Source organism: Bradyrhizobium sp. SZCCHNR1051, assembly GCF_032489615.1.
Classification (GTDB): domain Bacteria; phylum Pseudomonadota; class Alphaproteobacteria; order Rhizobiales; family Xanthobacteraceae; genus Bradyrhizobium.
Map to the genome: position 1 here is coordinate 113555 of NZ_JAUEYJ010000018.1, position 55485 is coordinate 169039.

At 65.6% G+C, this 55485-nt stretch carries 54 protein-coding genes, 1 tRNA gene and 2 riboswitches (2 of these 57 only partly in view); of the genes, 20 read left to right on the forward strand and 35 right to left on the reverse strand.

Annotated elements, in window-relative coordinates; all coding sequences use genetic code 11:
• Together QW868_RS22255 and QW868_RS22260 are read right to left on the reverse strand one after the other, a co-directional pair.
• Nucleotides 1-241 carry the beginning of a hypothetical protein gene (locus QW868_RS22255; RefSeq protein ID WP_315778377.1) on the reverse strand. 284 nt of this gene lie to the left of the window's left edge, so 241 of the gene's 525 nt are visible here — the first part of the coding sequence; it begins with the start codon at nt 239-241; its stop codon lies off the left edge, out of view.
• 717 nt (nt 242-958) lie between these two features.
• Nucleotides 959-1318 (reverse strand): hypothetical protein, encoded by a 360-nt coding sequence (locus QW868_RS22260; protein ID WP_315735798.1) that lies wholly within the window; start codon nt 1316-1318, stop codon nt 959-961.
• A 165-nt stretch (nt 1319-1483) separates the two neighbouring features.
• Between QW868_RS22260 and QW868_RS22265 the strand changes: the two genes are divergently transcribed.
• Nucleotides 1484-1849 (forward strand): nuclear transport factor 2 family protein, encoded by a 366-nt coding sequence (locus QW868_RS22265; protein ID WP_316231519.1) that lies wholly within the window; start codon nt 1484-1486, stop codon nt 1847-1849.
• A 174-nt stretch (nt 1850-2023) separates the two neighbouring features.
• Nucleotides 2024-3889, forward strand: coding sequence for an AMP-dependent synthetase/ligase (locus QW868_RS22270; RefSeq protein ID WP_316231520.1), 1866 nt, complete (start codon nt 2024-2026; stop codon nt 3887-3889).
• Nucleotides 3890-3923: 34 nt separating this feature from the next.
• Here the strand turns inward: QW868_RS22270 and QW868_RS22275 are convergent.
• Nucleotides 3924-3997, reverse strand: a tRNA-Gly gene (locus tag QW868_RS22275).
• A gap of 230 nt (nt 3998-4227) precedes the next feature.
• Here QW868_RS22275 and QW868_RS22280 point away from each other — a divergent pair.
• From QW868_RS22280 to QW868_RS22300, 5 genes are all read left to right on the forward strand, one after another.
• Nucleotides 4228-4647: an SPW repeat protein gene (locus QW868_RS22280; protein ID WP_315813547.1), complete on the forward strand. Its 420-nt coding sequence runs from the start codon at nt 4228-4230 to the stop codon at nt 4645-4647.
• A 224-nt stretch (nt 4648-4871) separates the two neighbouring features.
• Entirely contained in the window at nt 4872-5444 is a 573-nt protein-coding gene (locus QW868_RS22285; RefSeq protein WP_315757628.1) for a methylated-DNA--[protein]-cysteine S-methyltransferase, read from the forward strand.
• Nucleotides 5445-5520: 76 nt separating this feature from the next.
• A complete protein-coding gene (locus QW868_RS22290) occupies nt 5521-6360 on the forward strand; it encodes an AraC family transcriptional regulator (RefSeq protein WP_315778382.1) in 840 nt (279 codons plus the stop codon).
• A gap of 52 nt (nt 6361-6412) precedes the next feature.
• A complete protein-coding gene (locus QW868_RS22295; RefSeq protein ID WP_315813549.1) occupies nt 6413-6772 on the forward strand; it encodes a VOC family protein in 360 nt (119 codons plus the stop codon).
• Nucleotides 6773-6783: 11 nt separating this feature from the next.
• Entirely contained in the window at nt 6784-7185 is a 402-nt protein-coding gene (locus tag QW868_RS22300) for an SRPBCC family protein (protein WP_316231521.1), read from the forward strand.
• Nucleotides 7186-7201: 16 nt separating this feature from the next.
• On the opposite strand, the gene QW868_RS22305 is transcribed toward QW868_RS22300, so the two are convergent.
• Both QW868_RS22305 and QW868_RS22310 read right to left on the reverse strand, forming a co-directional pair.
• Nucleotides 7202-8680, reverse strand: a complete 1479-nt coding sequence (locus QW868_RS22305; RefSeq protein WP_316231522.1) for an MATE family efflux transporter — start codon at nt 8678-8680, stop codon at nt 7202-7204.
• Nucleotides 8681-8800: 120 nt separating this feature from the next.
• Nucleotides 8801-9907 carry a 2'-deoxycytidine 5'-triphosphate deaminase gene (locus QW868_RS22310; RefSeq protein ID WP_315735780.1) on the reverse strand — a complete coding sequence of 369 codons (1107 nt, stop codon included), beginning with the start codon at nt 9905-9907 and terminating at the stop codon, nt 8801-8803.
• A gap of 112 nt (nt 9908-10019) precedes the next feature.
• Nucleotides 10020-10099, forward strand: a riboswitch (SAM riboswitch).
• A gap of 76 nt (nt 10100-10175) precedes the next feature.
• Between QW868_RS22310 and QW868_RS22315 the strand changes: the two genes are divergently transcribed.
• A complete protein-coding gene (locus tag QW868_RS22315) occupies nt 10176-11384 on the forward strand; it encodes an O-succinylhomoserine sulfhydrylase (protein WP_315773990.1) in 1209 nt (402 codons plus the stop codon).
• 80 nt (nt 11385-11464) lie between these two features.
• Here QW868_RS22315 and QW868_RS22320 read toward each other — a convergent pair whose 3' ends face one another.
• From QW868_RS22320 to QW868_RS22330, 3 genes are read right to left on the reverse strand one after another with little or no spacing between them, the layout of a single operon-like run.
• Nucleotides 11465-12619 (reverse strand): SGNH/GDSL hydrolase family protein, encoded by a 1155-nt coding sequence (locus QW868_RS22320; protein ID WP_315797789.1) that lies wholly within the window; start codon nt 12617-12619, stop codon nt 11465-11467.
• A gap of 13 nt (nt 12620-12632) precedes the next feature.
• Nucleotides 12633-13391 (reverse strand): SGNH/GDSL hydrolase family protein, encoded by a 759-nt coding sequence (locus tag QW868_RS22325; protein WP_315735774.1) that lies wholly within the window; start codon nt 13389-13391, stop codon nt 12633-12635.
• Nucleotides 13391-14731, reverse strand: a complete 1341-nt coding sequence (locus tag QW868_RS22330) for an OpgC domain-containing protein (protein WP_315797791.1) — start codon at nt 14729-14731, stop codon at nt 13391-13393. Before QW868_RS22330 ends, QW868_RS22325 begins: the two co-directional genes overlap by 1 nt.
• A gap of 323 nt (nt 14732-15054) precedes the next feature.
• Between QW868_RS22330 and apaG the strand changes: the two genes are divergently transcribed.
• Nucleotides 15055-15447, forward strand: a complete 393-nt coding sequence (gene apaG, locus QW868_RS22335) for a Co2+/Mg2+ efflux protein ApaG (protein ID WP_315735770.1) — start codon at nt 15055-15057, stop codon at nt 15445-15447.
• A gap of 899 nt (nt 15448-16346) precedes the next feature.
• On the opposite strand, the gene QW868_RS22340 is transcribed toward apaG, so the two are convergent.
• Entirely contained in the window at nt 16347-17354 is a 1008-nt protein-coding gene (locus tag QW868_RS22340; protein ID WP_315740511.1) for an Hsp33 family molecular chaperone, read from the reverse strand.
• Nucleotides 17355-17469: 115 nt separating this feature from the next.
• Between QW868_RS22340 and QW868_RS22345 the strand changes: the two genes are divergently transcribed.
• Nucleotides 17470-17856 carry an endonuclease domain-containing protein gene (locus QW868_RS22345; protein ID WP_315774321.1) on the forward strand — a complete coding sequence of 129 codons (387 nt, stop codon included), beginning with the start codon at nt 17470-17472 and terminating at the stop codon, nt 17854-17856.
• 332 nt (nt 17857-18188) lie between these two features.
• On the opposite strand, the gene argF is transcribed toward QW868_RS22345, so the two are convergent.
• The gene (argF, locus tag QW868_RS22350) at nt 18189-19115 is read right to left on the reverse strand and encodes an ornithine carbamoyltransferase (RefSeq protein WP_315717175.1); all 927 of its coding nucleotides are present in this window, start codon (nt 19113-19115) and stop codon (nt 18189-18191) included.
• An 8-nt stretch (nt 19116-19123) separates the two neighbouring features.
• On the reverse strand, nt 19124-20335 hold the full coding sequence (locus tag QW868_RS22355; protein ID WP_315740512.1) for an aspartate aminotransferase family protein: 1212 nt from the start codon (nt 20333-20335) through the stop codon (nt 19124-19126).
• A 476-nt stretch (nt 20336-20811) separates the two neighbouring features.
• On the opposite strand from QW868_RS22355, the gene QW868_RS22360 reads away from it, so the two are divergent.
• Nucleotides 20812-21327 (forward strand): GcrA family cell cycle regulator, encoded by a 516-nt coding sequence (locus QW868_RS22360; RefSeq protein WP_315717142.1) that lies wholly within the window; start codon nt 20812-20814, stop codon nt 21325-21327.
• 121 nt (nt 21328-21448) lie between these two features.
• Here QW868_RS22360 and QW868_RS22365 read toward each other — a convergent pair whose 3' ends face one another.
• The 4 genes from QW868_RS22365 to QW868_RS22380 form a co-directional block, all read right to left on the reverse strand.
• Entirely contained in the window at nt 21449-22756 is a 1308-nt protein-coding gene (locus QW868_RS22365) for an ATP-binding protein (protein WP_315740514.1), read from the reverse strand.
• A gap of 28 nt (nt 22757-22784) precedes the next feature.
• On the reverse strand, nt 22785-23840 hold the full coding sequence (locus QW868_RS22370) for a lysylphosphatidylglycerol synthase domain-containing protein (RefSeq protein WP_315740515.1): 1056 nt from the start codon (nt 23838-23840) through the stop codon (nt 22785-22787).
• 517 nt (nt 23841-24357) lie between these two features.
• A complete protein-coding gene (locus QW868_RS22375; RefSeq protein ID WP_316231523.1) occupies nt 24358-24663 on the reverse strand; it encodes a hypothetical protein in 306 nt (101 codons plus the stop codon).
• 4 nt (nt 24664-24667) lie between these two features.
• Nucleotides 24668-26062: an OmpA family protein gene (locus QW868_RS22380; RefSeq protein WP_315797795.1), complete on the reverse strand. Its 1395-nt coding sequence runs from the start codon at nt 26060-26062 to the stop codon at nt 24668-24670.
• A gap of 164 nt (nt 26063-26226) precedes the next feature.
• On the opposite strand from QW868_RS22380, the gene QW868_RS22385 reads away from it, so the two are divergent.
• Together QW868_RS22385 and QW868_RS22390 are read left to right on the forward strand one after the other, a co-directional pair.
• Nucleotides 26227-27285: a polysaccharide deacetylase family protein gene (locus tag QW868_RS22385; RefSeq protein WP_316231524.1), complete on the forward strand. Its 1059-nt coding sequence runs from the start codon at nt 26227-26229 to the stop codon at nt 27283-27285.
• Between the two features lie 115 nt (nt 27286-27400).
• Complete coding sequence (locus QW868_RS22390) at nt 27401-28210, forward strand: SDR family oxidoreductase (protein ID WP_315717136.1); 810 nt, start codon at nt 27401-27403, stop codon at nt 28208-28210.
• Between the two features lie 100 nt (nt 28211-28310).
• On the opposite strand, the gene boxB is transcribed toward QW868_RS22390, so the two are convergent.
• The 4 genes from boxB to QW868_RS22410 form a co-directional block, all read right to left on the reverse strand.
• A complete protein-coding gene (boxB, locus tag QW868_RS22395) occupies nt 28311-29762 on the reverse strand; it encodes a benzoyl-CoA 2,3-epoxidase subunit BoxB (protein ID WP_316231525.1) in 1452 nt (483 codons plus the stop codon).
• 114 nt (nt 29763-29876) lie between these two features.
• Nucleotides 29877-31565: a 2,3-epoxybenzoyl-CoA dihydrolase gene (boxC, locus tag QW868_RS22400; protein WP_316231526.1), complete on the reverse strand. Its 1689-nt coding sequence runs from the start codon at nt 31563-31565 to the stop codon at nt 29877-29879.
• Between the two features lie 95 nt (nt 31566-31660).
• Complete coding sequence (locus QW868_RS22405; RefSeq protein WP_315797799.1) at nt 31661-32464, reverse strand: alpha/beta hydrolase; 804 nt, start codon at nt 32462-32464, stop codon at nt 31661-31663.
• Between the two features lie 339 nt (nt 32465-32803).
• Complete coding sequence (locus QW868_RS22410) at nt 32804-34339, reverse strand: benzoate-CoA ligase family protein (RefSeq protein ID WP_315773696.1); 1536 nt, start codon at nt 34337-34339, stop codon at nt 32804-32806.
• Nucleotides 34340-34448: 109 nt separating this feature from the next.
• On the opposite strand from QW868_RS22410, the gene QW868_RS22415 reads away from it, so the two are divergent.
• From QW868_RS22415 to QW868_RS22425, 3 genes are all read left to right on the forward strand, one after another.
• Nucleotides 34449-35369 (forward strand): helix-turn-helix transcriptional regulator, encoded by a 921-nt coding sequence (locus QW868_RS22415; RefSeq protein WP_316181244.1) that lies wholly within the window; start codon nt 34449-34451, stop codon nt 35367-35369.
• A gap of 132 nt (nt 35370-35501) precedes the next feature.
• Entirely contained in the window at nt 35502-35855 is a 354-nt protein-coding gene (locus QW868_RS22420) for a PilZ domain-containing protein (protein WP_316231527.1), read from the forward strand.
• Nucleotides 35856-35859: 4 nt separating this feature from the next.
• Nucleotides 35860-36114: a hypothetical protein gene (locus QW868_RS22425; protein WP_316231528.1), complete on the forward strand. Its 255-nt coding sequence runs from the start codon at nt 35860-35862 to the stop codon at nt 36112-36114.
• Nucleotides 36115-36126: 12 nt separating this feature from the next.
• Here the strand turns inward: QW868_RS22425 and QW868_RS22430 are convergent, their stop codons facing one another.
• From QW868_RS22430 to QW868_RS22450, 5 genes are all read right to left on the reverse strand, one after another.
• Nucleotides 36127-36495, reverse strand: coding sequence for a hypothetical protein (locus QW868_RS22430; protein WP_315786399.1), 369 nt, complete (start codon nt 36493-36495; stop codon nt 36127-36129).
• Between the two features lie 122 nt (nt 36496-36617).
• Complete coding sequence (locus QW868_RS22435; protein ID WP_315757653.1) at nt 36618-37823, reverse strand: agmatinase family protein; 1206 nt, start codon at nt 37821-37823, stop codon at nt 36618-36620.
• A 40-nt stretch (nt 37824-37863) separates the two neighbouring features.
• Complete coding sequence (locus tag QW868_RS22440; RefSeq protein WP_315813561.1) at nt 37864-38637, reverse strand: ABC transporter ATP-binding protein; 774 nt, start codon at nt 38635-38637, stop codon at nt 37864-37866.
• Nucleotides 38637-39458, reverse strand: coding sequence for an ABC transporter permease (locus tag QW868_RS22445; protein ID WP_315740529.1), 822 nt, complete (start codon nt 39456-39458; stop codon nt 38637-38639). The genes QW868_RS22440 and QW868_RS22445 overlap by 1 nt, the downstream gene beginning before the upstream one ends.
• 151 nt (nt 39459-39609) lie before the next feature.
• Nucleotides 39610-40680, reverse strand: a complete 1071-nt coding sequence (locus QW868_RS22450; protein ID WP_316231529.1) for a putative urea ABC transporter substrate-binding protein — start codon at nt 40678-40680, stop codon at nt 39610-39612.
• Nucleotides 40681-40754: 74 nt separating this feature from the next.
• Nucleotides 40755-40856: riboswitch (guanidine-I (ykkC/yxkD leader) on the reverse strand.
• A 220-nt stretch (nt 40857-41076) separates the two neighbouring features.
• Between QW868_RS22450 and QW868_RS22455 the strand changes: the two genes are divergently transcribed.
• Nucleotides 41077-41412: a hypothetical protein gene (locus tag QW868_RS22455; protein WP_316231530.1), complete on the forward strand. Its 336-nt coding sequence runs from the start codon at nt 41077-41079 to the stop codon at nt 41410-41412.
• A gap of 344 nt (nt 41413-41756) precedes the next feature.
• On the opposite strand, the gene QW868_RS22460 is transcribed toward QW868_RS22455, so the two are convergent.
• The 8 genes from QW868_RS22460 to QW868_RS22495 all read right to left on the reverse strand — a co-directional run bounded on the left by QW868_RS22460 (nt 41757) and on the right by QW868_RS22495 (nt 49525).
• Entirely contained in the window at nt 41757-42461 is a 705-nt protein-coding gene (locus QW868_RS22460) for an ABC transporter ATP-binding protein (RefSeq protein ID WP_316231544.1), read from the reverse strand.
• A gap of 16 nt (nt 42462-42477) precedes the next feature.
• On the reverse strand, nt 42478-43248 hold the full coding sequence (locus tag QW868_RS22465) for an ABC transporter ATP-binding protein (protein WP_315740532.1): 771 nt from the start codon (nt 43246-43248) through the stop codon (nt 42478-42480).
• Nucleotides 43241-44188 carry a branched-chain amino acid ABC transporter permease gene (locus QW868_RS22470; protein ID WP_315786362.1) on the reverse strand — a complete coding sequence of 316 codons (948 nt, stop codon included), beginning with the start codon at nt 44186-44188 and terminating at the stop codon, nt 43241-43243. Before QW868_RS22470 ends, QW868_RS22465 begins: the two co-directional genes overlap by 8 nt.
• Nucleotides 44185-45102 carry a branched-chain amino acid ABC transporter permease gene (locus QW868_RS22475; RefSeq protein ID WP_315740534.1) on the reverse strand — a complete coding sequence of 306 codons (918 nt, stop codon included), beginning with the start codon at nt 45100-45102 and terminating at the stop codon, nt 44185-44187. Before QW868_RS22475 ends, QW868_RS22470 begins: the two co-directional genes overlap by 4 nt.
• Before the next feature lie 145 nt (nt 45103-45247).
• Nucleotides 45248-46417 (reverse strand): ABC transporter substrate-binding protein, encoded by a 1170-nt coding sequence (locus QW868_RS22480; protein ID WP_315740535.1) that lies wholly within the window; start codon nt 46415-46417, stop codon nt 45248-45250.
• A gap of 261 nt (nt 46418-46678) precedes the next feature.
• A complete protein-coding gene (locus tag QW868_RS22485; protein WP_315813564.1) occupies nt 46679-47899 on the reverse strand; it encodes an ABC transporter substrate-binding protein in 1221 nt (406 codons plus the stop codon).
• Nucleotides 47900-47969: 70 nt separating this feature from the next.
• Complete coding sequence (locus QW868_RS22490) at nt 47970-48293, reverse strand: 2Fe-2S iron-sulfur cluster-binding protein (RefSeq protein WP_316160802.1); 324 nt, start codon at nt 48291-48293, stop codon at nt 47970-47972.
• 8 nt (nt 48294-48301) lie between these two features.
• Nucleotides 48302-49525 (reverse strand): cytochrome P450, encoded by a 1224-nt coding sequence (locus tag QW868_RS22495; protein ID WP_316160801.1) that lies wholly within the window; start codon nt 49523-49525, stop codon nt 48302-48304.
• A gap of 77 nt (nt 49526-49602) precedes the next feature.
• On the opposite strand from QW868_RS22495, the gene QW868_RS22500 reads away from it, so the two are divergent.
• The 3 genes from QW868_RS22500 to atzF all read left to right on the forward strand — a co-directional run bounded on the left by QW868_RS22500 (nt 49603) and on the right by atzF (nt 53033).
• Nucleotides 49603-50109, forward strand: a complete 507-nt coding sequence (locus QW868_RS22500; protein ID WP_315740539.1) for a MarR family winged helix-turn-helix transcriptional regulator — start codon at nt 49603-49605, stop codon at nt 50107-50109.
• 350 nt (nt 50110-50459) lie between these two features.
• Entirely contained in the window at nt 50460-50999 is a 540-nt protein-coding gene (locus tag QW868_RS22505) for a DUF805 domain-containing protein (RefSeq protein ID WP_410051316.1), read from the forward strand.
• A gap of 246 nt (nt 51000-51245) precedes the next feature.
• Nucleotides 51246-53033: an allophanate hydrolase gene (atzF, locus tag QW868_RS22510; RefSeq protein ID WP_315740541.1), complete on the forward strand. Its 1788-nt coding sequence runs from the start codon at nt 51246-51248 to the stop codon at nt 53031-53033.
• Nucleotides 53034-53219: 186 nt separating this feature from the next.
• Here atzF and QW868_RS22515 read toward each other — a convergent pair whose 3' ends face one another.
• The 3 genes in view from QW868_RS22515 to QW868_RS22525 are tightly spaced (at most 2 nt apart) and all read right to left on the reverse strand, a layout consistent with a single transcriptional unit that may run on beyond the window.
• Nucleotides 53220-53951 (reverse strand): GntR family transcriptional regulator, encoded by a 732-nt coding sequence (locus QW868_RS22515; protein WP_315740542.1) that lies wholly within the window; start codon nt 53949-53951, stop codon nt 53220-53222.
• Between the two features lie 2 nt (nt 53952-53953).
• Nucleotides 53954-54346, reverse strand: coding sequence for an oxalurate catabolism protein HpxZ (hpxZ, locus tag QW868_RS22520; RefSeq protein ID WP_316231531.1), 393 nt, complete (start codon nt 54344-54346; stop codon nt 53954-53956).
• Nucleotides 54327-55485: the 3' portion of an AtzE family amidohydrolase gene (locus tag QW868_RS22525; protein WP_316231545.1), read on the reverse strand. It continues 242 nt past the right edge of the window; only the last 1159 of its 1401 coding nucleotides appear in the window; the start codon falls outside the window, past its right edge; its stop codon occupies nt 54327-54329. The genes hpxZ and QW868_RS22525 overlap by 20 nt, the downstream gene beginning before the upstream one ends.

The following is a 55485-nucleotide window of genomic DNA, read 5'->3' on the forward strand; positions in this document are numbered from 1 at the left end:
GATTGGCATGCGAGGTGACGCAGATCTTCTCGTGGGGGATCGCCCCGAGCACGATGGTGCAGGCCGAGGCGCAGAGCCCGTCGATGATCACATACTCGCCGGAAGATCGCAGGCCCTGGTACTTGTCGACATAGGTTCCGATCCGGCCGCCGCGGTCATCGGCGATCCGGACCACGGCCTGGCTGGCGCCGAGCCCCGACAGCAACAGAACGACCGCAAGCAACCCCGTCCAGAATTTCATGTCGAGCCCCAGTTCAACCCGGCGAAACCGATCTGACCGACTTTGGTACGCGTCTTGTGATGCGCTTCTTGAGATGCTTGGACTGCGGCGGGACCTTGCGACCACGAGCCCATCCGCAGAACCGGAACGCGAAAGCCAAATCCAAATCGCAAATGCAGCGTGTTTCGAGATCGTGTTTTTGTCCAGGACGGCGCGGTGACGAAAGCCAAATTCACCGCGAGTGTTGCAAGCCCGCTGCACCAATGAGTCGCTACCACCGAAAATGGCCGAACGCTGGTTCCGGACATGGCGATGGCGCCACGAGCAAGGCAGAGGCCCGGCATGATTCGCCCATCGGCGCGGCAGCGGCGTCACGGCGGCACAAACGACACTCCGGAAAAGCCCGGTGGCCGAGCTTCCGCGCGACACACGCCCCGCTGCCCAGTGGCGGCGGGACGCTCACCCCTCTCATCCATCGCCGGCCCAGGGGCGCTCGTGCGATCACGATCGTGGGTGCGGGCTCCCGCCAGCCCTGGCTGGCATGGCCGAAGTCCAGAGATGCGACCAATGCAATCACGAGTTTGGACCGTGCCGAGCTCCACCCCGCAAGCGGGCGCGGCAGGATCACTCCCAGCAGCGCGCCGTCTGATCGCGAGATGGAGCGAGGTCCGGCCGATATCGCGCTGGCAGCCGGGAGGACGATCTGCCTCCCGACGCCCTCGGTCCCCGTGAAGTTAACTAATTATCGGGCAGCCGAATCCGCGCTCCAAACGTGACGAGCGGCGCATCGGCGGCGCTGAGCTGGATCTGCCGCTCCGGCACCTCCTGATAGCTGCCGTCTTCAATCTTTCTTAATTCATATTGCCAGACCGTTAACGTCTCGCCGCGCGCGAGCGCGTCGCGGATGCGGCTGGCGCCGCGTCCCGGCAGCTTGACGAGGTCGTCGCGCATCATGCCGATCATCGTCGGGCGCTCGCCGCGATGCAGCTCGAAGAACACCATGCGATTGGGCTTGTCCTGCGGCTTGAGCACGGTATCCGCCGTGAACAGCACCAGACAGATTGCGACGGCAATCCACTTCCAAGTGTCGGACATCATGAGACGCATTCCCCGCACCGCCTCCGCGCGTGGAGTAGTCCTCGCGCAAACAGGCGGCAACTTACAGTTCTGTCATTCCGGATGAGATGACGTTCGACGTAATCGATTCGCTGCGCGCCGGGCGCGATGATGGGCTCCTCATCGTTCACAACATGGAGAGCACCGATGACCAACCCAACCGAGATCGCCGAGAGCTACATCGCGCTGTGGAACGAACGTGATGCCGCGCAGCGCGGCGCATTGCTCGCACGTCACTGGACCCCGGATGCGCTCTATGTCGACCCGCTGATGCGCGGCGAAGGACGCGATGCGGTGGATGGCCTGGTTGCGGGCGTGCAGCAGCGCTTTCCCGACTTCCGCTTTCGCCTGATCGGCTCCGCGGACGGCCACGGTCATCATCTCCGCTTTTCCTGGGAGCTTGGCCCCGAGGATGCGGAAGCCCCGATCCAGGGCACGGATTTCGTCGAGCTGGCCGACGGCCGCATCCAGCGCGTCACCGGGTTTCTCGACAAGGTCCCGCAGGGCGCCTGACGGACGTCCCGTTCCGCCCGGCTTCCGCAGTGCGGTCGGCCTGCCGCGATGGCCGGGCTCCCATGCGCAGACGCACGACCTGTCTCGTGGTGATTGCGCTACGTCAACGTCGGATCCGGTCCGCCGCTGCAGAGCTTCTGCTTCGCGACGAGTTCAGGATCGCCGGAGACGGGCGTGCAGCAGTCAAATCCCATCGATGATCACGCCATGGCGGCCGGCACGCTGGCCGCCATCACCACCTTGCCCGAACTCTGGCGCTGGCGCGTCGAACGGAGCCCGGACAAGCAGGCCTACCGACATTTCGACGCAGGAAGCGGCCGATGGGCTAGCTTCTGCTGGCGCGAGATCGATCTCGTCGTCGACCGCTGGCGGCGGGCGCTTGCGGCCGACGGCTTCGCCCAGGGTGAGCGTGTCGCCATCCTGATGCCGAACGGGATCGCACATCTCGCCATCGACCAGGCCGCGCTCTCGCTCGGCCTGGTGCCGGTGCCGATGCATGCCGTCGATAATGCCGACAGCATCGCCTACATCCTCGCCGATTCCGGTGCCCGGCTGCTGCTGGTCGATTCGGACACACGCTGGGATGAGATCGCAGCGGTCGGCGAGGCCCTGCCCGACCTGCGGCGGATCGTCTGCGCCGACCGGCGAACGACCCAGCCGACCGGCGATCCGCGCCTCATCGATCTGGAGGCGTGGTTGAACGCAGCCGGCAACGCCACGCTTCCCGGCACCCGGATCGCCATCGCGCCGCACGACCTCGCCGCCATCGTCTACACCTCGGGCACGACGGGCCGGCCCAAGGGTGTGATGCTGTCGCACGACAACGTCGTTTCCAACCTCAAGGCCATTCATCAGCGGCTGGCGGCCGATACCGACGACGTATTCCTGTCGTTCCTGCCGCTGTCACACACGTTCGAGCGCACTGCGGGCTACTACTACCCGATCGCCATCGGCGCCTGCGTCGCCTATGCGCGCTCGGTGAAGCAGCTGTCCGAAGATCTGGTGGAGGTCCGTCCGACCATCCTGATCTCCGTGCCGCGCATCTATGAGCGCATCTACTCGGTCATCATGCATCATCGCGCGATCGCAAACCCGCTCGAACGGGCGCTGCTCGACCTGACCATCGCGATCGGCGGCCGGCGCTTCGATGCGCAGCATGGGCGCGGGACGAGACTCTCGGCGTTCGACCGTATAGCGTGGCCGCTGCTGCAACGCCTGGTCGCCGCCAAGGTACTGGCTCGATTCGGCGGACGGCTGCACGTCGCCGTCAGCGGCGGCGCGCCGATCGCCGAGCCGGTGGTGCGGCTGTTCCTGGCGCTCGGGCTCGAGGTGCTGCAGGGCTACGGCATGACCGAGACATCGCCCGTCGTCAGCGTCAACACGCCTGACGACAACGACCCGCGCACCGTCGGCCGCGCCCTGCCGGGCATCGAGGTGCGCATCGGCGACAATGACGAGTTGATGGTGCGCGGCCCGAACGTGATGCTCGGCTATTGGCACCGGCCGGAGGAGACAGCCCGCACCAGGGAAGCCGACGGCTGGCTGCACACCGGCGACCAGGCCCGCATCGACGGCGGACGCATCACCATCACCGGTCGGATCAAGGACATCCTCGTCACCTCGACCGGCGAGAAGATCGCGCCCGCCGATCTGGAGACCGCGATCCTGACCGATCCGCTGTTCGAGCAGGCCATCGTGATCGGCGAGAACCGGCCGTTCCTGACCGCGATCGTCGTGCTCAACGCCAACGGCTGGGCTGAGCAGCAGGCGAGGCTCGCGGCGCACGGCCAGCGCGGCACCGAGGCCGAAGCGGCCTCTCTGCTGCGCCACATTGCGCGAGCCGCGAAGGCCTATCCGTCCTACGCGACGCCGAAGGCGGTGCATTGGACCTTGGAGCCGTGGACCGTGCAGGAAGGCCTGATCACGCCGACGTTGAAGAACAAGCGTCCGGCGATCGAGCGGAGCTTCGCGAAGGAGATCGAGGCGATCTATGCAAAACGCGCGGCAGCTTTGCGGCCATCGGCTACCGTACGAAGCTGATTTTGCAGAGCGTAGCAGCAGGACATTGCGGCATTGGAGCGGGCGAAGGGAATCGAACCCTCGTATGCAGCTTGGGAAGCTGCCGTTCTACCATTGAACTACGCCCGCGTTCGCCAATGCTTAGCCGAGACCATGCGTTTCGCCAAGCGGCTTGTTGCCGCGACACCGCCAGGCCCAAGGGTTGGGGGAGGCAACAGTTCTGCACCGGCCTGATCTCCGGATCGTGATCGGCCGCGACCGCCGGCTCCGGAACGGATCGGGCCGGTCGCGCTTTTGCCCGTTGGAGGCGGCGCCCCTCGCTGCTTCGCCGCGCCGTCAAGGTCCTGGGAGCTCACATCATGCAGAGCCACAGCCCCGCGTCTCAGACCGCAACCTCGAAAGCCCTCGCCATCATGTCGGGCCCGTCGGCGCTCGACCTTTACACCCTCGGCTGCGGTCTATTCCTGGCCGTCGCGCCCTGGCTGTTCGGCTTTGTCGGCAGCGCCGGCCGGATCGATGCTGCGTTGGCGGGGGCTGCCGTCGTCGTGCTCTCGCTCGGCGGCCTCCTGGCGTTTGCCGATTGGGAGGAGTGGCTGAAGGTAGCGCTTGGATTGTGGCTGATTGCAGCTCCGTGGCTGCTCGGGTTCGTGCATACGTCGGCGATGCATGTCAGCATCACGATCGGGATCGCCGTGACCTTCCTGAGCCTGCTCGAACTGTGGCTTGCGCATGATCCTGATTTTGCTGGCGATAGGCCTGCATTGGTGAGCCAGCCGTAGCGCCTCTGGTCGATCGCACCTCGCCTGCGCGCTGCGCCGCATTCCGCGATCGCGATGCCGATGACAGAGATCGCAGACAACGATCGCAACGGGACGCTTGACAACCATCACCCAAATCAGGGCAAACCCGCCCCGGTCACGCCGCGCTGTTAACACTTTGTAAACAAAGTTGATGCGGGCGATCGTGACGATGATATGATGTGACGTGGGGTTGGGGTGGCGTCATGGGGCGTGGGTATACGATCTTTGATACGGCCCTCGGCCGTTGCGGCATTGCGTGGAGCGATGCCGGAATCACCGGCGTACAACTGCCGGAAGCACGGGAAATCGAGACGCGGCGGCGCCTGTTTCGCCAATTTCCCGAAGCGCGGGAGCAGCGCCCGTGTTCGAATATTGAACTCGCCATCGAAGGCATCACCGCCATGCTGCGCGGGCAGGAGGTCGACTTCTCCGATGTCGTGCTCGATCTCGGCGGCGTGACACCATTCAACCAGCGCGTCTACGATTGCATTCGTGCCATTCCGCGCGGCGAGACGCGCAGCGCCGACGCGATCGCAGACGAACTGCACGTTCCCAAGGCGCTGAATTCGATCGCGCAGGCGCTGAGCAAGAATGCGCTCGTGCTGATCGTTCCCTGTCACCGCGTGCGCGACATCGGCAACGGTCTCGACAAGCCGTCGCCCAACAGCGGCGTCATCTCCAAACGGCGGCTGCTGTCGCTCGAAGGCGCACGGCCTCATGCGGGCCTGACGTTGTTCGACGCGTTTCTCGCGGTCGACCGGCCGCGCGCGTCGTAAGCGGGCGCCTCGCTGCGCGCGATATTATCTCGGACGCAGCCCTCCTCTTTCATCCGCAATGCGCTAGATTTGCAGGATGAGCGCCACCATCCTGTTCGAAAGCCGTGACGTCACCGTCTCCGAGTTCCGCTGTGCGGCGGTTCCGGGCGAGCGTCCCTATGTCGAGCAGTATTCCGGCTACTCGCTGTCCTATGTGCGCAAGGGGAGCTTCGGCTGTCGGCACCGCGGCCGCTTCTTCGAGCTGGTCACCGGCTCGCTGCTGGTGGGCCATCCCGGCGATGAGTTCATGTGCACGCACGATCACGTCTGCGGCGACGAATGCCTGTCATTCTTCTTCGATCATGCGCTCATCGACGAGATCGGCGGCAACAGGCAGGCTTGGCGGGTTGGCGCGATGCCGCCGCTGCCGGAGCTCATGGTCCTCGGTGAGCTCGCGGAGGCCGTCGCCGCGCGCGAGCAGGACCTCGGTCTGGACGAGGTTGGCCAGATCATCGCCAGCCGCTTCGTCGCGACCGCCACGGGCCAGCAGGAACGGGCGGCGACGCCAAGCCTTCGTGATCGCCGGCGCGCGGTCGAGAGCGCATTGTGGATCGACGACAATGCGGCGCGCGACATCGATCTGGCGGCTGCGGCTGGTGAGGCCGGCGTCAGCCCGTTCCATTTCCTGCGGCTGTTCGCGGCCACGATCGGCGTGACGCCGCATCAATATCTGATCCGCTCCCGCTTGCGGCACGCCGCACGGCGTCTCAGCGAGGAGGATACGCCGGTCACCACCATCGCCTACGATTCGGGTTTTGCCGATCTGTCGAATTTCACCCGCACCTTCGCGCGCGCTGCCGGCGTGTCGCCGGCGAAGTTTCGCAAGGCGTCGCGCGGCGAGCGCAAGATTCTCCAAGACCATCTGAGCCGCCATTGATTGGATGATCCCAGCGCGTGCGGCAGCCGCATGCGAAGCATGGAGATCATCGATGTACGATCATATCGGCCTCAAGGTCGGCAATCTGGACGCCAGCGTCCGCTTCTACACATCGGCGCTGGCGCCGCTCGGCCACATCCTCTGCTCCAAGGACGAGGCGTCGGCGGGCATCGGCCCGAAGGGGGAGCCGGCCCTGTGGCTGTATCTCGACAAGGGCGCCAGCAAAGGCGCCGCCCATATCGCGTTCCGCGCCCGGGACCACGCGGCGGTCGCCAGATTCCACAGCGAGGGTCTGAAGGCCGGCGGCAGCGACAATGGCGGCGCCGGGCCGCGCGCGGACTACAGTCCGACCTACTACGCCGCCTTCCTGATCGATCCCGACGGCAACAACATCGAAGCCGTGTGTCCGTGAGGTCCCCGGCCATGGCATCGATTCAGAAGGACACCCCGATCGCAGCCTCCGCGGCCGCCGTCTGGGACGCCGTGCGCGACTTCGGCGCCGTTCATACCCGGCTGGCGCCCGGCTTCGTCGTCGATTGCCAGCTCGACGGCGACGTCCGAATCGTGACCTTCGCCAACGGCAATGTGGTGCGCGAACGCCTCGTCAGTTACGACGAGGCGCAGCAGCGTCTGGTCTACACGATCGAGAGCGAGCGCGTGACGCATCACAATGCGTCCGTGCAGATCATCCCCGACGGCGCGCAGGGTTGCCGGATGCTCTGGATCACCGACGTGCTGCCGCACGCCATCGCGTCCTATATCGAGCAGCAGATGGAGCTCGGCGCGCGCGCGATGCAGGACGCCCTGGGCAGGCTGCGTGCCTAGACGAGCCGCGCAGCCGTCAGCCGACATGCGGAGATGGCGGGATCTGCGCCCCCGAGCCGAGCTCGGCGGCCAGCACGGCCGGGCGCAGCTCCAGCGCTGCGGCCGGCTTCGGGCCCCAGCGGGTGAGCATGACGCTGGCGAGCGTCAGCACTCCGAGCAGGACCATCGAGGACGCCGCCAGCATGAAGAAGTCGCCCTCGGTCGCGGCATGGCTCAGCAGATAGCTGCCGCCTGCGGCGATGAAGACGAGCCGCACCGTCTGTGCCAGCACCGGACCGATCACCCTGGCTGCGCCCTGCGAGGAGAAGTACATCGAGATCGCCAGGCCGATGAAGGCATACATTGGCGCTGCGACCTGAAGATAGTGCCGGCCCGCGCTGCGCGCGCTCTCGTCCTGGGTGAAGATGTCGACCCACAATTGCGGGACGATCGCGATCAACGTCGACAGCGCACCCACCGACGCGAAAGAGACCAGCCCCGCCGTCCAGGCGATCCGGCGGGCACGCGCGATTCTTTCCGCACCGATCGCCATGCCGACCATCGGCACCGAGGCCATGCCGACGGAGAACGCGACAGTGGTCACCATGAATTCGAGCCGTGCGCCGATGCCGTAGCCGGCCAGCACGGCGGTGCCGAACGATGCCAGCATGTGCGTGAAGATCGCGATCGACAGCACGGATTGCAGCGGCGAGAAGCAGGCGATGGCGCCGACCTTGAGGATGTCGGCGAACATCGCGCGGCTGATCTTCAGGCCCCGCAGCTTCGGCCGCACGCGCGCGCGGCCGGAGAACAGGTACCAGCCCATCACCGAGATGCTGACGCAGAAAGCCAGCAGCGCGCCGGCGGCGACGCCGCGCATGCCGAGCCCGAGGACCAGGCTGAGCGTGCCGCCCAATACGATCTGCAGCAGCGCCGAACTGAGGATCATGAACGACGGCAGCTTCATGTTGCCGGTGCCGCGCAGGATGCCGGCCATCGAGTTCATCAGCCAGGGCAGGATGGCGCCGCCGAAGAAGATCTGCAGATAGGCTGTGGCATGGCTCAGCACCGCGCCGCGGCCGCCGAGCACCTCCAGCAAAGCGGGACCGAACACCAGCATGCCGACCATGAAGGTCGCGCCGAACAACAGCGCAATCAGCAGCGCGTGCGTGGCGAGGGCCGAGGCCCGTTCGGTGTCGCCGGCGCCGAGCGCCCGCGCGATCGCCGAGGCCACGCCGCCGCCCATGGCGCCGCCGGACATCGTCATGGTCAGGATCACCAGCGGGAACACCAGCGCCATCGCCGCCAACGCCTCGATACCGAGCCGGCCGATATAGGAGGTCTCGGCGATGACGACGCAGGTGCCTGCCGTGTTCGCGATGATGTTGGGCCAGGCCAGCGACAGCAGGGTGCGCAGAATGGGGCCGTCGACGAGCGCATTCCGAACCGGCTTCGCGATGGGCGGCAACGTACGCCCCTCGCCGACCGGACTGTCGGCCAAGCCGATCTCGGACATGCTCGCTCCCCGTTTGGCCGCGCCATCTGGCGGGACCTTTGTCGTTCCTCCTAGCACACCGCCGGGCCGCGCCCCGTGCAGCGGGCGCATTGGGGGTGCGCGGTCAGCGCGCAGCCGGGCCTAGAGGCGGAAGTGCTTGGAGAGCTTCAGGCCCTGGGCCTGGTAGTTGGAGCCGATGCGGCTGCCATACATCGCGTTCGGCCGGGCCAGCATCTTCTCATAGACGAGGCGGCCGACGATCTGGCCATGCTCGAGGATGAACGGCACCTCGCGCGAGCGCACCTCAAGCACCGCGCGCGAGCCCTGCCCGCCGGCGCCGGCATAGCCGAAGCCGGGATCGAAGAAGCCGGCATAGTGGACACGGAATTCGCCCACGAGCGGATCGAACGGCACCATCTCGGCGGCGTAGTCCGGCGGCACCTGCACGGCCTCCTTCGAAGCCAGGATGTAGAACTCGCCGGGATCGAGAATGAGGCTGCCGTCGGGGCGCGCCTTGATCGGCTCCCAGAACTCCTCCACGGCATAGCCGGCGCGGCGGTCGACGTCGACGACGCCGGTATGACGCTTGGCGCGATAGCCCACATAGCCGTTGGCATTGCTGCCGGACAGGTCGACGGAAAGAGCGACGCCACCGACGAGATCCGCATCATCGCGATCCACCAGCCGCTCGGCCTGATGCAGCGCGATCAGTTCGTCCTCCGACAGAACCGCGTCGCGGTAGCGGAAGCGGACCTGGGACAGGCGCGAGCCTTCGCGCAGCAAAACGGGAAACGTCTTCGGGCTGATCTCGGCGTAGAGCGGACCGTGATAGCCGGCTCCGATCATGTCGAACCGTCGCGTGCCGTCGGCGATCACGCGGGTGAACACGTCGAGCCGCCCGGTCGAGCTCTTCGGATTGGCGGCCGCGACGATGTCCTTCGGCAGCGCGAGACTCTCCAAGAGCGGCACGATGTAGACGCAGTTGGTCTCCAGCACTGCGCCGTCGGCGAGCGCGAATTCGTGCAGCTTCAACTCGTCGATACGCTCGGCGACCGTCGCGCCCGGCCCGGGCAGAAAGCTTGCCCGCACGCGATAGGCGATGTCGCCGAGCCGCAGGTCCAGGCTCGCCGGCTGGATCTGGCTTTCGACAAAATCGTATGCGGGGATGATCAGGCCAGCCTCCGCCATCGCCACGATCATGCGATCGGGGAGGATGCCGTGGGCGTCGGGGCTGAGCGAAAACGGCAAGACCTGATCCTTTGCAGGCGCCGGAACGGCGGCTTATCGAGCCTATATAGGGTCTTTTTACCGGTTATCCGATGGCTGGCTTGACGGAAAGGCCGGTTGCGACTATGAGCACGACTTATCCCGTGGTGATTTGAGCCGGCCGGCTTGCAGCCACGTTAAATAAGTCGCTAAACAGGCCGGGGACGATTGTGATCCCGGCCGTGAGGAGTTTTCCCAGGCCGGTTTTTTTGTGCCCATCGCTGGAGGCGGTGGTCACGATGGAGGTCACATGTCGAAGTCCCCCGCGAAGGCCCCGGCGTCGTTCGCCCGCTATCGTCCTGAAACCCGTCTGGTGCATTCCGGCACCTTGCGTTCCGAATTCGGCGAGACCGCCGAGGCGCTCTATCTGACGCAAGGCTTCGTCTACGCCACCGCCGAGGAGTGCGAGGCGCGCTTCAAGGGCGAGGATCCCGGCTTCATCTATTCGCGCTTCTCCAACCCGACCACGGCAATGTTCGAGCGCCGCATGATCGAGCTCGAGGGCGCCGAGGCCTGCCGCTCGGCCGCAACCGGCATGGCCGCAGTCACCACGGCAATCCTCGCTCCCCTCCGTGCCGGCGATCACGTCGTCGCCGCCAAGGCGCTGTTCGGCTCGTGCCGCTACGTCGTCGAAGATCTCTTGCCGCGCTACGGCATCGAATCGACCCTGGTCGATGGGCTCGACCTCGACCAATGGCAGAAGGCGGTCAGGCCGAACACCAAGTCGTTCTTCCTGGAGAGCCCGACCAATCCGACGCTCGACGTGATGGACATTCCCGCGATCGCCGAGATCGCGCACGCCCGTGGCGCGCGGCTGATCGTCGACAACGTGTTCGCGACCCCGATCTGGCAGAGCCCGCTCGCGCTCGGCGCCGACGTCGTGGTGTATTCCGCGACCAAGCACATCGATGGCCAGGGCCGCTGCCTCGGCGGCGTGATCCTGTCGTCGGAGGCGTTCATCGCCGAGCACATCCACAATTTCATGCGCCAGACCGGTCCGTCGATCTCGCCGTTCAACGCCTGGGTCCTGCTCAAGGGCCTGGAGACCTTGGCGGTGCGCGTGCGCGCGCAGACCGAGACGGCGGCGAAGGTGGCCGACTTTCTCGCGGCGCATCCGAAGATCTCGCGGCTGATCTATCCCGGTCGCGAGGACCATCCGCAGGCGGCGACCGTGCGCAAGCAGATGCGCGCCGGCTCGACGCTGGTCGGCTTCGAGGTGAAGGGCGGCAAGGCCGGCGCCTTCCGCACGCTCAACGGCTTGAAGCTCGCGCGCATCTCCAACAATCTCGGCGACGCCAAGACGCTGGTCACGCATCCGGCGACGACGACGCACCAGCGGCTGACGCCGGAGGCGCGCGCCGAGCTCGGCATCAGCGAGGGCTTCATCCGCTTCTCCGCCGGGCTCGAGCATGCCGACGATCTGATCGAGGATCTGGATGCGGCCCTGAGGGCCGCGTAGCGAATGGCCGCATAGAGAATGGCGAATAGGGCGTACCGATTGCATCCTATTCGCTACTCGCTATTCCCTACTCGCCACTCTCACATCGGCCGATAGGTCAGCACGTTGGCCGGCGTGTTGATGCCGAGCTTGACCTGGCCGACCGAGCGGATGATGTCGTCGCCGAGCAGCTGGGCGAAGCAGGCGTAGCCCCAATCGCTCATGTGCAGACCGTCCGAGATCACGAACTCGTTGATCGGGATCGCCTGCCGCTCGTGCCAGTCGCGCATCACCTCGAAGCGGGGGAAGATGCCGGCGTGATGCAGCTCGGCGATACGCCCGAGCAGCTTGTTCATGCGGCTGGCGTTCTCCGAGCGCTCGTTGACGCGCGGCGAATATTGCAGGTCGACCAGCACGACATCGGAGGCCGCCGCCTGGATCTTGGCGACGCCGTCATCGACCAGCTTGGCGGTCTCGGCGGGATCGAGATCGCGCAGCACGGCATTGGTGCCGACCTGCCAGATCACGAGATCCGGATGCCGGTCGATCACCGACGTCTCCAGCCGCTTCATCATCTCCGGCGCATCCTCGCCGCCGACGCCGGCATTGATGACGCTGATGTCGACCATCGGATATTGCCGGCGCAGCTGCGCGGCGAGCCGATTCGGATAGGTGTAGTCCGGCGCGCTCGCGCCATAGCCCTGCGTCGACGACGAGCCGAAGGCGACGATGACGACCGGCAGGCCGGAGGCGAGCTTGTTGGCGACGTGCGGCAGCGAAATGAAATTCTTCTTGGCGACGCCCTTCGGCGTCAGGCACGGCACGCGGTTGAAGATGTCGGTGGCCGACTTCGCGACCTGCTTGACCTTGTCGATCGCCCGCTCGGTGATGCTGCGCGACGGCGGCGCCGCCACGACGGCCTGCCCGGCTGCAGCCGGCGGCTGTGCATCGGTCATGGCCGGCGCGGTCGTCGCCGCAGGCGGCGAGGTTGTGGCCGCCGGGCGCGCCACGGCGATCGGCCCGGGCACCTGATCGCTCGCCTGCGCCACCGTGACGTGACCGATGCTCGGTCGCCCGCTGATCAGCGGAGCCTTTGGATCGGAGCTCTCCACATCGGAAAGCGCGGCGGGCGCAGCCGGCGCTGCGCTCTGCGCCCGTAGCTTCTGCGGGCTCAGCGCGAGGGCGATGGCAATGACCGCAACGGCCGAAAGCTTCTCCCATGTCCCGGAGACGCGGTGACACTCATTCGACGTCATGAACGACATAACCCTAGTTCTGCTGCGCCGGCCCGATATGCGCCGCGTCGATGATGAACTTCGACAGCGCCCGGCCGAGGCAGTCATGAACCTGCTTGGCCAGCTCGACTCCGTGCGTCGGATTGAACAGGTCGAAATCGCCCTGCTCGTTCCATTGCCGCATGATGGCAAACCGATCGAACAGCGGAATGTCCCGGTGCTGCGCCACCACACGCATGTTGTCGACATAGGGCGGCACGGAGATCAATGTCTCCGTCCGCGGACTGTATTGCAGGTTCATCAAGACGACGTCAGCTCCCGCTTTCTGCAGCGTCGCCACACCGTCGTCGACCGCCTGCCGGAACTCATCAGGATCGATCGACCGCATGGCGTCGACCGTGCCGGTCTGCCAGATGACCAAATTAGGCCTTTTTCCTTCCACCAGTTTAACGAGATTGCCCGCGACCTCCTCGGCCGTCTTCTTGGGCTGCAGCTCGATGCTGAGATTGACGGCGACGGTTGGCAGCTTGTCCTTCAACGCAGCCTGCAGACGGGCGGGGTAGGCATTGGCGTCGGAGGTGCTGACAATGGAGGATGACCTGCTTCCGACGACGAGAATATCCAGCGTGCGGCCGTTCTTGACGGCGTCTGCAACCTTCGGAAGCGGGCTCTCGGTGGTCAGCAGGTAGGCCGGCACCTCGCAGTTCTGCGGCGCCTCTTCCGCGCGCGCAGAGGCCGCCAGCGAAACAGCCAGCACTGCGATACCAAACCTTAACCACGAGACGGACTTCATCAGCCCCCTCCCGCCAGATCGGCGTTGCTGCGCGCACCTTTTCGCGTCGCGCCCTTATCGGCCTCACGCTTGTACCACGAAATCAACGACGCCACCCCCCACATGATGAGGATGCCGCAAAGGCTGATCACCGCGTGCATCATGGCGCCGCCGGACACTTCGGCAAGGACGAAGTGGCCCGCAAACGCCAGAAACACGCCGAGACAGAAGATCTCGAGCGAGTGTTGCCCACAGACAATCAGCGGACGCAGCCACGGCGACTTCAAGAGCGGCCAATCCTTGCGCAAATAGTGCACGGTGAGTGCTGCGAGTGCGAGAAAATGCGCGAAACGCAACACGTCAAGGTCGGTCTTGTCGATCGGATACATCCACTGCTCGATTCGGCGCGGCATCAGATGGCCGAGCTGCGGAATGTACCAGGTCAGGGTCACACAGAAGGCCGCGACCAGATAGGCGACGCAGAGCCCGAGCGTGATCGGCGAGTTGATGATGCGCGACATGCGCCGCGCGCCGCCGAGCGCGCACCAGGCGCCGAACACGAACAGCAATTGCCAGGCGAACGGATTGAAGGCCCAGAAGCCGTTGGGATAGGCCGTCAGATAGAGATCGAGCTCCCAGGTCACGGCATAGAGAATGACGGATAGGCCGAGCGTCACGTCGGGCCGCCAACGCATCAGCCACAGGATCAACGGCAGGAACAACATCAGCACGATGTAGAGCGGCAGCACGTCCATATTGACGGGGCGGAAGCGCAGGATCAGCGCCTGCACGATGGTCACGTCCGGCTGCTTGAGAAAATCCATGATTCCCATCTCTTCGGTGTAGAGCGGGTTCTCGAAGCTGGTCGCGACGTAGGAGATCTCGGCGAGGAAGATCGTGAACAGGAAGACGTGGGCGACGTAGATCTGCCAGACGCGGCGCAGGATGCGCGCGGTTGCGACGATGAAACCGGCATCCTGCATCGCCCGGCCGTAGACGAACGCCGCCGTGTAGCCTGAGATGAAGATGAAGATCTCGGTGGCGTCGGAGAAGCCGTAGTTGCGGAGCGTGAACCAGGTCAGCAGGTTCGGCGGCAGATGGTCGATGAAGATCAGCCATAGCGCCAGCCCGCGAAACAGGTCGAGCCGCAGTTCGCGCTCGCCGACCGCCGGGAAGGTGATCGCAGGGACGGCGGTGATGGCGGGTGCAGCGCTGACGGCCGGCGCAGCCGCGACGGCAGATGCAGATGCAACCGCAGGTGCAGCCGCGCTCGCCGCAGCGGCAGTCTCCGTAGCCGGCGCGGGTGCGGCGCTGGCTGCGGGGGCGGACGGTCCGGCAAGGCGATCGACAATCGACGTCATCAGGCACCGCGTCAAAGCTGCCAGCCCTCGAGGCCCGGCAGGGGAAATGTAGGGCTGCGCAGTTTTCGCGCAAGCGATGAAGGACTTATCAGCTGGGCCGTGCCCAGTTTTTCGACCTTGGCGGACGGCTGGTGGCGATCGCACGACGCAGGACAGGGCGATCACCGCCAGGGTGCTGCCGGCCGCGCCCGATCCGAGCCCAAGGAACGGATCGCGCATACGGGCGACAGAGTCCGCGATTCTGGTGCCATAATGCGGAACTGTGTTGAAAGCACGATGGCGTCCCGATTGGTTCCGGCGCTGGTTTCCGCTACAATGCCACCATGTATCGCGCCGTGACTCGCCACATCGAAGTGACCGTCGAACCGAACTTCCTGCCTGAGAAGTCGTCGGTGGCCGATGGCCGCTGGTTCTGGTCCTATACCGTCGTCATCACCAACAGCGGGGAGGAGACGGTGCGGCTGCGCAGCCGGCATTGGATCATCACCGATGGGATCGGCCGGCAGCAGGAGGTCCGCGGCGAGGGTGTGGTCGGCGAGCAGCCGGTGCTCGCGCCAGGCGAGCGCTTCGAATACACCTCCGGCGTCCCGCTCACCACCGCGTCCGGCTTCATGGCCGGCTCGTACCAGATGGAGAGCGAGAGCGGTGAGCACTTCGACATCGCCGTGCCGGCCTTCTCGCTCGACAGCCCCGACGGCAAGCGGGTGTTGAATTAGCTGAGAAGGCATGCAGTTCGACTGCCCCCAGTCGTCCGCTCGCTGTCTCTTGTGCTGCTCTCGACGTTCAACATCTTGTCCTTGCGGCTCGCCTGCCGATGTTTGGCCCGCTGTCGTCCCGGCAAGCTTCCGACAACGCGCCAGCGGACGAAGTGCAATACGATGGATCCTGTACTCACGCCGCACGTCATCGTTCTCGCGACGCATCTCGCGTCCGAGCTTTGCCCATTCATCCGCCCTCTGCAAATAGAGGGCGCAGGGAAGGCCGGGCCTCGGCTGAGGCCTGCGGCCCGCCTGCAGAAAAAAATGCAGGCGGCAGGTACCACAGGTTCAGCCGGAACGACCCGGCCTTCCCTGCGCGACTGGTTTTAACGGCTGCTTCGCGTTCTCCCTGGCGCGCCGGGCTTTCTGGCCGCCATCCCCACGCGAAGCGAAGCCTCAACGTGAGTTGATATCAGCATCGGGATATCAGGACCGCGCGACTTGACCGTGCGTGCATCGCCGTTCGTCCGCGCAAATATCGCGCTGCAACGACACACGCCCATCGCCTCCCACTGCCAACGGTCCGTGACGGTCGCGAAACGCCCCTCATGCGGCAACAGGATGCGCGGAAATGTGCCAGTGATTTGCCCGACGGCACAAGTTGTTTGTTGCTGCGACCAATCAACGCGACGGGCAAGGATGAGGCGTCGATCAGCGAGAAAGCCGATTTTCAACAACGAACTAATGGAAATCGCCGGCGCACACGAACTCCCGACATTCTCTCCGACGCCGCGCGACGCAGCCGCCGCCTATCGAGCGTCATCGCGAGGAGCGAAGCGACGACGCGCTCGCGATGACGTACGGAGGGCTGTCGCTCGACCACGATCACTACGATGCGCGGAGCGAGCGCAACAGAGTCAATTCTCCGTCACGCCGGCTTCGTGCGGAGTGAAATGATAGACCGAGGAGCAGAACTCGCAGGTGACGACGACCTTGTCGTCCTGCACCATGTCGGCGCGGTCCTGGGGCGAGAAGCTCTTCAGCATGTTGGCGACCGCATCGCGCGAGCAGGAGCAGCGCGCCTGCAGCGGCACGGTGTCGAACACGCGGACGCCGCGCTCGTGAAACAGACGATACAGCAGCCGCTCGCCGGACAGCGCCGGGTCGATCAGCTCGATATCCTCGACCGTCGCGACAAGCGATTGGCCCTCGATCCAGGCCTCGTCTTCCTCGACCGCATGCAGCTCGGTGCCCTCGGGCGCATCGCCGGGATGCAGATCGGCCTGGCGCAGGCGCTCGGGCGCCTGGGGCAGGAACTGCGTCAGCAGGCCGCCGGCGCGCCAGCGGTGCTTGCCGCCGCTCCACTCCTCGCCGACGGCGAGGCGCACACGGGTCGGGATCTGCTCGGAGCGCAGGAAGTATTCATGCGCGGCCTCCTCCAGACTGCCGCCGGTAAGCGCGACGAGGCCCTGGTAGCGGCTCATGTCGGCGCCCTGATCGATGGTCATCGCCAGATGGCCCTTGCCGAGCAGGCCGCCGGAGTCCTTGGCCGAATCCTTCAGCTCTTGCAGTCGCGCCTCGTCATAGCGTGCGTAAGCGCGCAGCCGGTCGGGCGCCTGGAAGTCGACCACCAGGAATGACACCGGCCCGTCGGTCTGGGTCTGCAGGATGAAGCGGCCGTCGAATTTCAGCGAGGAGCCGAGCAGCGTCGTCAGCACGATGGCCTCGCCGAGCAGCTTGCCCACGGGCGCGGGATAGGCGTGCTTGGTGAGGATATCGTCGAGCGCGGGACCCATGCGGGTCAGTCGCCCGCGCAGATCGAGCGCCGCGACCTCGAACGGCAGCACGGCGTCGTCGACCGGCACCGCCGAGGGGGCGCGGCTGGTGTCGAGATGGATGTCGTTGTCGGGGGAATTGGTTGTCATGGGGCGTATTTGGGGATGAAGCGGGGAAAGTGAAGGGGGATGGAACTAGCGTATACCGCGGGCTCCGTATACCTTCTCGTGGGAGAGGATTAGGTCGCATCGCAGGGTGGGGGTGGTGACGCAAGCACCGCATCATCGACCAACGGCCAAGCGCATCCGCGGCTTCGCGAAAGCAATGCGTCGGGAGCCAACTGATGCCGAAGCTGCTATGTGGCGGCTGCTGCGCGACCGCCGCCTGTCGCAGTTCAAGTTTCGACGACAAGTGCCGTTCCGGGACTACATCCTCGATTTCGTCTGCTTCGAGCAGCGCCTGGTCATCGAGATCGATGGCAGTCAGCATGCCGACGCGGTGCGTGATCGGACGAGAGAGGAAGTGCTCGCAAGAGAGGGGTTTAGAGTTGCGAGGTACTGGAACAACGAGGTGCTCCTTCAACGCTCGGCCGTTCTCGAGGACATTCTCGTAAAGCTGAGCGAACCGAGAGAGACCCTTCACCCAGTATGACCGCGCCGCCGGTCGATCATGCCACCACAAGGGAGAAGGTGCACCGAGCTTGCCGCGCGGATTCAAACAAACCTTGAACTAATCAACCGGCGAACGCGATCGAAAGATCAGCCCCTCACGGGATTGATGAATGCGCCCTCTCCCCTTGTGGGAGAGGGCTACACCGACGGAAGCAGCGAACTCACTTGGGTGAGGGGTTGGTGCCACACACTCAAGCCTGAGCCCGGGGCAACCCCTCACCCGGTTTCCATGCTCCGCATGGAAACCACCCTCTCCCACAAGGGGAGAGGGTGCACCGAATACGTAGCTCAAACTTTCTCGTTATCAAGTCCCTAAGCTCGCTCGCCGAAGCACCAGGCCAAGATGCCCTTCTGTGCGTGCAGGCGGTTCTCGGCTTCGTCGAACACGACCGACTGCGGGCCGTCGATCACCTCGTCGGTGACCTCCTCGCCGCGATGGGCCGGCAGGCAATGCATGAACAGCGCCTCCGGCTTGGCCAGCGACATCAGCTTGGAGTTGACCTGATAGGGCTTGAGCAAATTGTGGCGGTGCTCGCCATCCTTGTCTCCCATCGAGACCCAGGTGTCGGTGACGACGCAGTCGGCACCGGCGACAGCGACCTCCGGATCGTGGCCGAGATGGATGTCGGCCCGGGTGGCGCGGATGAAATCCTTCATCGGCTTGCCCGGCGACAACTGCGGCGGGGTAGCGACGTTGAGCCGGAACTTGAAGCGCTCGGCGGCATGCGCCCAGGAGGCCAGCACGTTGTTGTCGTCGCCGGTCCAGGCCACGGTGCGGCCCTCGATCGAGCCGCGATGCTCCTCGAAGGTCATCACGTCGGCCATCACCTGGCAGGGATGCGAGCGCCGGGTCAGGCCGTTGATGACTGGCACGGTGGCGTGCGCGGCGAGCTCGAGCAGCGCCTCATGGCTGAGGATGCGGATCATGATGGCGTCGACATAGCGCGACAGCACGCGCGCGGTGTCGGCGATGGTCTCGCCGCGGCCGAGCTGCATCTCGGTGCCGGTCAGCATGATCGCCTCGCCGCCGAGCTGGCGCATGCCGACGTCGAACGACACGCGGGTGCGTGTCGACGGCTTGTCGAAGATCATCGCCAGCACCTTGCCCTCGAGCGGCTTCTTCGCCGGCTCGCGCGCCTTCAAGGTCTTCTTCATCGCGCTGGACAGCGCCAGCACGTTGCGCAACTCCTCCACCGGCATCTCGGTGAGATCGAGGAAATGACGCGGCGTGTTGCCCATGGTCTTGCTCATGATGCGGCCGCCTGCTTGGCAGGCCCGCCCGACAGCGCCGCGCAGGCGCGATCGAGCATCTCGACCGATTGTTCGATTTCGGATTCGTTGACGATCAGCGGCGGCAGGAAGCGTACGACGTTGTCGCCGGCCCCCACCGTGAGCAGCTTCTGATCGCGCAGCGCCGCGACCAGATCGCCCGACGGCACCACCGCCTTGACGCCGATCAGCAGGCCCTCGCCTCGGATCTCGGAGATGACATCGGGATGACGATCGAGAACGGCACCGAGCTTCTGCTTCAACAGCAGCGACATCTTGCGGACGTGATCGAAGAAGCCGGGCGCCAGCATCACGTCGAGCACGGCGTTGGCCGCGGCGACCGCCAGCGGATTGCCGCCGAAGGTCGAGCCATGCGAGCCCGGCGTCATGCCCGACGCGGCCTCGGCCGTGGCGAGCACGGCGCCGATCGGAAAGCCGCCGCCGAGCGCCTTCGCCAGCGACATCACGTCCGGCGTGACGCCGAGCCAGCGATGCGCGAACAGATCGCCGGTGCGGCCCATGCCGGTCTGGACCTCGTCGATGACCAGCAACAAACCGTTGTCGTCGCAGAGCTGGCGCAGCGCCTTGTAGAACGGCAGCGGCGCGGTGCGCACGCCGCCCTCGCCCTGCACCGGCTCGACCAGGATACCGGCGGTGTGCGGACCGATCGCCTTCTTCACTGCTTCGATGTCGCCGAACGGAACCTGATCGAAGCCGTCCATCGGCGGACCGAAGCCGTCGAGATATTTGGCCGAACCTGTCGCGGCGAGCGTGGCGAGCGTGCGGCCGTGGAACGCGCCTTCGAACGTAATGATACGATAGCGTTCGGGATGTCCCTTGGCGGCGTGATATTTGCGCGTGATCTTGATCGCGCCTTCCATCGCCTCCGCGCCCGAATTGGCGAAGAATACGTAGTCGGCAAAGCTCTGCTCGCACAGCCGCGCGGCAAGGCGCTCGCCATCCGGGCTCTTGAACAGGTTCGACATGTGCCAGAGCTTGGCCGCCTGCTCCTGCAGCGCCTTGACCAGATGCGGATGCGCATGGCCGAGCGAATTGACTGCGACGCCCGAGGTAAAATCGAGATAACGGTCGCCATTGGTCGCGATCAGCCACGCGCCTTCGCCGCGCTCGAACGAAAGATCGACCCGGGCGAATACGGGGAGGAGATGCGTAGCGGCAACACTGGTCATGGCGGATCACATGAGCTGACGGGCCGGCCGAGACACGCGCCACGCGGCGCCATCGCGCATCAGGGACCCCACCCTGGAAAACAAAATGTGCCGCCTTTTCAAGGCGGCACGTGCATCTATTGTATGCGGGCAGCGGTGGGAGTCAACTACGCGTCAGCTGATGCATGGGGGGCCAGCCCGTGAGAATCGGACGCCTGACGCAGCTCGAGACACGCCACAGGGAACCACGGAATGTGTGGACTGCGGCCGCCGACTCTTGCGCGGGAGTCACGCCATATTGTAGCGTTTTCAACGTCGAGTACGACATCTCGTGCGGCAGTTCTGATCCCTCTCGAAGTTCTCTGAGTTTGCGTAACGTCCGGGTGCCTTGCGCGCGCCCGGCGAGGGACAAGGGATTCTGCCGCCAGGGATTTTCTTGAGACAGCATCGCAGCGCCGTCCCGGAATTGGCCGGCGCAACGCGAAGGGAAAGGTTCGATGACCGTATTGACCTGGTCCGACGATCGCGTCGAGCAACTGAAAAAACTCTGGGAAGCCGGACTGTCGGCCAGCCAGATCGCCGCGGAACTCGGAAACGTGACGCGCAACGCCGTGATTGGCAAGGTGCACCGGCTGGGCCTGTCCGGCCGCGCCAAGAGCCCGGCCACCGCGGCACCGCGCCAGCGCAAGGCGGCCCGCCCGGCACAGCCGATGATGCGGGTGGCGCGCCCGGTGGCGCGCGGCAACACGGCGCTCGCACAGGTTTTCGAGGTTGAGGCGGAGCCCGATCCGGTTGCATTCGACAACGTCGTACCGATGAACCAGCGGCTGTCGCTGCTGGAGCTCAACGAGGCGACCTGCCACTGGCCGGTCGGCGATCCCTCGAGCGCGGATTTCTTCTTCTGCGGCGGCAAGGCGCTTTCTGGCCTGCCCTATTGCGCGCAGCATTCGCGCGTCGCCTATCAGCCCGCGGCCGACCGCCGCCGCCAGCCGGCGAAGTCGACCACGCGCTGAGCGGCCGGCGACCACGGCGGGCGATGAGGTGCTCCGCATCGCCTCGCGATGTCCGGCCTCTGTTCACGACGATCGATGATATGCGCCCGGCCTGCGCCGGGCCGCAAGATGCGCCCGCCCGTCAGGCGCGTGCTGCGGGCCTGGACTGCGGAAAGCAGGCCGTGAAAGCGGCGCCGTTGCGCGGCACGCTCTCGATCAGAAGCCGGCCGCGATGGCGGTTGAGGATGTGCTTCACCAGAGAGAGGCCGAGCCCGGTGCCGCCCTGCGCGCGGCTGTCGCCGACATCGACGCGATAGAAGCGCTCGGTCAGCCGCGGCAGATGCTCGGGCGCGATGCCGGGGCCGAAATCGCGCACCTTGACCCGGATCTCCGGCGCGTTCTCGGCGGAGACGGCCTGCTCCAGCGAGACGATCACGCGGCCGCCCGAGGCGCCGTATTTCAGCGCGTTCTCGATCAGGTTCTCGAACACGCGCAGCAGCTCCTCGCGGTCGCCGGCGATCGTCACCGGCGCCTCCGGCAGGCTGGTCTCGATCACCACCTGGCGCTCGCGCGCCAGCGACTCCAGCCCGTCGGTGACCTGGCGGATGATGGGGACGACGTCGACCATGGCGTGGGGCTGGACATGCGCCGACAGCTCGACCCGCGACAGCGACAGGAGATCGTCGATCAGCCGCGCCATGCGCGTCGCCTGGATGTGCATGATGCCGAGGAAGCGCTCGCGCGCCTTCGGATCGTCCTTGGCCGGCCCCTGCAGCGTGTCGATGAAGCCCGAGAGCGCCGCCAGCGGTGTGCGCAGCTCGTGGCTGGCATTGGCGACGAAATCGGCGCGCATCTCCTCGACCCGGCGTAGCGGGGTCAGATCGTGGAACGTCATCAGCATGCATTTGTCGGTGCCGCCGAACGCCGTCGGCACCGGCACCGGCGTGATGATCAGCTCCATCCAGCGATCGACCGGAACGTGATCGTGATAGGTGGCGCGGCGGATCTCGGTGGTAGCGATCGCCTCGCGCAGCGCGGTGATGATCTCCGGCGTGCGCAGCGCGAATTGGGCGAGTTCGCCCTTGCGCAAGGCAGGCGCGAGCTGCGCGGCGGCGGCGTTGAGGTGGATGACGCGGCCGGCGCGATCGAGCAGCACGGCGGGATCGGGGATGCCTTCGACCACTGCGCTCACGGCCGGCGCCTCGACCGGGTTGGCGTGGCGCTCCTCCTCCCGCTTGGCGACCGCGCCATGCAGCCGCCACGGCACCAGGGCGGCGGCGGCGATACACAGGAATACCGCCAGGGCCCGCAGCGGCAGCAGCTCGTCCAGCAGCACGAGCCCGGCAAGCGCGAGCGCCGCAGCCAGCAGGATGATCGCGGAATGGCGCAGCCGGTCCGGCCAGGGGGTGAAGATCGAGAGCGCCGTGTCGGAGGGAGCGTCGAGAGCCATCTCGTCCTACTATTCCCTTGAGCTGGCGTCAGGCACCGGAATCGCTGCGCTTCCTCACAAAAGCGGCTTCGGGCGGGGGGCCCGGATCGAGGCTGAGCGCGGCCTGCCGCAGCCGCTTCGACCGCGTGCTGATGATAACCTCGCGAAACGTCAGCAAGATTACAGAAATGAGGAACGGCGCCAAATAATACAGCATCCGGAACAAGAGCATTCCGGCCAGCAGCTCCTCGCGGTCCATCTGCCACAGCCCGACCAGCATCGCGGCGTCGAACACGCCGAGCCCGCCGGGCGAATGGCTGGCGAAGCCGAGCAAGGTCGCCGAGACGAAGATCACGGCCACGACGACGAAGCCGAGATTGGGCTCGTCCGGCACCAGCACATACATCGCGAGCGCGCAGAAGCCGAGGTCGATGATGCCGATCGCGATCTGCAGCAGGGTCAGCGGGCCGCTCGGCAGCACCACGGTCCACGGCCCGCGGCCGACCACGCGCGGCTTGGTCCATACCCAGGCGACATACCCCAACAGACCGACCAGGATCGCGATCGCCGCCATGCGGTTGGCCCAGGGCGGCAGCTGGTCGATCGAGGCCGCCGCCTCCGGATGATAGCTGATGCCGAGCCCGAGCACGGCGGCATTGCCGAGCCAGAACGTCAGGCCGGCGAGGAAGCAGATCTTGGCGACGTCGATGGCGTTCAGCCCATGGGCCGAATAGACGCGGTAGCGCACGGCACCGCCGGTGAAGACGCTGGCGCCGACATTGTGGCCGATCGAATAGCTGGTGAAGGCGGCCAGCGCATTGACGCGGTAGGGCACGTGGTCGTGGCCGATCGCGCGCACCGCGAACAGATCGTAGAAGGTCAGCGTGAAATAGCCGGCGGCAACGAACAGCGCGGCGAGCGCGATCTGATGCGGCTCCGTGCTCTTGATCGCCTCGAGCACCTCGTAGGTGTCGATGCCGCGCAGCATGTGGTAGAGGACGTAGCAGGCGACCGCGATCACAGCGATGCTGATCAGCACGCCGAGCTTGTGCAGGACTTGCTTCTCGCGCAGGAACGTGGCCGCTCTGCGTATGGCTTCAAGCATCTACACCTCTCACCGTGATCCGATCACGACGGCCGGGGACGCCGCGCCCCGGAGGCCGCCGCGTCATGTGCGCATACAACGCCCTCGTAGCGCGTTTCGACGCATTGGGGAACACGGAGCGTGCGAACAAAAGCGTACACATGGATATACTTAGCAGGCTTTACGGAAATGCGATGCACCGTTTTGCCGCACATGAGGCAAGACATCAGGCAAAGACATCAGGCAAGCCATCATGCAGGACGGAGCGTCGGCGCACGCTCCCGGCCAGCCTGCAAAGCCCAGGTTAAACTTCGGTGAGGAACGCGCATCTCCGGGCTTTCCGGGGGGCCCCACGGCTGGGCGGGTCGTCATCGTTCAACGATAAGCGCCGGCTGCGCGTTTGACAGGGTCGCACCTCGTCAAACCTTCGTGTCTCGCAGTTGCGATGACCCGGGCACGCCGACGGCGGGGGGCGCCGCCGCAGTCTTGGCTGCAGTCTTGGCAGGTGGCGTCGGGCGCAGACCGGCGGGCGGCCGCTTCAGGCCGCGGATTTCGTCCGCATGCTGCGGATCACCACCAGCGCCCGCAGCCAGGTGCCGATGGCGCAGCCGACGAGGTAGGGCACAAACATGATCAGCAGCAGTTCGAGCCAGTAGCCGGCCCGGCCGGGGATCAGGCAGGTCACGGCCGCCGCGACCAGGCCGGCGGCCAGCGCCGCCAGCAGCCAGGTCAGCCAGCCCGACACGCGCGGGGCACGATGCACCACGGCGACCCAGCCCATCGCCAGCCCGATGGCGAAGGCGCCGGCCAGCCAGCCCCAGTGAAAGGCAACGAGATAGGCCATGACGTTACCTCACCACGAATTCGATGCGGCGGTTCTGTGCCCGGCCGTCGGCGGTGTCGTTGGAGACGACCGGCTGGGTGCTGCCATAGCCGATCGGGGTGAAGCGGTCGGCCGGCAATCCGGCCTTGACCAGATAATCGACCACGGCCTGGGCGCGCTTCTGCGACAGCACCTGATTGGCCGCGGGGTCGCCATCGGCATCGGTGTGGCCGATGATCTCGACATTGGCGGAGGGGCAGCGGAACGCGATCTCGACGAGGCGGTCGAGCAGACCGGTGGAATCCCTGTCGAGGTCGCTGCGGCTGGTCTCGAATCGGATCTTCGCCTTGCCGAGCAGGTCCGAGAACAGCTGCTGGCACACCGTGGGATCGACCGGGGCAGCTGCCGGCTTCACCGTGATGTCGGCCTTCACCTGCCAGCCCTGCGGGACATCCTTGGCGAGCCCGGTCCGGATCTGGGCGGCGGCGGCGTCATAGAGCGCGTCGCCGGAGATCTTGATGTCGCGGTCGGACACCACCAGCGTGCCGGTCGACAGCCGGGACAAGGCGCCCAGCGCCGGCACCACCGCATTCACGAAGTTGGTGGGCGCACCGATGCTGTTCTTGAGATTGTCCACGACCTTCTCGCTGAAGAATTTTCGCGATGAAGAGCCGACGACGACGGCGTGGATGTTCTCGTCGGGAACGTTGCCGGCGAGCGTCACGGTGACCGCGACGGGGTCCTTGTAGGCCTGGAAGATGTAGGGCGGCGCCTTGACGTCGTTGCTGGCGACCTTGAAGCCGTCCGGCAGCTTGCCGAGCGCGGCTGCGATCGCCTCGCGGCCGCCGAGCTCGCGGGCCATGCCGGACAATGCGACCTCGCCATCGGAGATCGTGAACTTGCCGTCCTTCAGCCTGCCGATCTGGCCGATCAGCAGCAGCGCCGCATCCTCGAAGCGCGTTGGCGCGCCGCGCGCCAGGCCCATCTGGTCCGCGACCTCCACGCCTGGCAGCGCCGCCCGCGTCGCGTCCATCAGCCTGCCCTTCAAGGCGGGCAACGGCGCATTGCCGCCCAGCGTCACCCGGACGACGTCGCGTTCGGCCGACCAGACGAAGGGCTTGGCCTCGGGGACCAGCCGCGTCTCGTCGTTGACGAGCCGCACGCCGGCCACGCCGTCCACCGCAGCGACCGCATCGCGGCGTCCAGCCTCGGAAAAAGCATTGGCGCGCAGCGAGACATCGCGGCCATCCACCGTGATGCTCGTCCTGTCGAGCACGGCCCCCTTCAGGACGGCCGAACTGCGGCCGGCGAGATCATTCTCCAGGGGAACGGTGCTGGTCCAGGCCGCGAGGCCCCAAAGCACGATCAGCGGGAGGACGCCAGGCCACCATTTCCCGCTCCACCTGAAAAGTCCACGCATTCGTCATCCGTCGCATCGAGGAAGCAGAGAGAAAACAAACCCTTGCATGCCTGTCAAACCGGAAATGAGGCGCGCCGCACGGTACGTTGCGACCGCAGGCTAAGGCTTTCTTCAATCATTCGTCGGTAACCTTGTCCCGACACTCACCGGGCCGCATATTTCAGATGAGGCGATTTCGCAAAACCTTTATCCGTGCCGGCCTGGAAGCGCTGTATCTGAGCGGCGCGCATGTCTGGCTGCGCCCGATCTTCTCGGGCGTGGGAGCGATCTATACGCTGCATCATGTGCGGCCGCACCACGACGCCGATTTTCAACCCAATTGTCACCTCGAGGTCACGCCGGATTTCCTGCGCGAAATGTTGTCGCACCTGCGCGACCACGACATCGAGATCATCACCCTCGACGAGTTGCACAGCCGGCTGGAGGCGAAGGACTTCTCGCGCCGCTTCGCCTGCTTCACCTTCGACGACGGCTATCGCGACAATCGCGACTTCGCGCTGCCTGTGATGCGCGAGTTCGATGCGCCGTTCACCATCTATGTGACGAGCGATTTCGCATCGGGACTGGGCCGGCTCTGGTGGGTGACGCTGGAGCGGCTGGTCGCGAAGGCGCAAACGATCGACATCGAGATCGGCGGGCTGTCGCTGCAGCTCGATGCATCGACGCCGGCAGCCAAATGCGTGACGTTCCAGCGCCTGCACGATTGGCTGCGCGCACTGCCGGGCGAGCACGACGTGCGGCGTGAGATCAGCGCGCTGTGCGCGCGCTACGACGTCGACGAGGCTTCGATCTGCCGCGAGCTCTGCCTGTCCTGGGACGAGCTCCGGGCGCTGTCGACTGAGCCATTGATCTCGATCGGCGCGCATTCGATCAGTCACTGCAATCTCGCCAAGCAGACCGAGGAGACGGCGCGCATCGAGATCGCCGACAGCCGTGCTCGGATCGAGAACGAGTTGCAGCGGCCGGTGCTACACATGGCCTATCCCTACGGCGACCGCGCCGCCGCCTCCCAGCGCGAATTCGTGCTGGCGGCCGCGAGCGGCTACAAGACCGCCGTCACCACCCGCCCCGGCATGATCTTCGCCGAGAGCGCCGATCATCTCACGGCCCTGTCGCGTGTCTCGCTGAACGGCCACTACCAGGACGCCCGCGTGCTGCCGGTGCTGACCTCGGGCGCGGCCACCGCGATGTGGAACGGCTTCCGCCGCATCGACGCGGCATAGCCCCGCCATAACGTTCCCCCGATTGAATTGCGGCGAATTCGTGCGACGGCGTCTCACTTGACGTGCTGGCGCGTCCCGCTCACAAGCACGCATGACATAAGAAAAGGGAGGCTTCATGCTCAGGAACTTGTTCTCACTCGAAGGACGCATCGCGCTCGTCACCGGCGGCTCGCGCGGCATCGGCAAGATGATCGCATCCGGCCTGCTCGCGCATGGCGCGGCGAGGGTCTACATCACCGCGCGCAAGGCCGGGCCCTGCGAGGCGACCGCCAAGGCACTGACGACGGAATATGGCGGCGAATGCGTCGCGCTGCCGATCGACATTTCGACGATGGCCGGCATCGAGACGCTCGCGGGCGAGATCAAGAAGCGCGAGCCCAAGCTCGACATCCTCGTCAACAATGCCGGCGCGGCGTGGGGCGCCGACTTCGACGAATTCCCGGAGAGCGGCTGGGACAAGGTGATGAACCTCAACCTCAAGACGCCGTTCTTCCTGACCAAGGCGCTCGCAGCTCCCTTGCGTGCGGCGGCCAGCGCCGAACGGCCCGCAAAGGTCATCAACATCGCCTCGATCGACGGCATCTTCGTCAACCCGCTCGAGACCTATTCCTATGCGGCGAGCAAGTCCGGCCTGATCCATCTGACGCGGCGCATGGCGGCCAAGCTGATCAAGGACCACATCGTAGTGACCGCGATCGCGCCGGGACCGTTCAAGTCCGACATGAACAAGGCAGCACGCGACAACGCCGACGAGGTCGCCTCGCGCGTGCCCGCCGGGCGCATCGGCACCGACGAGGACATGGCGGGCACAGCGATCTTCCTCGCCTCGCGCGCGGGCGACTACGTGGTGGGGAATACGATCGCGGTCGATGGCGGTATCGTCTACGCAAATCCGGGCATTCCGGGCGCGGGCTGGGATAGCTGAGAAGGGCGAATAGCGAATAGCGAATAGCGAATAGCGAATAGCGAATAGCGAATAGGCTACTTCCCCTATTCGCTACTCGCAACTCGCAATTCGCCTCTCATCAAGTCTCGATCTTCACGTACTCGAAGTCACCCGGCTTGTTGTCGATGCCGACCTTCGGGGGCGCGATCCACGACGCGTACTCGCCGATCTCGGTGACCGGCTTCATCAGTGAGGAGATGTAGGCGCCGTCATCGGTCGAGGGCAGCCAGTCGCTCTTGCGCTTTTGCCAGGTCCCCTCGTCGATCAGGATGCCGTCGGGTGTCGCATGGACGTCCTTGAACTCGCCGATGGCGCGGTGGAAGGCGGTATGCGGCAGCTTGAGCTGGAAGTCGTAGCCCGCCGTGCTGATGATCTTGTTCCAGCGCAACAGGCCCTTGACGCAGTCCTGCGAGTAGTCGTCGCGCAGGCGCATGTTGAGCGCGGTCAGCGCCGGCTCGTCGACCCGCTTGATCTCGCCGTCGACCAGCTTGAGCACCGGATAGGTCGCGTTCTTGAGCTGGTGATCGTCCTGGATCTGGGTCTCGTGATAGCGGCCCTTGATGCCGGCATTGAAGGCGTTCGCAGCGTTGGTCGAGACCTCCGAGCCGAACAGATCGAGCGATAGCGTGTAGTGCAGGTTCAGCTTCTTCTGGATGGTCGGCAGATCGATGACGCCGAGCGCGCGGACCTTGGCGATGTCGGTGGGATCATCGATCCCGGCGGCCCGCATCGCCTCGACGGTGCGCTGGATGACGCGGCCGACGCCGGTCTCGCCGACGAACATGTGGTGCGCCTCTTCGGTCAGCATGAAGCGGCAGGTGCGCGACAGCGGGTCGAAGCCGGACTGCGCGAGCGAGTGCAGCTGCATCTTGCCGTCGCGGTCGGTGAAGTAGGTGAACATGAAGAACGACAGCCAGTCCGGCGTCTTCTCGTTGAAGGCGCCGAGCATGCGTGGGGAATCCGCGTCGCCCGACCGGCGGCGCAGCAGCTCGTCGGCCTCCTCACGGCCGTCACGGCCGAAATATTTCTGCAGCAGATAGACCATCGCCCAGAGGTGGCGACCCTCCTCGACGTTGACCTGGAACAGGTTGCGCATGTCGTAGAGCGACGGCGCGGTCTTGCCGAGATGGCGCTGCTGCTCGACCGAGGCCGGCTCGGTGTCGCCCTGGATCACGATCAGGCGGCGCATCAGCGCGCGGTATTCGCCGGGGACCTCCTGCCAGGCCGGCTCGCCATAATGCTCGCCGAACGGGATCTTGCGATCCTCTTCCTGCGGAGCAAGGAGAATGCCCCAGCGATAGTCCGGCATCTTGACGTAGTCGAACTTGGCCCAGCCGCGCGGATCGACCGAATAGGCCGTGCGCAGATAAACCAGCGACTGCTGGAAGCCCTCGGGGCCCATGTCATTCCACCAGTCGACATAGCCGGGATGCCAGCCCTCCAGCGCCTTGAGGACCTGACGGTCCTCGGCGAGATTCACGTTGTTCGGAATCTTGGTCGAGTAATCGACGTTCATGATGTTCATGTTCATGGAGACCTCCCGGGGGCTTTGATCTGTTGGAGGCGAGTAGCGAATGGCGAGTAGCGAATAGGGGTTCCAGACATCCTTCCCTATTCGCTATTCGCCACTCCCCGTTCGCTCCCCTTACACTCGCGTCATGTCGTAGTTCGGCCGCTCGCCGGTGCCGTAGCGCCGGAGCGCGCCCTCCTCGCCGACCGCGTTGGGCCGCTGGAAGATCCAGTTCTGCCAGGCGGTGAGGCGGGCGAAGATCTTCGATTCCATCGTCTCGGGGCCGGCGAAGCGCAGATTGGCTTCGAGTCCGGTGAGGCTGTCCGGCGAGAAGCTGGCGCGCTCCTCGAGGAAGACGCGGATCTCGTCCTCCCAGTCGATGTCGTCGAGCGCGAAGGTGACGAGGCCGAGCTCCTCGGCCTCGTCGGCCTCGAGCGGCTTGCCAGTCTGCGCGCGGACACGCTCGAGATCGTTGGGATCAGCGAGGAAGCGCGACTCCAGCCGCGTCAGGCCGTGACTCATCGGATAGGGGCCGAAATTCATCGCCGACAATTCGATCGCCGGCGCCGGACGGTTGTCGCCCTGGATGGTGCCGATCAGCATGTAGGAGCGGTCGGAGGCGAACACGAGCTCGGCGAGTGTGCCGGCGAAGCAGGAGCCGGGCTCGACCAAGGTCACCAGCGTCCGCGACGTGACGTCGATGCGCTTCAGCACGCGCTTCCAATAGTGACGGATCTCGTTGACCAGCCAATGCGCCTTGTTGGCCTCCAGGAAGGCGTCATGGGCCAGCACCTGGGCGCGCTCGCCATGCGACTTGAACACCAGCATGGCGATGCCGAGCTCGTTGATGCGCAGATGCAGGATGGCATCATCCAGCTCGCGCGCAACCTGCAGCGGCCAGAACGATGCGCCCTGCGCGATCATGCCGTCGATGTCGGCGGGCGGCGCGGCTTCGGGGGCCGAGATCGTGATCGTGGCGATGCGGGCGGCGCGATCGATGTCGACGTTGACGAAGCCGTAGCGTACGCTTGACGCATCGATCACGCGCTTGAGCGGCGTGAGCGCAACGCCCTTGCCGCTGCCGTTGCGCTTGGAGGCGGCCGCGAACTCCTTGGCGCGCTCGGCCACCTTGGCATCGACCTTGGAGTTCGGCGCGATCTCATCGACCAGCCGCCACTGCACGGCGCGCTTGCCCTTGACCCCCTCTTCCGTCGTGCAGAACGCATCGGCGCGATCGCGGCGCACCTTGCGCTTGTCGACGACGCGCGTCAGGCCGCCGGTGCCCGGCAGCACGGCGAGCAGCGGAACCTCCGGCAGCGACACCGAGGACGATCCGTCATCGGCGAGGATGATGTGGTCGGTGGCGAGCGCGAGCTCATAGCCACCGCCGGCCGCTGTGCCGTTCACCACGGTAATGAAGCGCTGGCCGGAATTCTCGCTGGAATCCTCGAAGCCGTTGCGGGTCTCGTTGGTGAACTTGCAGAAGTTCACCTTGTGGGCATGGGTGGCGCCCGCGAGCATGCGGATGTTGGCGCCGGCGCAGAACACACGCGGCTTGGCCGAGCGCAGCACGACCACCTTCACCTCGGGGTGTTCGAAGCGCAGCCGCTGCACGGCGTCCGCCAGCTCGATGTCGACACCTAGATCATAGGAATTGAGCTTGAGCTGGTAGCCCTCGAACAGGCCACCATTCTCGTCGACGTCCATGGCGAGCGTCGCCACCTCGCCGTCGATCGAGAGCTTCCAATGTTTGTAGCGGGAGGGATCGGTCTGAAAATCGATGAACGTCTTGCCTCCCGCGAGCACGCGGTCTTCCCCGGCCATGAGTCACCCTTCGTTGGAGTGCTTATCGTTGAGATGCACAATAATTCATGTTTTGACCGACGTCTACGACAAAAAGCCGAAACATGCACTTTGTTTCATGTTCGTGATGCCGGGGCCGGCAAGGTCGCGGCCGCGAACTCGGCGATGACCCGCAAGGTGGCGTCAGGCGACTCGCGATGCGGGGAATGGCCGGTCTTGGGAAGCATCGTCACCTCGACCGGGCAGTAGCACTCCTCCTGGATGATCTCGACCTGGCGGATGGTACCGTACTGGTCGTCGATGCCCTGGATCACCGCGACGGGGACGCGGATGTAGGCGAGGTCGCCGGTGATGTCCCAGGCCCGGAATGCCGGATCGAGCCAGGCGCCGTTCCAGCCATGGAACGCGTTGTCGACGTCCTTGTGCCAGCGTCCGAGCTTGGCGCGCAGCTCCGTGGTTTCGTAAATGGTCTTGATAGCGGCGATCGACGCGACCGAGACGTCCTCGACGATCACGTGCGGGGCGATCAGCACGACACCGTCGAGGCGATGATCGGCGCGGCCGCCGGCGTAGATCGCCGCGATCGAGGCGCCATCGGAATGGCCGACGAGGAGACCGCGCTGGAAGCCGATCGCATCAAGTAGCTTCGGCAGCACATCGCGGGCCTCGCGTTGCATGTAGTCGAGCGGCCGCGGCAGCGTCACCGGGCTTGAGGCGCCGTAGCCGGCGCGCGAATAGGCAAACACGGAGGCGCCGGTGGCTTGTTGGAGCTTGTCGGGAAAATCGCCCCACAGGCCGACCGAGCCGAGGCCCTCATGCAGCAGCACGATGCATGGCGCGTCGGATGGCTGCGGACCGATCAAGCGATATTCGAGTTGAGCGGTGTCGATGGTGAGGAAGCCTGATGCAGCTAGCGCCATCGCGACCGCTCCGTCTGCACGTGATGTAAAATGCTCCCGCAGCTCGCTCCCTCGTTCCCTCCCCCCTTGTGGGGGAGGGCTAGGGAGGGGGGTAAGCCACACGCACCGGCGCGCGTGGTACCCCCCTCTCCACCTCTCCCCCACAAGGGGGGAGAGAGCCGAGCGGAGTTCGCGGCGATGAGTTGCGTCACCATGCACATATCCCGGCCCCGTCATTCCGGACGGCGCAGCGAAGCTGGGCCGATCCGGAATCTTGAGATTGTCTGTCGCTTGATCTCACCCACGTCGAGCTTCCGGGTTCGCGACTGCGGCGCGCGCGGGAATGACAGCCAATGACAGCTAATGTGCCCCCTCGCGCAGCTTGAAGCGCTGGATCTTGCCGGTCGCGGTTTTCGGCAGGCTGTCCACCACCTCGATCCAGCGCGGATATTTCCACGGGCCGATCTTCTGCTTGACGTGTTCCTTCAGTGCCTCGTGCAGGGTCGAGCGATCGACGCTCGGGCGCAGCACGACATAGGCCTTGGGCTTCAACAGGCCTTCCGGATCGGCTTCCGGCACCACGGCCGCTTCGAGCACGGAGGGATGCGTGATCAGGGCGCTCTCGACCTCGAACGGCGACACCCAGATGCCGGAGACCTTGAACATGTCGTCGGAGCGGCCGCAGAAGGTGTAGCGCCCATCGGCGTCGCGGACATATTTGTCGCCGGTGCGCGTCCAATAGCCCTCGAAGGTCGAGCGGGTCTTGTGGCGCTGATTCCAGTAGCCCTCACCGGCGGACGGTGCATGCACCAGCATCTCGCCGACCTCGCCGTCCGGCACGTCCTGGCCGGCCTCATTGACAAGACGAACCTGATAGCCCGGCACAGGGCGCCCCGATGAGCCGTATTTGATGTCCCCGGGCGCGTTGGACAGGAAGATATGCAGCAGCTCGGTCGAGCCGACGCCATCGAGAATGTCGACGCCGAACCGCGCCTTCCAGGCATTGCCGACCGATTCCGGCAGCGCCTCCCCGGCCGAGGTGCAGATGCGCAGAGCGCTGCCGGCCTTCTCATGGCGCAGCGACTCATCGTGCAGCATCGCGGCGAACAAGGTCGGCACGCCGTAGAAGATGGTCGGATTGTAGCGGTTGAGGAGCTTGAACATCAGCGCCGGCGTCGGGCGCTCGGAGTTGAGGATCGTGGTTGCGCCGACCGACAGCGGGAAGGTCAGCGCATTGCCGAGGCCATAGGCGAAGAACAGCTTTGCGGCTGACAGACAGACATCGCTCTCGCGGATGCCGAGCACTTGGCTGGCATAGGTCTCGGCCGTCGCGGCGAGATTGCCGTGCAGATGGCGCACGCCCTTGGGCATGCCGGTCGAACCGGATGAATACAGCCAGAACGCAGGCTCATCCTCGTGGGTCGCGACCGTGTCGAACTGATCGCTCTCGCGCGCGAGCTCCTCGGTGAGCAGCTTGTGGCCGAAGGCATTGGCGCCGGACACGACGACGCAATCGAGATCCGGCATCCGGCCGACAATGTCCTTCACGACCGGATACAGCGCCTCGGACACGAACAGCACGCGGGCGCGGCAGTCCGCGAGCACATAGGCGTATTGCTCCGAGGTCAGCAGCGTGTTGAGCGGCACCGGGACGACGCCCGCGCGCATCGCGCCGAGAAACACCGCGGGGAAATCCACCGTGTCGAGCATGATCATCGCCACGCGCTCCTCGCGGCGGACGCCAAGGCGGCGCAGCATGTTGGCGACGCGGCAGGTCTGCTGTTGCAGACCGCGATAGGTCAGCTCCGAGACCGTGTCCGTGTAGGCGAGCTTGTCGCCGCGCCCCGCCTCGACATTGCGGTCAAGCAACCACGATACCGCATTGTACGACTTCACGGCATTCTCCCCGGATTTTTGAATTATAATTCATACAAGGCCACCAACATCGCTTGCTGTCAATCCTCCTCGGCATTATGTTTCCTGGTCAAAAGAGTACCTCAGGGATATGACGCCACACAGCGATGCCCCGCGCGACGACGGCCAGTCCGCGGCCGAGACCGATTTCCTCGACCAGCTGGGCCAGCGGGTGCGGCGGATGCGCGGGCTCGCCGGCATGTCGCGCAAGGTGCTGGCCGAGGTCTCCGGGATTTCCGAGCGCTACATCGCCCAGCTCGAAAGCGGCAAGGGCAATGTCTCGATCGTGCTGCTGCGCCGGATCGCCAATGCGATCAACGCGCCGCTCGACGACATCATCCCCGGCGGCGAGCCATCGCCGGACTGGCCGGTCATTCGCGATCTCCTGAAGAAGGCGACCCCGAGCCAGATCGCGGAGGTCAAGGAGCTGCTTGCCGGCAGCGCATCGGCGCCATTGCGGCGTTCGTTCTCAGGCATTGCGCTGATCGGCCTGCGCGGCGCCGGCAAGTCGACGCTGGGCAAGATGCTGGCGGAGCGGATCGGCTGGAGCTTCGTCGAGCTGAACAAGGAGATCGAGCGGCAGAACGGGCTTTCGGTTGCCGAGATCATCGCGCTCTACGGCCAGGAAGGCTTTCGCCGGATGGAGCAGGCCGCCCTGGTGCAACTGCTCGCGCGCAAGGAGCCGATGGTGCTGGCGACCGGCGGCGGCATCGTCTCCGAGCCGGTCACCTTCGACCTGATCCTGACCTCGTTCTACACGATCTGGCTCAAGGCCGAGCCGGAGGAGCACATGGGGCGTGTGCGCAAACAAGGTGACCTGCGGCCGATGGCCGACGACCGCTCGGCGATGGCCGAGCTGCGCAACATCCTGGCGAGCCGCGAGCCGCTGTACGCAAGGGCCAATGCGGTGGTCGATACGGCGGGGCTGTCGGTCGAGGCGGCCGCTGTGCGGCTGAGCGATGCCGTGCAGCCGGTGCTGACGGGCGACGCCCGGATGTTCGCGCGGGCGTGAGACGTCCTGCGACTTCGATCGCGCCGCAAGCGTCCGGTACGCATTAACCACCACCCACATTTCAATACCGGCGAGACTCGCCACACACCCTCCGATTGCTTAATCAATCGTTAAGTCACTGGAGGACGCGGGATGCAAAATCGTCGTCGTGAAGCTCGCCAGCGCGTCTACTATGGCGGCGTGCTGACCTTCAATTCAGGCTGCTCGACGCTGGCCTGCGTCGTGCGCAATTTCAACCACCGCGGCGTCAAGGTCGAGTTCGAGGGCAGCGTGCTGCTGCCGGACCGCGTCGAGATCAGCATCGAACGGCGCGGATGGTCACGACCGGCGCAGATGGTGTGGCGCGACGGCGCGGGCGCCGGCCTCGCCTTCCATCACGACGATGGCGAGGTGATCGATCTCGAAACGGCGCGCGCCTTGCGCCTGAAGGAGCGCGCCAACAGGCAGCTCAAATCGCGCCTCGAGCAATTGCTCTCGGGGCACTGAGCAAATGTCCGAATCCTCGCAAGAGCACGACGACTGGCTGATCGCCTCCGATGCGCCGCCGCCGGTCGCGGCGCGCACCGCCGAGCGCCCGCGATCGCACTGGCTCCGGCGCGTCACGCTGCTGCTCGCCGCTCAATATGTCATCGTGCTGGTGATCGGCGTCGCGGCGGCCTCGACCGTGCGCGCATTCGTGCTGCCGGAAGTCACCGGTCGCTTCGAGGCGCTTGCAGCGGTGCTCAAGCGAACGCCGCTGCCTTGAGTTCTGACCTGGTCACTCGATCTCCCGCAGCTCCGCATAGGTCAGCGGCAACAGGCCGGCGCCGTCGAAATAGATGAAGCGGAGGCGGCGGCGGCGTGAGATGAAATTCGACGGCAGCGGATCGTAGCGGAAGGTGCCGCCGCCGAGATGCGGCGTCAGGCTGCCGACATCGGTCAGCGCGTCGATCTCCACCCGCAGCAGCTTGAGGCTGGCGCCATCGCGCAGGATCTCGAACGGGATGCGCGCCAGCCGCAGGAAGCTGGTCGGATCGGGGGCGGCGATGAAGCCGTCGACGAAGGCGGCCTCGACCTTGTCGAGGTCGGGCTCGGTCACCGCGACCGGCTTGGCGCCCTCCGGCTGGTGCGGCGTCTGCCACTGCACCGGTGCGCGCCCGTGCGCATGGTTGTGCCCGGGGCCGTGCGGCGGATGGTCATGATGATGGTCGTGATCATGCGCGTGGTGATCATGGCCGTGATGGTGGTGATGATGTCGCATCGCGGGCCTCAATAGCTGACCGGCTTGTTGATGATGTGCTTGTGGCTGCCGAGCTTGCCATGGGCGACCATCGAGCCGAGCGCCTCGACCACGACGCGGACGCCGATCAGCGCAGTGATGTCCGAGGTGTCATAGGGCGGCGAGACCTCGACCACTTCGAGCCCGCACAGCCCCTCGGCGGCGACGAGGCCGAGCAGCTTGAGCGCCTCGCGCGGCAGGAAGCCGCCGGGCTCGGGCCAACCGGTGCCGGGCACGAAGCCGCAGTCGATGGAGTCGACGTCGAACGAGATGTAGACCGCGTCGGCATCCTTCCAGGCCAGCTCGAGCGCGATCTCCGCCGTCTTCTCCAGGCCGATCTTCTCGATGTCCGCGATGGTGAGGACGTTGGTGTTGCGCTTGCGCGCGACCTCGACACCCTCGCGCGGCACCTGCCAGCCGCCGATGCCGAGCTGCACCAGGTTGGTCGGCGACACGTTCGGCAAATTGGTCGCCCAGTACCAGGGCGTGGTGTGCATGCGCTCGTCGAGATCCTTCTCCTGGATGTCGATGTGGCGGTCGAAATGAATGATGCCGATGCGCTTGTCGGTACACTGCGCGATACCGCGCACGCAGGGGAAGCCGATCGAATGGTCGCCGCCGAGCATGATCGGCAGCGCTCCGGACGAGAACACATGCGCGACGCCGCGGCTGATCTGGTCGAAGCTCTTTTCGAGGTTGGCGGGAATGGTGAAGACGTCGCCGGCATCGCACAGGGTCATCTGCTCGCGCAGGTCGACCCCGAGCTCGTAATTGTAGGGCGTGTAGAGCGCGGAGATGCGGCGGATGCCCTGCGGCCCGAAGCGGGTGCCGGGGCGATAGGTGGTGCCGGAATCGAAGGGAATGCCGATCACGGCAGCGTCGTATTTGGCGACGTCACGGACGTTCTCGACATAGGGCGCCTTCATGAAGGTGTTGATCCCGGCGAAATGCGGCAGCTCGCCGCGCGCAAAGGTCGGGATCTCGCGATCGGTCAGGCTGTCGGCGCCGGGCAGGCCCATGTCGAGCGCCCATTGCCGCTCCTTGCGCCAGCCGTTGCTTGGCAATTTGCCCTCGGCCTCCAGCGCCTGCCAGCCTTGGGTGGCCATCTTGTCGAAGTCCGGATGGTGGCGGCGCATGCTCTGGCGCTGCGGCTGCAAGCCGGCACGGCGTGACCTGCGCATGGATGGGAATGACATGAAGACTCTCCTTCGTTTCTTTCGACATTTCTTGAACTGACTATTGCGCCGCCTGCACGCTGGCGCGGATGAAACCGAGCACGGGCACGGCGCTGTCGCGGGTGAGATCGAGGTCGTAAGTGATGCGCGCGCCGAACCGCTCCGGCGCCTGCGGATCCTTGCGCGGCCGGTCGAGTGCGATCAGCCGCGTGGCGAGGCCGAACGCCTCCTTGATGTCGTGGGTGACCATCACGATGGTCATGTTGTGCTCGCGCCACAGCGGCTTGATCAGCGCATGCATCTGGGCGCGGGTGCCGGGATCGAGCGCGCCGAAGGGCTCATCGAGCAGCAGCACGCGCGGCTGCTTCGCCAGTGCCTGCGCGATCGCCAGGCGCTGCTGCATGCCGCCGGACAACGCGCTTGGATATTTGTCGCGATGCTCGGCCAGGCCGACGGCCTCGATCAGCGCGAGGCTCTTCTCCATCGCCTCCTTGCGCGCCGACCCGAACAGCCGCGCCGTGAACGGGCTCGCCGCGAGCTCATAGCCGAGCAGCACGTTGCCGAGCACGGTCAGATGCGGAAACACCGAGTAGCGCTGGAACACGATGCCGCGGTCCGGCCCCGGCTCGGCCGGGAAAGGCTGGCCGTCGAGCAGCACGGCGCCTTGCGTCGGCTTCTCCTGGCCGAGGATCAGACGCAGAAAGGTGCTCTTGCCCGCGCCGGAGGGGCCTACGATCGACAGGAAGGTGCCGGAGGCGATCTCGAGGTTGATGCGTTCGAGCACGACCTGGTTGCCGTACTCGACCCAGACGTTGCGGAACGACAGCGTGCTCATCAGCGCGCTCCGCCGTCATATGCCCAGGGGAACGCGCGCCGGCCGATCCACACCAAGGCCAGGTCGAACAGATAGGCGAGCAGCGTGATCCAGACGACATAGGGCAAGATCACGTCCATCGACAGATAGCGCCTGACCAGGAAAATGCGGTAGCCGAGCCCGACGTCGGAGGCGATGGCCTCCGCCGAGATCAGGAACAGGAACGCCGGGCCGATCATCAGCCGCAGGCACTTGATCAGGCGCGGCATGATCTGCGGCAACACGACACGGATCGCGACCTGCCAGGTCGAGCCGCCGAGCGTTTGCGCCTTGATCAGCTGCTCGCGCGGCATGGCCTGCACCTCGAGTGAGAGATCGCGCACCAGCGTCGGCGTGACGCCGATGACGATCAGCACCACCTTGGACAATTCGCCGAGCCCGAACACGATGAACAGAACCGGCAGCACCGCCATCGGCGGGATCATCGACAGCACCGCGACCAGCGTGCCGAAGCCGGCGCCGGCCACCGGCAGCAATCCGATGGCGAGTCCGAGCACGAGCCCGATCACCGCCGCGATGCCGAGCCCGAGCGCGAGGCGCTGCAGGCTCGCCGCCGTGTCGGACCACAGCACGTAGTCGCCGGAGCGGCGATCAGGCTCGGTCGCGAGCCGCTTGGAGGTCGCGACCATCTCGGAGACCGGCGGCAGCAGCTTGTCGTCGGGATTGTCCGCGCGCCGCTGCGCCGATCCGACCACGTAGATCAGCGCGATCAGCAGGAACGGCAACAGAGCCAGCAACAGCCGGCTGCCCCGGTTCGGAACGACGTTCATGGCACGCGGCATCGACAGACTCCGTCATTCCTCATTGAAAGGAGGCGCGCCAGCGCCGTCTCGAACCATGAGGCCCCGATCCGGACGTCATTCTTCGAGACGCTTGCGCTCGCGCAAGCTCCTCAGGATGAGGGGAGACACTGGTTGCCCGGCGGGAACACGGTCAGAGCTTCCCTTCGGCCGCCATCTTCATGAAGGTCGGATCGAAGCGCAGCTTCACGTTGCTGGCCGAGCCCAGCGCCTTCGTTGGCGTGGAGATGCCGACCGCGTCCTTCGACTTCACCTTCTCGCCAAGCAGATTGTGATCGAAGCAGAAGGTGCGCACGAGATCCATGATCTTCGGCAGCTCCGGTCCGGTCATGAAGGCGAGCGCGTCCTTCGGCTCATAGTACATGAACGTGGTCTTGAGCTGGGTCTCGAAACCGGCGAGATCGGTGCCCGACAGCTTGGCCATCGCCTCGCGCGCGGCCTTGCCCTTCTCGCTCTGGTCCTTCATCAGCGCGATGGTCTCGTACCAGATGCCGGTCAGCGCCTTGCCGAGCTCGGGATTATCCTTGAGCGTCGCACTGTTCACGACCAGGAGATCCTCGATCTCGCCGGGGATCTTGCTGGAGTCGAACACCAGCGTCGCGCCCGGCTCGGCCTTCACCTCCAGGAGTTGCGGATTCCAGGTCACGACCGCGGTGGTGTCGGGCGACTTCGCAGCGGCGACGATGTCGGCGTCGGAGGTGTTGACGGTCTTGATGTTCTTCTCGGACAGCTTCACGGTCTCGAGGCCGCGCGCCAGCAGATAGTGCGACACCGAGAGCTCGACGAGGTTGACCTTCTGGCCCTTGATGTCGGCCATGGTCTTGCCCTTCTTCAGCACCACGCCGTCATTGCCGTTGGAATAGTCGCCCATGATGATGGCCGACGTGTCGACGCCGCCGGCAGCGGGGATGGTCAGCGCATCCATGTTGGTGACGGTGACGCCGTCGAACTTGCCGGCGGTGTACTGGTTGATCGACTCGACGTAGTCGTTGATCTGCGTGATCTTGATCGAGATGCCGTATTTGTCGGCCCATTTCTTGACGATGCCGGACTCGGCCGCATAGGGCCACGGCATCCAGCCGACATAGATCGTCCAGGCGATATTGAATTCCTTCTTCTTCTCAGCTGACGCTGGCGACAGCGATGCGGTCGCCAGCGTCGATGCAGCGAGCAGTGCAACAAACAGATTTCGCGCTTTTCCCATGTCCAGTCCCTCATCGGTTTTCTGACCGCGGACTGGCATGAAGAACCTCGTGCCTGCCAAGCGCGGCCACTGAGGTCTCCCGGGTTTTTATCCCGCCGTGCACCAGGGCTCTCCCCTGGCGGCTGCTCTCGGACCAGCATTCTCGATGGAGAACCGGAACCCTAGCTGCCAACTCTGAGCAACGAGAGGAGCAATCCGCGTGCCAGGGAAAAATGCTTGCGATTCAACGGAACCGGCGGCACGCTGTGCTCAAAAATTCGGCACTCAGAATTCTTCTTGGGCGAGGTGGCGCGTCAGCCGACGCCGGTCATGCAACGACAGCATGAACCGTCTGGTGCACGGGGGCGACATCATCAGGCAGGCACGTCAGTCGCAGTGACTTGGAGTCTCGTTGATATGATCAGGTCTTCCGGGATCGCATTGGCAACCATTCTGGCTCTCAGCCTCGCCGCCGATGCAGCCTTCGCGCAGAGCGCGCCCGCTCCCGATGCGCCGGCGCAACCTGCTCCCGCCGCGAGCCCCACCCCGACAGCCACTCCCGCACCAGCCGCCTCGACCGAAAAGCCCGGCGACGCCAAGCCGGCCAGCGAGGCGACCGCGCCGAAGAAGAAGCGGACGAGGACCAGCACGCGCAAGGAAGTCGAGGACTCCCTGCGCAGCGGCACCGTGCCGTCGCGCTATCGCAGCCGGGTGCCGAAGGAGTACCAGAAGTACATCCCGTTCCATCGCTGAGGTTTAGAGTGGCGGTGTCATTTTCACGATGATTCCGACGATCAGCATGAAGGCGAGACACAGCCCCGTCTCAAGGTCGGAATGAACAGACCAGAAGCCGCGCAGGCCGGCCACGGCTTTCTGTGGTGATTCGATTCGAATACGAGGTGCACGCATTTGTTCAACCTCTGATAAAAGGAAAAACAAGCTACTACCCTGGAAAAATAATCCCGTCCAAGCCGCGCCTCAATGCGAAAAATCAGCGCATGTCGGGGCAACTATCAAAATCTACGCCCCAACGCCCGACGCGATCTTGATTTGAGTCAATCCGCTTCCACGTCAGAATAGCCGGCAGCGCGCCGCCCTCAAATCCCCAGATAGCGGTGCTGCAGCTCCGGCTCGGCCATCAGTTGCTCCGACGTGCCGTGCCACACGGTGCGGCCACGCTCGATGATGTAGTGGCGGTCGCAGATGCGGGTCAGATGTCCGACATTCTTGTCGATCACCAGGATCGACTGCCCGCGCGATTTCAGCAGCGACAGGCAGTTCCAGATCTCCTCTCGGATCAACGGCGCCAGACCCTCGGTCGCCTCGTCGAGAATGAGGAGTTTCGGGTTGGTCATCAGGGCGCGGCCGATCGCCAGCATCTGCTGCTCGCCGCCGGAGAGCTGATTGCCCATGTTGCTGCCGCGCTCGGCCAGCCGCGGAAACAGCGCGTGGATCTTCTCGAGCGTCCAAGGATCGGCCGCGCCGAGCCGGTTGGTCGAGGCCGCCACGAGGTTTTCAGTGACCGTGAGGTTCGGGAAGATCTGCCGTCCCTCCGGCACCAGGCCGATGCCGAGTTGCGCGATCCTGTAGGATGGCAGCCGCCGCGTCTCCTGGCCGCTGAAGCGGATGGTCCCCGCGCGGGCCTGGGTGAGACCCATGATCGAGCGGATGGTGGTGGTCTTGCCCATGCCGTTGCGGCCCATCAGCGAGACCATCTCGCCGGGACGGATCGCCAACGACAGGCCGAACAAGACCTGGCTCAGGCCGTAACAGGTCTCGATGCCGTCGACCTCGAGCAGCATGGCGCTTGTCCCCAGATCAACCATGGCCGACCACCACATGCTGATCGCCGAGATAGGCGCGCTTGACCTCCTCGTTCTGCCGGATCTCGTCCGGCTTGCCCGAGGCGATGATGCGGCCATAGACGAGGACCGAGATGCGGTCGGCGAGCGCGAACACCGCCTCCATGTCGTGCTCGACCAGCACGATCGACACTTCCTTGCGCAGCTCGTTCAGCAACTTCACCATGCGCTGCGACTCGGTCACCCCCAGGCCGGCCATCGGCTCGTCGAGCAGCAGGAGCTGCGGCTTGGTCGCGAGCGCGACCGCGAGCTCCAGCTCGCGCTGCTCGCCATGGCTGAGCTTCGACACCAGCACGTCGGCGCGATGGCCGAGACCGACGCGCTCCAGCGCGGCGTGCGCGGCGGCGCGCAGCGGCTTGTCCTTGCGCGCGGCGGCGAAGAAACGGAACGAGTGCTTGCCGTCATGGGCTTGCGCCGCAAGCGCGACATTGTCGGCCGCGGTGAAGTCGGTCAGCAGCGAGGTGATCTGGAACGAACGCGCCAGCCCCAGCGCGCTGCGCTTATAGGCGGGGAAATGCGAGATGTCGCGGCCCCCTAAGAAAATGCGACCCGCATGCGGCGCCAGGTGGCCGGTGAGCTGGCTGATCAGCGTGGTCTTGCCGGCGCCGTTCGGCCCGATGATGGCGTGGATCTCGCCCTTGGCAACGTCGAGACAGACGTGATCAGTCGCGACGATGCCGCCGAACCGGCGCACGAGATTGTCGACGCGAAGCAGAGGTTCAGCCACGGTTCAACCTCCCGAGCATGCCCATGATGCCGCCGCGGCCGAACAGCACGATCAGGAGCAGCAGCGGCCCCATGATCAGCGCCCAATATTCGGTGATCTGCGACAGCACCTCTTCCAGCACCAGGAACACCACCGAGCCGACGACTGGCCCCATCAGGGTGCCCATGCCGCCGAGGATGACCATCACCATGAGGTCGCCGGAGCGGGTCCAGTACATCACGGCAGGGCTGACGAAATCGGTGTTGTTGGCGAGCAGCGCGCCGGACAGCCCGCACAGCATGCCGGCGATGACGAAGCAGGCCAGCTTGTAGCGCTTCGACGGGAAGCCGATCGCCTGCATGCGCTGCTCGTTGGAACGCAGGCCCTGCAGCACGAGACCAAAGCGCGAATTGACGATGCGCCAGACCAGCACGACGACGGCGAGCAGGCAGAACAGGCAGAGATAATAGAACTGCACGCGGTTGCCGAGATTGATGAGGCCACCGAAATCGCTACGCTTGTAGACGGTGAGCCCGTCATCCCCGCCGTAACGGGCGAGGCCGGACGCGACGTAGTAGGCCATCTGCGCAAAGGCCAGCGTGATCATGATGAAATAGACGCCGCGGGTACGCAAGGAGAGCGCGCCGATGACCAGCGCGTAGAGCGCCGAAACCGCGATGGCGACCGCGAACTGTGCATAACCGGAGCCGATGCCCTCCTGCGCCAGGATGCCGACGGCGTAGCCGCCGATGCCGAGATAGGCGGCATGGCCGAAGCTCATCATGCCGCCATAGCCCATGATCAGGTTGAGGCTGACGGCCGCCAGCGCCAGGATCACGATGCGGGTGAACAGCGTAAGGATGAAGATATTGCCGGAGAGGTTCGAATAGACCGGCAGCAGCACCAGGCCGGCCACGACAATGATGGCCACGATGGTCGAAACGTTGAGCGAGGATTTCATCTGCGGTTGGCCGGAAACAGACCTTCAGGCCGCGCCACCAGCACGATCGCCATCAGGAGATAGATCAGCATCGACGACATCGCCGGCGCCGCAGTGGAGGCCGCGGCCGAGTTCAGGACCTGGCGCAGCAGATTGGGCAGAAAGGCGCGGCCCATGGTATCGATCAGGCCGATCATGATCGCCGCGATGAAGGCGCCGCGGATCGAGCCGATGCCGCCGATCACGATCACCACGAAGGCGAGAATCAGGATGTTCTCGCCCATGCCGATCTGCACCGTGAGGATCGGCGCCTGCATGAGCCCGGCGAGGCCGGCGAGCGCGGCGCCGAGGCCGAACACCAACGTGTAGAGCAGCTTGATGTTGATGCCGAGCGCGCCGATCATCTCGCGGTTGGAGGCGCCTGCGCGGATCAGCATGCCGATCCGCGTCCTCATCACGCCGAGATAGAGCAGAAGCGCCACCAGCAACGCCACGACGATGATCGCAAGCCGATAGGCCGGATATTGGATGCCGGGCAGGATCGTGACCGGGAAGGCGAGCCAGGACGGCAGCGGCAGCGCCAGTCCCGCCGGGCCCCAGATCAGCCGGACGGCCTCGTTGAAGAACAGGATCAGGCCGAACGTCGCGAGCACGTGGTCGAGATGGTCGCGCCCATAGAGATGGCGTAGTGCCGTGAATTCGAGCACGATGCCGAGCAGAAGCGTGGCACCGAGCGCCATGACCGCGCCGAGCACGAAGCTGCCGGTCCAGGCCACGAAGGTCGCCGCGAAATAGGCGCCCATCATGTAGAGCGAGCCGTGGGCGAGGTTGACGAGGTCCATGATGCCGAACACCAGCGTCAGGCCGGCGGCCAGCAGGAACAGCAGCAGTCCGAACTGCAGCCCGTTCAGGAATTGTTCGACGACGAGAAGCATGCCCCTCACTTCACGCTCAAAAAGACGGCGGCAGAACCCGTTCCAGGCGCTGCCGCCATGTCCATCCCGATCTTAGGCCGGAGATGTTTTAAGCTTCAAGCAAATTCCAGGCCTGTTTCGTCCCCTGGCTCGGAATTCTTTCCGCTCACTTCATCGGGCACTTGTCGTGGAAGCGGTCCTGGTCGTTCTCGACGATGGTGGCGACCATCTTCAGCGACAGCTGGCCGTCGGCGTCCTTGACCACGTCCTGCAGGTAGAAGTTCTGGATCGGGATGTGGTTGTTGCCGAACTTGAAGGAGCCGCGCAGCGACTTGAAGTTGGCCTTCTCCATCTCGGCCTTCATCGCGTCCTTCTTGGACGTGTCGCCCTTGACCGCAACCACGGCGCTGTTGATCAGCTGCGCCGCATCATAGGCCTGGGCGCCGTAGTAGGTCGGACGCAGGCCGGTGTATTTCTTGCGGTAGTCAGCGACGAACTTCTTGTTCTGCTCGTTCGGCAGGTCGTTGACCCATTCCTGGGCGCCGGGCACGCCGATCGCATTGTCCTTCTGCAGCGGCAGCGACAATTCGTCGACGGTGAAGGCGGTGTAGAGCGGCATCTTCTCCTTGAGGCCGGCCTGCGAATATTGATTGAGGAATTGCACGCCGGCAGCGCCGGGATAGAACACGAAGATGGATTCGGCGCCCGAGGCGCGCGCCTTGGAGAGCTCGGCGGAAAAGTCGAGCTGGCTCGGCCACACCGTGTATTCCTCACCGACGACCTGGCCCTTGAAGGTGCTCTTCACGCCCGCCAGCATGTCCTTGCCGGCCGCATAGTTCGGGCCGATCAGAAACACCGACTTGACGCCCTTCTGGTTCATGTAGAGGCCCATCGCGGCGGGCGTCTGGTCGTTCTGCCAGGAGGTCGAGAACACGTAAGGCGAGCACAATTCACCGGCGAGCTGCGACGGGCCGGCATTGGCCGAGATCAGAAAGGTCTGGGAATCCACCGCGGTCTTCAGCGACGCCAGCAGCACGTTCGACCAGATGTAGCCGACGATGAAATCGACCTTGTCGGACTGCACCAGCTTCTCGGTCTTCTGCTTGCCGACGTCAGGCTTCTGCTGGTCGTCCTCGTAGATCACCTCGACCGGTTTGCCGTCGATCTTGCGGCCGAGATGGTCGAGCGCGAGCTCGAACGAATTTCGCATGTCGTTGCCGATCACGGCGGTCGGACCGCTGAACGTCGAGACGAAGCCGATCTTGATGGTGTCGCCGGCAAAGGCCGTGCTCGAAAACAGCAGTGCCGCGGCACCCGCCAGCCAGAACCTCTTCATGGTCTTCCCTCCCCTCAAGCAAATCGTTCTTATCGTTGTTTCGTCGCCGGCACGCAGCAGCACGACCAGCGGCGGCGTTTCGCCGCAGCATCCGTCGCGCGGTGCTCATCCTGCGGGTCATCGATCCATGCACCATAATTCCCGGAAATGGACAAAGGCAAGAACTATAGTGCCTGTTAAGGATACTGCAGCACAGCAGAACCGGCCGCGTCAGCCTGACACGGCCGGCTGCGATACTCTCGGTATCACTCGCAACGAGCGTCACTTCACCAGCGCGCAACCACCGTCCGCAATCGGCCGGAACGCCTGCTCGGCCGGAATCGTCGAGACCAGACGATAGTAGTCGTAAGGATATTTCGACTCCTCCGGCTTCTTGACCTCGAACAGATACATCGGGTGGATCACGCGGCCGTCGGCCCGGATCGTCACATCGCCGAACAGCTTGTCCTTGCCCTTCACCGTCTTCATCTGCGGCACGACGTCCTTGGCATCGTCACTGCCGGTGGCCGCAACCGCATTGAGATAGGCAAGCGTCGAGGCGTAGACGCCGGCCTGGTTGCCGCTCGGCATCTTGCCGTTCATGCCGGGGCGCGCCGCGAAGCGCCTGGCGAAGGCGCGGGTATCGTCGTCCATGTCCCAGTAGAAGGCTTCGAGCAGTTGCAGGCCCTGCGCCGCCTTCAAGCCCATGCCATGGATGTCATTGATGAACAGCAGGAACGCGACCAGCGACTGGCCGCCCTGCTGGATGCCGAACTCGGACGCCTGCTTGACCGCATTGATGGTGTCGCCGCCCGCATTCGCCAGCCCGATCACCTTGGCCTTCGAGCCCTGCGCCTGCAGCAGGAACGAGGCGAAGTCCGTCGTGCCGAGCGGATGCTTGGCCGAGCCGAGCACCTTGCCGCCGTGCTTCTCGATGTAGTTGGTGGCCTCCGCCTCGATGCCCTGGCCGAGCGCGTAGTTGACCGTGATGAAGTACCAGTCCTTGCCGCCGCGGCCCATCATCGCGGCTGCCGTGGTGTTGCCGGTCGCCCAGGCGTCGTTGACCCACTGAATGGTGTTGGGCGAGCACGCCTTGCCGGTAAGATCGGAGCTCGCGGTGGACGAGGCCAGGAACGTCATGCGGCTGTTGCGCAGCAGCTCGTTGACGGTGAGGCCGACCGCGGAGTTGGGCACGTCGACGACGGCGTCGACCTTGTCGACATCGAGCCATTTGCGCGTGATCGCCGAGCCGACATCGGCCTTGTTCTGGTGATCGGCATAGACGATCTCGACCTTGATGCCTTTACCGCCACCGTTGAAATCCTCCGCCGCCATGCGCGCGGCCTCGACCGAGCCCATGCCGTTGGTGTCCTGGAAGATGCCGGAAATATCGTTGAGCACGCCGACGCGTACGACATTGTCCGAGATCTCGCCGGCCCGCGCCGCGCCTGCAAGGCAGAATATTGCGACCAGCGCCAGCGCGCACGAATTCAGCTGCTTCATGATGTCCTTCCCCGTGTGTTGCTTGTTTGATTGTTGTCGTTGCGACTGGAGATCGTCTCCAGTTGCGAAATCAGCTCTGCCGATCCGGAATGCGCACCACCAGTCCGGCCAGCGCCGGCTGCACCTTGATCTGGCAGGACAGCCGGCTGTTCGGCCTTCGCTCGGCGGCGGTGCCGTCCAGCAGCGCATCCTCATCGTCGGACACGGGATCGAGCTTGCCGGTCCAGGCGTCGTCGACATAGACGTGGCAAGTGGCGCAGACAGCGTTGCCGGCGCATTCGGCGACGATGCCGTCGATGCCGTGGGTCAGCGCCGCCAGCATGACGCTGGCGCCGTCCTCGACCTCCACGCTTTCGCTGCGGTTGTCGGGATGAATGAAAGTGATCGTGGTCATGGGACAGCTCAGGCTGGAGTAAAGGTGACCGGCAGGCTCTCCAGCCCGCGCAGCGTGTTGTTGTAGCGGCGCTTCGGCTCGCCGCTCATCGTGATGCTCCCGACCTTGCGTGCGAGCGCCGTCAGCACCGCCTCGCCTTCGAGTCGCGCGACGAGCTGGCCGACGCACATGTGGATGCCCGAGCCGAAGCCGACATGGCCTGAGACTTTTCGGGTGACGTCGTAGGCGTCGGGCTGCTCCCAGCGGCGCGGGTCGCGATTGGCGCTACCTAAGAACATCAGCACCTTCTCGCCTTCGGGAATCGTGACGCCGCCGAGTTCGACGTCACGCGTGGTGGTGCGGAAGAAGGTCTGCACCGGGCTCTCGAAGCGGACGGCCTCCTCAAAGGCGTTGCGGGCGCGCGAGGGATCGGCGCGCAGTCGCGCCCATTGGTCGGGGAAGCGCGCGAGGCAATAGACGGCAGCACCGATGCCGTAGACGGTGGTGTCGAGCCCGGCCGACAGCAGCGAGCGCACCAGCAATGGCGCTTCGGCCGGCGTGATGTCGCCGCTATCGGTGAAGGCATGGATGCAGGAGCCGAAGCCGCCGGACGTGAGATTGTCGCGCTGGCACTGCTCCGTGACATAGGCCTGGTGCGGCGCCGAGCGCTCGATCGCCTGCTGGCGCAGCTCATTCGGCGGACCGAATGCGTTGAACACCAGGCTCGCATAGGGAATGAGATGCTCGCGCCCCTCCGGCTTCAGCCCGAGCGCATCGGGAAACACCGACAGCGGATAGGCCTCGGCGAGATCGGGGATCGCGTCGAACGAGCCCCGGCCTACGAGCTCGTCGACCTTGGCCTCGGCCGCGGCCATGAAGCCGTCGCGCAGCCGCTTCATGACAGCCGGCGACAGCACCTTGCTCAGCACGGCGCGGGTGCGCGTATGCGCCGGCGGATCCGCCTCGAGGATTAGGCTCGGCGGCCGCCACGGCTTCTCCTTGGCGAAGTCGCTCAAGCCCACGCCGCGGCTGGAGCAGAACGTCTGGGGATCGTTGAGAACGGCATAGACCTCGGCGTAGCGGGCGACGCCGTAGACGTTCCACGCGTCCAGATGGACGACGGGGCCGGCCTCGCGCATCTCCTGATGCGCGGGATAGGGATCGTCGAAGAATTCATACGAGAACGGGTCGATGGCGAGGTGCGGGATGGCCGGCGCCACACCGGCAGCAGGGGAAAGACCTGTTGGGTTCATGCGGAGCTCCCGAAGTTTGGCCTTGTCATGCGGCTTTTCGTATCCGTATGAGTGGCGATGCATGGACGTTGGGGATCATGAGCGAGAAATCCGGGACGCCGCGCAAGGCGCAGCCGCGCGAAGCTGAGGGGCAAGGCCTCACGCTCGATCTCGACCGCTATGTGCCGGCCTTCATCACCTTCATCGCCAACAAGCTGTCGAACAGCGCCACCGCGTTCTATCAGCGCAATTTCGGCGTCAACGTCACCGAATGGCGTATCATGTCGCTGCTGGCGATCGAGCCGGGCATCCCGGCCTCGCGCATCTGCAGCGTGATCGGCTTCGACAAGGGGCCGGTCAGCCGTACGCTGGCGCTGATGAAGGGCCGCGGCCTGATCGCGATCCGCAACGATCCGGAGGACGGCCGCAGCCATTCGATCTCGCTGACGGCCAAGGGCCGCGCGACGCACGACAAGGTCATCATCGCCGCGCTGGAACGCGAGCGGCGTCTGCTTGCCTGTCTCGACAAGGATGAGCGGGAAGTCCTGATCACGCTGCTGCGCCGAATCCACGACAATCTCGACGCCGTCACGGGCGCGAGCTGAGCCACTCAGGCAGGAGCCGCCGAACGGCTGACCCGTTCGCTGCGGCAATCTGTTGGCGCGCGCGCAAGCGGCCGCGCCTGCGGCGAGCAGGCTGCGCATGACGTTCCCGTCCCTTCTTCGAGACGCGGATCATCCCGCGCCTCCATTGCTGATCGGGTCGATCGTTCCACATATTAGTTGCTTTAGCAACGATATATTTTCGGCCGCATGAGATCCCGCAGCGGCGAAAGCGCCGTTGCACTCGGTCCTTCAAATTCTAGCTATCGGCGAAGGCGCGCGGCAATTTCGCCCTGATATGCCGTGTCGGCTGCGCTCCCGATTGCGGCGCGGCCTGCGGGGAGAGGCGGATGTTGGGGTTCATTTTCGGTTTCAATGCGCGTCTCGGCCGTCTGCAATATTTTCTCGCCTCGCTCGGTCTTGCGCTGGTTTCGGTGGTCCTGATCGTGGTTGTGGCCGTCGGTCTTGCCGCCCTCGCTCCGCAGACGTCGGAGCTGACGGTGAGCCTGCCGATCGTGGTGCTGATCGGCCTATGCCTGGTGGCGAACCTGATGCTGCAGGCGATGCGCTTTCGCGACATCGGCTGGGACCCGGTCTGTGTGATCCCGGCCTGGATCGCCGTCATGGTGCTGGACTACGTGATCGCCGGCCGGTTTCCCGAATACGCGGCGACATCATCGCACCACGGCACGTGGGTTGGCGCCCTGGTCAATCTCGGCCTGAGCGTTGCGCTGCTGTTCTTCCCCAGCGGGGCTGACGACGCGCCATCGTCGGGAGCTACCATGAGTCGCCCGCCGTCTGCATCGTTCCGAACAGCCCGTGGCGCCGGCTCGGCCACCGAGGCACGGCTCGCGCGCATCACGGGCGGGGAGGCCGAGCGGCGCGGGTACTAGGCGGCGGCGGCGCCCAGCCTGCTCACCAAATAGGCAAATCGCCTTCGGCAACCCCGTCCGAACGCCCGACGGCCTGCCGGACGGCGCACCAACCCACTGACTTTCAAGATTTTTCCGTATCAGGCCCGCATCCCCGCCATGTACACAATGGCACATGGCTTGCTACGTTCGCAGCCGGATTGGCGAAGCGGAGCGCAAGGGAATGGCAGGCCAGAGTTTGGGCTCGGACGAGACGCGGAGCGCCGCGTGACCGAGACCATTGCCGAGATCGTCGCCGCCCATCGCGCCGGCCTGACAACGCCAAGCGACACGATCGCGCGCTGCTACGCCCGGATTCGCGCGCACAACGACCCCGCCATCTTCATCAGCCTGCGCGGCGAGAAGGACGCGCTCGCGGAGGCCGAAACCCTCGCCGACAGGGACAGATCGTTGCCGCTCTACGGCGTGCCCGTTGCGGTGAAGGACAACATCGACGTGGCGGGCCTGCCGACCACCGCCGGCTGCCCGGCCTTCGCGTACACGCCATCTCGTGATTCCACCGCGGTGGCGCGGCTGCGCGCCGCCGGCGCGATCATCATCGGCAAGACCAATCTCGACCAGTTCGCCACCGGCCTCGTCGGCGTGCGCTCGCCCTATGGCATTCCGAAAAATCCGGTGCGCGCCGATCTCGTTCCGGGCGGATCGAGCTCGGGCTCGGCGGTCGCCGTCTCCGCGGGTCTCGTGCCGCTCGCGCTCGGGACGGATACTGCCGGCTCCGGCCGTGTGCCGGCGATGCTCAACAACATCGTCGGCCTGAAGCCGAGCCTCGGCATGATCTCGACCTCCGGCCTGGTGCCGGCCTGCCGCACGCTCGACTGCATTTCGGTGTTCTCGCTGACGGTCGACGACGCCGTCGCGGCGCTCTCGGTGCTGGCAGCGCCGGATCCGCTCGATCCATTCTCGCGCGACCGGCCGCTTGCGGCCGTGACGGCATTTCCCGAGGGCGTGAAGCTCGGCATTCCCCGCCCCGGGCAATTGATCTTCTTCGGCGACAAGGCAGCGGACGCCGCCTATGGCGCTGCGGCCGCGCGCTTCGTCAAGCTCGGCGCAGAGCTGGTCGAGTTCGACCTCGAGCCGTTTTACGAGACCGCGCGGCTGCTCTATGAAGGCCCCTGGGTCGCCGAGCGCTATCTCGTGATCCGCGATCTCCTCGCCTCCGATCCCGATGCCATCCATCCGGTCACGCGCGAGATCACCATCGGCGGCGCGCGCGGCAGCGCCGCTGATACCTTTGCTGCGCTGTACCGCCTGCAGGCGCTGCGCAAGGTGGCCGAGCACACCTTCGCCGATGTCGACGCGCTGGTGCTGCCGACGGCGCCGACCGCCTACACCACCGCGGACGTGCTCGCCAACCCGATCGAGCTCAACAGCCGGCTCGGCACCTACACCAACTTCGTCAACCTGCTCGATCTCTGCGGGCTTGCCGTGCCGGCTGCGATGCGCAGCGACGGCGTCCCGTTCGGCATCACCCTGCTTGCGCCAGCCGGCCGCGATGCGGCGCTCGCCAGTCTCGGGCGCGCCTTCCATGCCGACACGGCGCTGCCGGTCGGCGCCAAGCCGGTCCCGCTTCCGCCGCTCGCGCCCGTGTCTCCGGCACTGCATGGCGACGAGATCGCCGTCGTCGTCGTCGGCGCGCATCTCTCTGGCATGGCGCTCAATCACGAGCTGACCGCTCTCGGCGGCCGCCTGCTGGAAGCAACGACCACCGCGCCTGACTACAAGCTCTACGCGCTGTCGACCACGCCGCCCAAGCCCGGCATGCTGCGGATCGACGACGGCCAGGGTACTTCGATGGCGGTCGAGCTCTGGGCGCTGTCGGCGGCGAGCTTCGGCAAATTCGTCAACCTGATTCCGCCGCCGCTGTCGGTCGGCACCATCCGCTTGGCGGACGGCCGCACCGCCAAGGGCTTCCTCGTCGAGCCGGCCGCGCTCGATGGCGCCCGCGACATCTCGGAGTTCGGCGGCTGGCGAGCGTATATGGCGCAGAAGGGCTGATCTATTTCGCGCGTCATGATTGCGTGCGCTGCCGTAGGGTAGGCAAAGGCGCGCCCGTACTGTCCCAACGAGCGAGATCGCGGTTGCGCCGTGCCCACCGTTTCGCCGCGGAGTCCGTGGCCCGATGGTGGGCACGCTACCGCCTAACGGCGGCTGCTTTGCCCACCCTACCGCTCGAACGAAGAGCTACACCGACACCGCGTAGATCTCGTATTCGCCGCGCACCAGCTCGATGTGGGCTTTCATGGCACTCGCCGCGCCGGCCTTGTCGCCGCGCAGGATGGCGACGACGACGCGGTCGTGCTCGGCATGCGACTTGGCGAGGCGGCCGAGATTGCGGAACTGTGCGCGGCGGAACGGCTGCACACGCACCCGCGTCGCCAAGGTGATCTCGGCGATGTAGGCATTGTGCGCGCCGGCATAGATCGCGTTGTGGAAGCGCTCGTTGACCTCGTGGAAGCGCTCGGGATTGCCGGCGTGGCTGAGATTGCGCAGCTCCTCGTGGATGGCTTCCAGTCGCTGCCGCTCGACCGGCGTCATGCGCTGCGCCGCGAGACCGGCGCACAGGCCCTCGAGCTCGGCCATCGCCTCGAACATGCCGGTGAGGCGGTCGGCCGACGGCCGCGCCACCACCGCGCCGCGATGTGCACGCGCCTCGATCAGGCCGGACGTCGCCAATTGACGCAGCGCTTCGCGCACCGGCGTGCGCGAGACATTGAAGCGCTTGGCGATCTCGGTCTCGTCCAGCGGCGCCCCCGGCGCCAGCGCGCCGCGCACGATCTCATCGGCGAGTTGCAGGCGCAACTCCTCGGCGCGGGTGATCTTCGCAACCGCAGGCGGCGCGCGGTCGATGCGCTTGATCTCGGAGTCGCGGGCGGGCCGCTGCCGCGTTCGCGGCGGAAGATCGTCCAGGCTCATCCTCAGCCGCCTTTTGCTTCATCGATGATGCTGACATGGGCAGCGACGATTCTCCAGCCTTCCGGAAACCGGATCCAGGTCTGCATCTGGCGTCCGACCTTGCCGGGCGCGGTGTCGCGATAGAACAGCGTCGAGGCGACCGCGGCGTTACGGCCGTAAGCAGTGATCACGGTGCGCGCGGTCCGCCGCATCAGTCCAGCCGGCGAGCGCGCGGCGCGAAATGCCGCGATCTCGCCGTAGCCGTAGAGGTTCTCGCCGATGCCGTAGCGCAGCGTGCGGGAGTCCTGCTTGAAAAGCTCGTCGAGCACGGCGACGTCGTTGCCGACCAGCGCCTGTTCATAGCGCTGGAACTGCGCGGTGACTTCCGCGACGACGTCAGGCAGATCGACTTCCATTCTCCAGAACTCCTCGCGGGGCCGGCGCAGCGGCGACGCCAAGCTGTTGCAAGGCGTGGGCCACACGCAATGCGACATGTTCGCACCACGGCGCCGCGATGATCTGCACGCCGATGGGCATCGGCTCGAGCGGAATCGGAACGGCGACGACGGGAAGCCCTATGAACGAGATCGGCTGGGTATGAATGCCGATATTGGCGCGCACCGGCAGCTCGACGCCGTCGAGCACGAAGGTCGTCTGCCCGAGCTTGGGTGCAACGCAGGGCGTTGCCGGCGCGATCAGCACGTCGACGGACTTGAACAGCTCCAGCACCCGGGCGTGGTACCAGCGGCGAAACTTCTGCGCGCGGTCGACCATCGGCGCCGGAATCATCGCACCCGCAATCAGGCGGTCGCGCACCGCCGGATCGAAATCACCTGGGCGCGTGCGCAGCCGGTCGAGATGCAGCGAGGCGCCCTCGGTGGTGCTGATGACGTAAGCCGCGGCGCGGGCGCGCGCCGCTTCGGGCACCTCGATCACCTCGGTGACCTTCAGCGCGGCCGCGACACGAGCGACCGCTTCGGCGGCTTCGGGAAACAGATTCTTCTGGAAGTGCCCTCCGGCAAGGGCGATGCGCAGATCGCCGATGCCTTGCGAGAATCGACCGGAGACCGGCTCCGGTGCCCGCGTGGTGCACGCGGCGTCGTCCGGATCGGGCCCCTGCATGGCGTCATAGGCGAGCGCGAGATCCTCGACTGAGCGCGCGAACGGACCGAGATGATCCAGACTCATGACGAACGGAAACGAGCGCGCGCGCGACAACCGACCATAGGTCGGCTTCAGGCCGAAGATGCCGCAGAACGAGGACGGCACGCGGATCGAGCCGTTGGTGTCGGAGCCCAGCGCGATCGGCACCAGGCCGCCGCCGACGGCGCTGCCCGAGCCGCCCGACGAACCGCCGCTCATCCGCGTCGGATCATGCGGATTGCGCGACGGGCCGTCATGCACGTTCTCGCCGGTGAAGTCGTAGGCGTATTCGCCCATGTTGAGCGCCCCGACGAGGACGGCGCCGGCCGCCTCCATGCGCTCGATCAGCGTCGCGTCGCGCGTCGCGGGCGCTCGATCACGGTTGATCCTGGAGCCGGCGCGGGTCGGCAGC

What these genes read in the sequence shown, in the direction of transcription:
- QW868_RS22260 (WP_315735798.1), bottom strand. Translation starts at nt 1,318, where the DNA reads ATGATGTCCGACACTTGGAAGTGGATTGCCGTCGCAATCTGTCTGGTG.
- QW868_RS22265 (WP_316231519.1), top strand. Translation starts at nt 1,484, where the DNA reads ATGACCAACCCAACCGAGATCGCCGAGAGCTACATCGCGCTGTGGAAC.
- QW868_RS22280 (WP_315813547.1), top strand. Translation starts at nt 4,228, where the DNA reads ATGCAGAGCCACAGCCCCGCGTCTCAGACCGCAACCTCGAAAGCCCTC.
- QW868_RS22285 (WP_315757628.1), top strand. Translation starts at nt 4,872, where the DNA reads ATGGGGCGTGGGTATACGATCTTTGATACGGCCCTCGGCCGTTGCGGC.
- QW868_RS22290 (WP_315778382.1), top strand. Translation starts at nt 5,521, where the DNA reads ATGAGCGCCACCATCCTGTTCGAAAGCCGTGACGTCACCGTCTCCGAG.
- QW868_RS22295 (WP_315813549.1), top strand. Translation starts at nt 6,413, where the DNA reads ATGTACGATCATATCGGCCTCAAGGTCGGCAATCTGGACGCCAGCGTC.
- QW868_RS22300 (WP_316231521.1), top strand. Translation starts at nt 6,784, where the DNA reads ATGGCATCGATTCAGAAGGACACCCCGATCGCAGCCTCCGCGGCCGCC.
- QW868_RS22305 (WP_316231522.1), bottom strand. Translation starts at nt 8,680, where the DNA reads ATGTCCGAGATCGGCTTGGCCGACAGTCCGGTCGGCGAGGGGCGTACG.
- QW868_RS22315 (WP_315773990.1), top strand. Translation starts at nt 10,176, where the DNA reads ATGTCGAAGTCCCCCGCGAAGGCCCCGGCGTCGTTCGCCCGCTATCGT.
- QW868_RS22320 (WP_315797789.1), bottom strand. Translation starts at nt 12,619, where the DNA reads ATGACGTCGAATGAGTGTCACCGCGTCTCCGGGACATGGGAGAAGCTT.
- QW868_RS22325 (WP_315735774.1), bottom strand. Translation starts at nt 13,391, where the DNA reads ATGAAGTCCGTCTCGTGGTTAAGGTTTGGTATCGCAGTGCTGGCTGTT.
- QW868_RS22330 (WP_315797791.1), bottom strand. Translation starts at nt 14,731, where the DNA reads ATGACGTCGATTGTCGATCGCCTTGCCGGACCGTCCGCCCCCGCAGCC.
- apaG (WP_315735770.1), top strand. Translation starts at nt 15,055, where the DNA reads ATGTATCGCGCCGTGACTCGCCACATCGAAGTGACCGTCGAACCGAAC.
- QW868_RS22340 (WP_315740511.1), bottom strand. Translation starts at nt 17,354, where the DNA reads ATGACAACCAATTCCCCCGACAACGACATCCATCTCGACACCAGCCGC.
- argF (WP_315717175.1), bottom strand. Translation starts at nt 19,115, where the DNA reads ATGGGCAACACGCCGCGTCATTTCCTCGATCTCACCGAGATGCCGGTG.
- QW868_RS22355 (WP_315740512.1), bottom strand. Translation starts at nt 20,335, where the DNA reads ATGACCAGTGTTGCCGCTACGCATCTCCTCCCCGTATTCGCCCGGGTC.
- QW868_RS22360 (WP_315717142.1), top strand. Translation starts at nt 20,812, where the DNA reads ATGACCGTATTGACCTGGTCCGACGATCGCGTCGAGCAACTGAAAAAA.
- QW868_RS22365 (WP_315740514.1), bottom strand. Translation starts at nt 22,756, where the DNA reads ATGGCTCTCGACGCTCCCTCCGACACGGCGCTCTCGATCTTCACCCCC.
- QW868_RS22370 (WP_315740515.1), bottom strand. Translation starts at nt 23,840, where the DNA reads ATGCTTGAAGCCATACGCAGAGCGGCCACGTTCCTGCGCGAGAAGCAA.
- QW868_RS22375 (WP_316231523.1), bottom strand. Translation starts at nt 24,663, where the DNA reads ATGGCCTATCTCGTTGCCTTTCACTGGGGCTGGCTGGCCGGCGCCTTC.
- QW868_RS22380 (WP_315797795.1), bottom strand. Translation starts at nt 26,062, where the DNA reads ATGCGTGGACTTTTCAGGTGGAGCGGGAAATGGTGGCCTGGCGTCCTC.
- QW868_RS22385 (WP_316231524.1), top strand. Translation starts at nt 26,227, where the DNA reads ATGAGGCGATTTCGCAAAACCTTTATCCGTGCCGGCCTGGAAGCGCTG.
- QW868_RS22390 (WP_315717136.1), top strand. Translation starts at nt 27,401, where the DNA reads ATGCTCAGGAACTTGTTCTCACTCGAAGGACGCATCGCGCTCGTCACC.
- boxB (WP_316231525.1), bottom strand. Translation starts at nt 29,762, where the DNA reads ATGAACATGAACATCATGAACGTCGATTACTCGACCAAGATTCCGAAC.
- boxC (WP_316231526.1), bottom strand. Translation starts at nt 31,565, where the DNA reads ATGGCCGGGGAAGACCGCGTGCTCGCGGGAGGCAAGACGTTCATCGAT.
- QW868_RS22405 (WP_315797799.1), bottom strand. Translation starts at nt 32,464, where the DNA reads ATGGCGCTAGCTGCATCAGGCTTCCTCACCATCGACACCGCTCAACTC.
- QW868_RS22415 (WP_316181244.1), top strand. Translation starts at nt 34,449, where the DNA reads ATGACGCCACACAGCGATGCCCCGCGCGACGACGGCCAGTCCGCGGCC.
- QW868_RS22420 (WP_316231527.1), top strand. Translation starts at nt 35,502, where the DNA reads ATGCAAAATCGTCGTCGTGAAGCTCGCCAGCGCGTCTACTATGGCGGC.
- QW868_RS22425 (WP_316231528.1), top strand. Translation starts at nt 35,860, where the DNA reads ATGTCCGAATCCTCGCAAGAGCACGACGACTGGCTGATCGCCTCCGAT.
- QW868_RS22435 (WP_315757653.1), bottom strand. Translation starts at nt 37,823, where the DNA reads ATGTCATTCCCATCCATGCGCAGGTCACGCCGTGCCGGCTTGCAGCCG.
- QW868_RS22440 (WP_315813561.1), bottom strand. Translation starts at nt 38,637, where the DNA reads ATGAGCACGCTGTCGTTCCGCAACGTCTGGGTCGAGTACGGCAACCAG.
- QW868_RS22445 (WP_315740529.1), bottom strand. Translation starts at nt 39,458, where the DNA reads ATGCCGCGTGCCATGAACGTCGTTCCGAACCGGGGCAGCCGGCTGTTG.
- QW868_RS22450 (WP_316231529.1), bottom strand. Translation starts at nt 40,680, where the DNA reads ATGGGAAAAGCGCGAAATCTGTTTGTTGCACTGCTCGCTGCATCGACG.
- QW868_RS22455 (WP_316231530.1), top strand. Translation starts at nt 41,077, where the DNA reads ATGATCAGGTCTTCCGGGATCGCATTGGCAACCATTCTGGCTCTCAGC.
- QW868_RS22460 (WP_316231544.1), bottom strand. Translation starts at nt 42,461, where the DNA reads ATGCTGCTCGAGGTCGACGGCATCGAGACCTGTTACGGCCTGAGCCAG.
- QW868_RS22470 (WP_315786362.1), bottom strand. Translation starts at nt 44,188, where the DNA reads ATGAAATCCTCGCTCAACGTTTCGACCATCGTGGCCATCATTGTCGTG.
- QW868_RS22475 (WP_315740534.1), bottom strand. Translation starts at nt 45,102, where the DNA reads ATGCTTCTCGTCGTCGAACAATTCCTGAACGGGCTGCAGTTCGGACTG.
- QW868_RS22480 (WP_315740535.1), bottom strand. Translation starts at nt 46,417, where the DNA reads ATGAAGAGGTTCTGGCTGGCGGGTGCCGCGGCACTGCTGTTTTCGAGC.
- QW868_RS22485 (WP_315813564.1), bottom strand. Translation starts at nt 47,899, where the DNA reads ATGAAGCAGCTGAATTCGTGCGCGCTGGCGCTGGTCGCAATATTCTGC.
- QW868_RS22490 (WP_316160802.1), bottom strand. Translation starts at nt 48,293, where the DNA reads ATGACCACGATCACTTTCATTCATCCCGACAACCGCAGCGAAAGCGTG.
- QW868_RS22495 (WP_316160801.1), bottom strand. Translation starts at nt 49,525, where the DNA reads ATGAACCCAACAGGTCTTTCCCCTGCTGCCGGTGTGGCGCCGGCCATC.
- QW868_RS22500 (WP_315740539.1), top strand. Translation starts at nt 49,603, where the DNA reads ATGAGCGAGAAATCCGGGACGCCGCGCAAGGCGCAGCCGCGCGAAGCT.
- QW868_RS22515 (WP_315740542.1), bottom strand. Translation starts at nt 53,951, where the DNA reads ATGAGCCTGGACGATCTTCCGCCGCGAACGCGGCAGCGGCCCGCCCGC.
- hpxZ (WP_316231531.1), bottom strand. Translation starts at nt 54,346, where the DNA reads ATGGAAGTCGATCTGCCTGACGTCGTCGCGGAAGTCACCGCGCAGTTC.